38 protein-coding genes (1 of these 38 running past the window's edge) are annotated in these 57,671 nt (G+C 42.9%); 9 read left to right on the top strand and 29 right to left on the bottom strand.

Annotation, left to right across the window (positions count from 1 at the left end):
- Window positions 1-250 carry the 5' portion of a DoxX family protein gene (locus NPE20_RS25770; protein WP_256541595.1) on the bottom strand. 206 nt of this gene lie to the left of the window's left edge, so the window shows 250 of its 456 coding nt (coding positions 1-250); its start codon is at window positions 248-250; the stop codon falls past the left edge of the window.
- Between the two features lie 81 nt (window positions 251-331).
- On the opposite strand from NPE20_RS25770, the gene pdxR reads away from it, so the two are divergent.
- Window positions 332-1,816 carry a MocR-like pyridoxine biosynthesis transcription factor PdxR gene (gene pdxR, locus NPE20_RS25765; RefSeq protein WP_256541594.1) on the top strand — a complete coding sequence of 495 codons (1,485 nt, stop codon included), beginning with the start codon at window positions 332-334 and terminating at the stop codon, window positions 1,814-1,816.
- 6 nt (window positions 1,817-1,822) lie between these two features.
- On the opposite strand, the gene budA is transcribed toward pdxR, so the two are convergent.
- The 3 genes from budA to NPE20_RS25750 form a co-directional block, all read right to left on the bottom strand.
- Window positions 1,823-2,617: an acetolactate decarboxylase gene (budA, locus tag NPE20_RS25760; RefSeq protein ID WP_256541593.1), complete on the bottom strand. Its 795-nt coding sequence runs from the start codon at window positions 2,615-2,617 to the stop codon at window positions 1,823-1,825.
- A gap of 62 nt (window positions 2,618-2,679) precedes the next feature.
- Window positions 2,680-4,230: a DHA2 family efflux MFS transporter permease subunit gene (locus NPE20_RS25755; protein WP_256541592.1), complete on the bottom strand. Its 1,551-nt coding sequence runs from the start codon at window positions 4,228-4,230 to the stop codon at window positions 2,680-2,682.
- Between the two features lie 106 nt (window positions 4,231-4,336).
- On the bottom strand, window positions 4,337-4,939 hold the full coding sequence (locus tag NPE20_RS25750; RefSeq protein WP_256541591.1) for a TetR/AcrR family transcriptional regulator: 603 nt from the start codon (window positions 4,937-4,939) through the stop codon (window positions 4,337-4,339).
- A gap of 180 nt (window positions 4,940-5,119) precedes the next feature.
- On the opposite strand from NPE20_RS25750, the gene NPE20_RS25745 reads away from it, so the two are divergent.
- A complete protein-coding gene (locus NPE20_RS25745; protein ID WP_256541590.1) occupies window positions 5,120-5,878 on the top strand; it encodes a PI-PLC domain-containing protein in 759 nt (252 codons plus the stop codon).
- A gap of 55 nt (window positions 5,879-5,933) precedes the next feature.
- Here NPE20_RS25745 and NPE20_RS25740 read toward each other — a convergent pair whose 3' ends face one another.
- The 4 genes from NPE20_RS25740 to NPE20_RS25725 all read right to left on the bottom strand — a co-directional run bounded on the left by NPE20_RS25740 (window position 5,934) and on the right by NPE20_RS25725 (window position 19,716).
- On the bottom strand, window positions 5,934-15,098 hold the full coding sequence (locus NPE20_RS25740; RefSeq protein ID WP_256541589.1) for a cadherin-like beta sandwich domain-containing protein: 9,165 nt from the start codon (window positions 15,096-15,098) through the stop codon (window positions 5,934-5,936).
- Between the two features lie 785 nt (window positions 15,099-15,883).
- Window positions 15,884-16,729 (bottom strand): 3-keto-disaccharide hydrolase, encoded by an 846-nt coding sequence (locus NPE20_RS25735; protein WP_256541588.1) that lies wholly within the window; start codon window positions 16,727-16,729, stop codon window positions 15,884-15,886.
- Window positions 16,730-16,861: 132 nt separating this feature from the next.
- Window positions 16,862-18,193, bottom strand: coding sequence for a xylose isomerase (gene xylA / locus NPE20_RS25730; protein WP_256541587.1), 1,332 nt, complete (start codon window positions 18,191-18,193; stop codon window positions 16,862-16,864).
- A 38-nt stretch (window positions 18,194-18,231) separates the two neighbouring features.
- The gene (locus NPE20_RS25725; protein ID WP_256541586.1) at window positions 18,232-19,716 is read right to left on the bottom strand and encodes a xylulokinase; all 1,485 of its coding nucleotides are present in this window, start codon (window positions 19,714-19,716) and stop codon (window positions 18,232-18,234) included.
- A 93-nt stretch (window positions 19,717-19,809) separates the two neighbouring features.
- Here NPE20_RS25725 and NPE20_RS25720 point away from each other — a divergent pair, with 93 nt between their 5' ends.
- The 4 genes from NPE20_RS25720 to NPE20_RS25705 all read left to right on the top strand — a co-directional run bounded on the left by NPE20_RS25720 (window position 19,810) and on the right by NPE20_RS25705 (window position 25,175).
- Window positions 19,810-20,844 carry a LacI family DNA-binding transcriptional regulator gene (locus NPE20_RS25720; protein WP_256541585.1) on the top strand — a complete coding sequence of 345 codons (1,035 nt, stop codon included), beginning with the start codon at window positions 19,810-19,812 and terminating at the stop codon, window positions 20,842-20,844.
- A gap of 240 nt (window positions 20,845-21,084) precedes the next feature.
- A complete protein-coding gene (locus NPE20_RS25715) occupies window positions 21,085-21,819 on the top strand; it encodes a GntR family transcriptional regulator (protein ID WP_256541584.1) in 735 nt (244 codons plus the stop codon).
- A gap of 56 nt (window positions 21,820-21,875) precedes the next feature.
- Window positions 21,876-23,699: a class I mannose-6-phosphate isomerase gene (locus NPE20_RS25710; protein ID WP_256541583.1), complete on the top strand. Its 1,824-nt coding sequence runs from the start codon at window positions 21,876-21,878 to the stop codon at window positions 23,697-23,699.
- 27 nt (window positions 23,700-23,726) lie between these two features.
- Entirely contained in the window at window positions 23,727-25,175 is a 1,449-nt protein-coding gene (locus tag NPE20_RS25705; RefSeq protein WP_256541607.1) for a sugar porter family MFS transporter, read from the top strand.
- Window positions 25,176-25,236: 61 nt separating this feature from the next.
- Here the strand turns inward: NPE20_RS25705 and NPE20_RS25700 are convergent, their stop codons facing one another.
- Window positions 25,237-27,504, bottom strand: coding sequence for a glycoside hydrolase family 95 protein (locus tag NPE20_RS25700; protein WP_256541582.1), 2,268 nt, complete (start codon window positions 27,502-27,504; stop codon window positions 25,237-25,239).
- A 12-nt stretch (window positions 27,505-27,516) separates the two neighbouring features.
- Window positions 27,517-28,296 (bottom strand): SDR family oxidoreductase, encoded by a 780-nt coding sequence (locus tag NPE20_RS25695; protein WP_256541581.1) that lies wholly within the window; start codon window positions 28,294-28,296, stop codon window positions 27,517-27,519.
- Between the two features lie 223 nt (window positions 28,297-28,519).
- Here NPE20_RS25695 and NPE20_RS25690 point away from each other — a divergent pair, with 223 nt between their 5' ends.
- The gene (locus tag NPE20_RS25690) at window positions 28,520-29,386 is read left to right on the top strand and encodes an AraC family transcriptional regulator (RefSeq protein WP_256541580.1); all 867 of its coding nucleotides are present in this window, start codon (window positions 28,520-28,522) and stop codon (window positions 29,384-29,386) included.
- A 4-nt stretch (window positions 29,387-29,390) separates the two neighbouring features.
- On the opposite strand, the gene NPE20_RS25685 is transcribed toward NPE20_RS25690, so the two are convergent.
- From NPE20_RS25685 to NPE20_RS25635, 11 genes are all read right to left on the bottom strand, one after another.
- The gene (locus tag NPE20_RS25685) at window positions 29,391-31,379 is read right to left on the bottom strand and encodes a sialate O-acetylesterase (protein ID WP_256541579.1); all 1,989 of its coding nucleotides are present in this window, start codon (window positions 31,377-31,379) and stop codon (window positions 29,391-29,393) included.
- Window positions 31,380-31,979, bottom strand: a complete 600-nt coding sequence (locus tag NPE20_RS25680) for a LutC/YkgG family protein (protein ID WP_256541578.1) — start codon at window positions 31,977-31,979, stop codon at window positions 31,380-31,382.
- Window positions 31,980-32,032: 53 nt separating this feature from the next.
- Complete coding sequence (locus NPE20_RS25675; RefSeq protein WP_256541577.1) at window positions 32,033-33,394, bottom strand: lactate utilization protein B; 1,362 nt, start codon at window positions 33,392-33,394, stop codon at window positions 32,033-32,035.
- Entirely contained in the window at window positions 33,391-34,140 is a 750-nt protein-coding gene (locus NPE20_RS25670; protein WP_256541576.1) for a (Fe-S)-binding protein, read from the bottom strand. The genes NPE20_RS25675 and NPE20_RS25670 overlap by 4 nt, the downstream gene beginning before the upstream one ends.
- A 23-nt stretch (window positions 34,141-34,163) precedes the next feature.
- Window positions 34,164-35,021, bottom strand: coding sequence for a fumarylacetoacetate hydrolase family protein (locus tag NPE20_RS25665; protein ID WP_256541575.1), 858 nt, complete (start codon window positions 35,019-35,021; stop codon window positions 34,164-34,166).
- 7 nt (window positions 35,022-35,028) lie between these two features.
- Complete coding sequence (locus tag NPE20_RS25660; protein WP_256541574.1) at window positions 35,029-35,793, bottom strand: SDR family NAD(P)-dependent oxidoreductase; 765 nt, start codon at window positions 35,791-35,793, stop codon at window positions 35,029-35,031.
- Between the two features lie 15 nt (window positions 35,794-35,808).
- On the bottom strand, window positions 35,809-37,473 hold the full coding sequence (locus tag NPE20_RS25655) for a UxaA family hydrolase (protein ID WP_256541573.1): 1,665 nt from the start codon (window positions 37,471-37,473) through the stop codon (window positions 35,809-35,811).
- Between the two features lie 47 nt (window positions 37,474-37,520).
- A complete protein-coding gene (gene fucP / locus NPE20_RS25650; RefSeq protein WP_256541572.1) occupies window positions 37,521-38,807 on the bottom strand; it encodes an L-fucose:H+ symporter permease in 1,287 nt (428 codons plus the stop codon).
- Window positions 38,808-38,956: 149 nt separating this feature from the next.
- Window positions 38,957-40,546: a ribosomal protection-like ABC-F family protein gene (gene abc-f, locus NPE20_RS25645; protein ID WP_256541571.1), complete on the bottom strand. Its 1,590-nt coding sequence runs from the start codon at window positions 40,544-40,546 to the stop codon at window positions 38,957-38,959.
- Window positions 40,547-40,772: 226 nt separating this feature from the next.
- Window positions 40,773-41,534 (bottom strand): oxygenase MpaB family protein, encoded by a 762-nt coding sequence (locus tag NPE20_RS25640; protein WP_256541570.1) that lies wholly within the window; start codon window positions 41,532-41,534, stop codon window positions 40,773-40,775.
- Window positions 41,531-41,914, bottom strand: a complete 384-nt coding sequence (locus NPE20_RS25635) for a ribosomal maturation YjgA family protein (protein WP_256541569.1) — start codon at window positions 41,912-41,914, stop codon at window positions 41,531-41,533. The genes NPE20_RS25640 and NPE20_RS25635 overlap by 4 nt, the downstream gene beginning before the upstream one ends.
- Before the next feature lie 213 nt (window positions 41,915-42,127).
- Here NPE20_RS25635 and NPE20_RS25630 point away from each other — a divergent pair, with 213 nt between their 5' ends.
- Entirely contained in the window at window positions 42,128-42,946 is an 819-nt protein-coding gene (locus NPE20_RS25630) for an SDR family NAD(P)-dependent oxidoreductase (protein WP_256541568.1), read from the top strand.
- Between the two features lie 76 nt (window positions 42,947-43,022).
- Entirely contained in the window at window positions 43,023-43,913 is an 891-nt protein-coding gene (locus NPE20_RS25625) for a helix-turn-helix domain-containing protein (RefSeq protein WP_256541567.1), read from the top strand.
- Between the two features lie 58 nt (window positions 43,914-43,971).
- Here NPE20_RS25625 and NPE20_RS25620 read toward each other — a convergent pair whose 3' ends face one another.
- The 8 genes from NPE20_RS25620 to NPE20_RS25585 form a co-directional block, all read right to left on the bottom strand.
- Window positions 43,972-45,513 (bottom strand): FAD-dependent monooxygenase, encoded by a 1,542-nt coding sequence (locus NPE20_RS25620; protein WP_256541566.1) that lies wholly within the window; start codon window positions 45,511-45,513, stop codon window positions 43,972-43,974.
- 41 nt (window positions 45,514-45,554) lie between these two features.
- Window positions 45,555-46,406: an AraC family transcriptional regulator gene (locus NPE20_RS25615; RefSeq protein WP_256541565.1), complete on the bottom strand. Its 852-nt coding sequence runs from the start codon at window positions 46,404-46,406 to the stop codon at window positions 45,555-45,557.
- Between the two features lie 81 nt (window positions 46,407-46,487).
- The gene (locus tag NPE20_RS25610) at window positions 46,488-50,174 is read right to left on the bottom strand and encodes an ABC transporter permease (protein ID WP_256541564.1); all 3,687 of its coding nucleotides are present in this window, start codon (window positions 50,172-50,174) and stop codon (window positions 46,488-46,490) included.
- A 165-nt stretch (window positions 50,175-50,339) separates the two neighbouring features.
- Complete coding sequence (locus tag NPE20_RS25605; RefSeq protein WP_256541563.1) at window positions 50,340-50,909, bottom strand: dihydrofolate reductase family protein; 570 nt, start codon at window positions 50,907-50,909, stop codon at window positions 50,340-50,342.
- Window positions 50,910-50,953: 44 nt separating this feature from the next.
- Window positions 50,954-51,829 carry an alpha/beta fold hydrolase gene (locus NPE20_RS25600; RefSeq protein WP_256541562.1) on the bottom strand — a complete coding sequence of 292 codons (876 nt, stop codon included), beginning with the start codon at window positions 51,827-51,829 and terminating at the stop codon, window positions 50,954-50,956.
- Window positions 51,830-51,997: 168 nt separating this feature from the next.
- Entirely contained in the window at window positions 51,998-55,210 is a 3,213-nt protein-coding gene (locus NPE20_RS25595) for an error-prone DNA polymerase (RefSeq protein ID WP_256541561.1), read from the bottom strand.
- 2 nt (window positions 55,211-55,212) lie between these two features.
- The gene (locus NPE20_RS25590; protein WP_256541560.1) at window positions 55,213-56,709 is read right to left on the bottom strand and encodes a Y-family DNA polymerase; all 1,497 of its coding nucleotides are present in this window, start codon (window positions 56,707-56,709) and stop codon (window positions 55,213-55,215) included.
- A 3-nt stretch (window positions 56,710-56,712) separates the two neighbouring features.
- Window positions 56,713-57,438 carry an ImuA family protein gene (locus tag NPE20_RS25585; protein ID WP_256541559.1) on the bottom strand — a complete coding sequence of 242 codons (726 nt, stop codon included), beginning with the start codon at window positions 57,436-57,438 and terminating at the stop codon, window positions 56,713-56,715.
- Window positions 57,439-57,671: the final 233 nt, after the last annotated feature.

The following is a 57,671-nucleotide window of genomic DNA, read 5'->3' as shown; positions in this document are numbered from 1 at the left end:
ATAACATCAGGCCAAAAACGCCTTCGCCTAATGTAGCCAATATAGCCAGCGGACTAATCAGCGCATCAGGTAAAAAAGACATGGTATCGCGCGAGAGGACCATAAAATGCTCCCAATCGCCCCAGCTTATATGTGGTTGCCCGTAAGCGCCCAGCCAACCCAATCTATCGGCTACCAGCCAAACATAGCCAAGGCCAAGGGCTGCCCTTAAATAAACTCCTGTTAGCTGCTGAATTTTTGACTGATCCATTATTTTTTATTTGCTGATATAAAAATACGCAGCAATTGGCCTACCTTTATAGTCCAGAAAAAACAACCAAGATAGTCCAGTATGCATTTTGTAGCAGGTTTACTTAACATTGACAAAACATTGCAGGTGCCGGTGTATCTGCAAATAGCGAATGGTATAATTTGCCATATAAGGCAGGGCACTTTAAAGCCGGCATCGGCATTGCCAAGCAGCCGTACGCTTGCTTTAAGCCTAAAAGTACATCGCAATACAGTGGTTGCGGCATATGATGAGCTGTATGCACAAAGCTGGGTTGATGTTTATCCGCAAAAAGGGATCTTCATTGCCGCCAACCTGCCCGAGGTAGCGCCAAGGCCAATTGCCGATAGTCCGCAAAAAATAGCCTACCCCGAAAAAACCTTTTTTGAGGTTTGCGATAACAAGCTATCGCATATAAACCTGTATTCGCCCATTGCCGGGAACAGCATTGCATTTAACGAAGGGTTCCCCGATACACGCCTTGCCCCTGTAGAGTTGATGCTGCGCGAATACCGCCGGTTTGCCAATTATCACTTTACTTCCAAATATTTACTGTATGGCCCGGAGCAGGGTTCTGAAAACCTGCGTGCCGAGCTTGCCCGCTTCCTGGGAGAGACACGGGGCTTGCATGTTACGCCAGAGCATATCCTGATCACCAAAGGCGCGCAAATGGCCATTTATTTGGCGGCGCAACTACTATTAGGTAAAAACGATACGGTTATTGCCGCCGATCCGGGTTATTGCGGCGCCAATGAGGCATTTGTACAAACCGGCGCGAATTTAGAACTGGTACCTGTGGATGAGCAGGGCATCAACCTTGATGCTGTGGAAGAGATCTGCAAAAAGAAAAAGGTTAAGATGCTTTATGTGATACCGCATCACCATCAGCCTACCACAGTAACCCTATGCTCGGAGCGGCGTATGCGCCTGCTGGAACTGGCCATGAAATACCGCTTCGCTATTATTGAAGATGATTATGATTACGATTTTCACTACACCAGCAGCCCGATATTACCCCTTGCCAGTGCAGACTATTACGGTAGCGTAATATATATAGGTTCGTTTTGTAAAACTATAGCGCCGGGCATCCGTATTGGGTTTATGATAGCGCCTCCTAATTTAATTTCACAGGCCAACCGCCTTCGCCGCATTATTGACCGCCAGGGCGAGCATTTGCTGGAAGAGGCTATGGCCAACCTATTGAAGAATGGTGATATTACCCGTCACCTTAAAAAAGCCAATAAACTTTACCACGAGCGCCGGGATATGTTTTGTAACCTGCTAACGCAGCAAATAGGCGAGCACGTAAATTTTAAGATCCCCGATGGCGGTTTTGCTATCTGGATGAAATACCTAAATGGAATTAAACCAAAAGACGTAGCCGAGAAAGCTGCCGCCATGGGTTTGGCTGTAAGCGCAGGCAAAGATTATTACTACGATAAAGCTTACGAAAGCCAACATATCCGCTTGGGTTTTGCCTCCATGAATTTTAAAGAGATGGAGCAGGCAACCGATCTATTGGCTAAAGCGGTAAAGAAACTGGTATAAGGCAGATTAATCCTTTTTACCGTTCTCTACTTTCTTAACTTCTTTGCGGCGATCTTTACTGAAATCGAAATTGTCGAAATCTTTGGTTTGCGGGATATCTACCAAAAAGCTATCCAACTGGTCAATCTCAATTGTCACGTCGTTGGTGAGCAGGTCTATAATATGGCCGCCGGCTTTTTTATCATCGCTTAAAAAATGAAAGTGATAACCGGTAATATTTGGCCCATCCATAAATGTCGGGATGCGGTAACCAACCAGGGTACCCTTAACATTTTCGAAAGTGAAAAAATGTTGTAACGACAGCATGTCGGCCAGTGGTACGTACGGTTTTTTAACCGGTGGAAACGCCCGGGTTTTGATGGTATTAAAGCTCCCGGTTATTTTTATGGCATAAATGCCATTCTTGTTAGATAGCAGACTATCCAGGTACAAAAAAAGGGCGATTTTGGACAGTTTTTGGGCGGTTTTTGCCGTTTTTTTACCCTTAAAAAAATTCACTACGGCAAATGGGGTCAGTTCCGAATCTTTCACCTCAAAAGTTTTCCCGGTAGATTGTGTCTGGTAGATTTTGCCGTTTAAAATTAACACCTCGCCATCCAGTTTATCGGGGGCACCCAAACCAAAATCGCCATGTTTCAGTACTTTGGTGTAAGGATAAACGGCATCATACAAGCCGCCTATAAAAGCGCTGGCATGCCCGGCCGTGTAAAGGGTATTATTTTTTGTTTGTGCCGATGCATTGCTGAATGCAATTAAGCATACTATAGCCAGTAAGCAGGCGTATGGTTTTTGAAGGATCATGTGTTAAGGTATATGGGGCTAATATACTTAATCCTGCATTATAACGCTTGCAGCAGGTAAACTTAATGATCTGATGATGGTATAACAACTGGTTTTGTTTTATCGCGCCTGGCTACAAAAAGCAACAGGGGTAACACTATCGCAAAAAACAACCCGATCAAGAAGAAGGCATCTAAATAACTGGAGAAGGATGATTGCTTAACTACCACTTTTTCAACCAGTTGAATTGCTTTCTGTTTGGCATCGAGCACTGTGATGCCATATTGCTGGAACATTTGCGTGTATGCTTTTAACCTGTCGATAAATATGGGATTATCGGGCGTAATATGCGTTATCAGGTCCATACGGTGCGATGCCACCCTGCGGGCCACGTAAGTATTGATAATGGATATACCGAAAGAGCCCCCTAACTGGCGCATCATATTATTTAATGCGGTACCCTGCGGTATATCTTTAGCCTGTAATGATGACACGGCCAAAGCACCCAGCGGAACGGTTAACAAAGCCATACCGATAGCCCTGAATATAAGGTTAAGGCTTATTGTTGCCGATGTGCTTTCCAAATTTATACGCGACATTGACCAGTTGAAATATATAAAGCATAAAAACCCAACCAGCACTATCAACGCCGGCGATACACCCTTTTGTAATAATTTCCCGGTAAGGACAAGGGCAAGCACCGCGATAATTGACCCGGGCAATAGCAACAGGCCTGATTGTGTTGGTGTAAAGCCTAATAAACGTTGTGCTACAACCGGCGTAAGGTAAATAGATGTGTACAAGCCCATGCCCGTTATAAAAGTGAGTACCGCAGAAATACTTAAGGACCGAAATTTTAATATTCGAAGGTTTACCACAGGGTTTGGAATACTCAACTCCCAAATTATAAATGCAGTAAGTGAAATTGCGGCGGTAACTGACAAGAATATAATGTAACCGGCGGCAAACCAGTCATCGGTTTTGCCCCGCTCTAATACAACCTGCAGCGAGCCAATCCCAATGATCAACAGGCCTATTCCCACCCAATCTATCTTTTGCAGTTTTTGTTTAATTGCCGGTTCATACAGTAAAAACAGACACGATACCGCAGTGGCTATACCTATTGGGATATTGATATAAAAGATCCATGGCCACGAATAATTTTCGGTAATGTAGCCTCCAAGCGTAGGGCCAATGGTGGGGCCAATAAACACGCCAATACCAAACAGCGCACTGGCTGTGGCTTGTTTTTCTTTAGGGAAAAGTTCAAATACTACTGTTGCCGATACGGAAAGCAGCGCCCCGCCCCCCAGGCCCTGCAAAAACCTAAATGCCACCAGCTCCCATATCCCGGTTGCGTTACCACATAAAAAGGAACAGAGTGTAAACAGTATAATAGAACCTATATAATAATTACGCCTGCCCAGGTTAGAAGCCAAAAAGCTGGTCATGGGTATGATAATTACGTTGGCTATGGCGTAAGAGGTGATCACCCATGAAGTATCTTCTAACGTAGCGCCGAGGTTACCGCTCATATAGTTTAGCGCCACATTTACTATAGAGGTATCTATCAATTCCATAATAGCAGCGGCTATTACGGTTATCAGCAGTATTTGTCTTTTTAAAGGATTCATTTTATTTTATACCAATCGGTATATTTTCAAGTGTGTGATTGTTATTTTTTGTTCTTGATTGTCATAGCCAATTATATACCGATCGGTATATAATTAAGCAAAAAATTTACTTTTTCATTTGGCTAATAAGCATTTCAACCGTATTAACAACGGCTTCCATACTGCCGGGGTCATTTGTGGTTCGGGATATCATTACGCCACCTTCTATAAGGGCAATTATTGATAAAGCACTTTGCCTTACGTTTATATCTGTTTTAAACTCGCCTGCTTCAATACCCTGCTCAATTAAACGGGTAAGATTCTTTTCCCATTTAAGTAACGCTTTTGCCGCCCTGTCTTTTAAGAGACCATTAGTGTCATCGGCCTCAATAGCAGTGTTTATAATGGGGCAACCGCCGTGGTTTAAGGGTGCCCGGCTAATATTTTTATAAACCTTTGCATAAACCATTAATTTATCATGGAAGGTTTCCGCTTTGTCCATTAAATCGAGTACTCTTTTTGATACCCGTGAATAATTATAATCAAAAACAGCAAGGGCAACTTCTTCTTTATTCTCAAAATTCCCGTAGATACTGCCTTTAGTAAGGCCTGTTGCAGCAGTAAGATCAGACAAAGAGGTACCCGCGTAACCTTTTTTATTAAAGATCTCCGCTGTGCTTTCTATAATGAATGCTTTGGTACGTTCTGTTTTTGATGTCAGCTTATTCATGCTACAAATATACCGATTGGTATTAATATAGTATCATCCTGCTGCAATATTTGATTATCAACCTGCTTAAAGTATTTTTCCACCACAAACAATCCTTTTTATAACACTTAACATGCACATAATATAAATTTTTTACTTTGTGCGATAAAACGCGGGGCCTTGCCCATAACACCTGTATCTATGCTAAAATCGTTACCTGTACTCACCCTTATCTTTTTGTTTCTAAGCCCGGTTTATGCCCAGCAAAAATATACTGCCGCAAATATTCATTCCCATAACGATTACTCGCGCCCCAATGCATTCTATCATGCTTTTGATGCCGGTGTTGGTGCTATTGAGGCTGACGTTTTTTTGCGTAATGGAAAATTAGTAGTTGCGCATGACACAACTGATGCAAAGCGGTTAATAACACTTGAAAAATTGTACCTGGAACCTATCCAAAAAGTGATGCGCGACCGGCCAAGGCCAGTAAATCTGGTGATAGACCTGAAAGAAAATTACGCTCCCATACTAACCGAGCTACTCAAGGAGTTGGAGCCGCTAAAGGCTTTTATTAAAACGGATAGATCTAACTCCCCTCTTAGCATTATTATAACCGGGAACCGCCCGCCACCGTCCGAATACAAAAACTACCCGTCTTACATTACTTTTGATGACGACCTGCAATTACCTCACAACCCCGAACAGTGGAAGCGTGTTTCACAGGTAAGCCTTAACTTTGCAAATTATTCTAAATGGACCGGGAATGGCTCTTTACCAGAGCAGGACGAGAAGGTGCTTAAATCTGTAATTAATGCAGTTCATCAATCCGGGAAAAAGCTGCGTTTTTGGGCTGCGCCAGATAACCCCGCCGGCTGGCGAAAACTAATGGAATTTAGTGCGGATATTTTATCAACAGACAGGATAGATAAATTGGTCATCGAAATTAGAACTAAGTAAACAAGAAAGCCTTTCAGATACACTGAAAGGCTTTCTTGTTTATTGTACTATTCGTTTAATACTTAAGAACGATATAACCGGTTTTGCGTTTGTTCTCTTTTCCTACCTTGTATTCTATCTGGTAAAAATAAGTCCCCGCTTTTAACATCGCCCCGGTTTTATTGGAGTGCCCGTTAAATAAACTTGAGCCATCCTTACCATAATCCCTGGCCTCGAATACCAGCGCACCATTGGTATTCATAATGGATACCCTATTATTTGGATAAGCCATTATACCTTCGATAGACAGGAAGTCGTTTGAACCATCGCCGTTTGGTGATATGCCCTGGTGTACTACAACGCCGTCATCACCTGTTGGTGCTATAGCGCTAGGGGCTTTATTGGCAAATAATAAATCTGCACCGGCTTTGTCAACCGCTAAATTATTTGACAGCCTGGTCACGGTTACCGTATAGGCGCGGATGGTTATACCATCCTGTGCTGTTACCACAATCGTGATCGTATTTGCACCTGTACTAAGGGATATCGGAGAGGAAGCTACACCGTTTATTGCCGGCGAACCGTTGATAGTCATGGTAGCATTTGCTTCTTTAAGCGTTGGTGTCAACATTATACTTGCTGTTGCCGCTTCTACCGTTGTGGTATAATTTACAAGTTCTGATGTACTTGATGCAACCACCAGTTTTGATTTTGGATTAACACTTAATATTGCCAGCGCTGCATCGTTTGACGGTGCTTTGGTTATGGCAACGCTGTAGGTTTTTGTTGCGATGCCATCCTCTGCGGTTACTACAATATTTACAGTCGTGGTGGTTCCTATGCTTACCGATATCGGGGCCGAAGCCACGCCGCTTATTGCAGGCGAACCGTTAATGGTCATAGTGGCATGTGCTTCCTTAAGTGTTGGAGTCAACATTATACTTGCTGTTGCCGCTTCTACCGTTGTGGTATAATTTACAAGTTCTGATGTACTTGATGCAACCACCAGTTTTGATTTTGGATTAACACTTAATATTGCCAGCGCTGCATCGTTTGACGGTGCTTTGGTTATGGCAACGCTGTAGGTTTTTGTTGTGATGCCATCCTCTGCGGTTACTACAATATTTACAGTCGTGGTGGTTCCTATGCTTACCGATATCGGGGCCGAAGCCACGCCGCTTATTGCAGGCGAACCGTTAATGGTCATAGTGGCATGTGCTTCCTTAAGTGTTGGAGTCAGCGTTATACTGTTTATGGTTGACCCTATCAGGGTAGTGTACTGTATCAGCTGCGCTGTGCTGGAGGCTAACGTCAGTTTTGATTTAGGGTCTATGCTTAATGTTGTCAACGATGCATCGCTTGACGGCCCTTTAGTAACCGCTATGTTATATGTACGGCTGGTTATTCCGTCTTCTGCTGTTACTACGATACTAACGTTTGTTACCCCCGTTGGGTTAAGTACAACCGGCGACGAAACCGCTCCGCTTATTGCAGGTACACCGTTTATGGTAAGCGTCGCATTGGCATCTTTTAGTGTTGGGGTAAATGCCATGCTGCTTGTACTTAAACTCGTTACAGTACTATACTCTACCAGTTGCGCGGTGTTAGATACCAATACCAGCTTTGATTTTGGCTCTCCGCTCAATGTTACAAGTGATGCATCGTTTGAAGGCCCTTTGCTAACTGCTACGTTGTAGGTCCGTTTAGTTACACCATCCTGAGCTGTAACTACAATACTAATGATGGTTACGCCTGTTGGGTTAAGTGCCACCGGGGCCGAAGCCACTCCGCTTGTTGCAGTCACACCATTTATAGTAAGCGTCGCATTGGCATCTTTTAGCGTGGGGGTTAATACCATACTGGTTGCACCAAGGTTTGTTATTGTGGTGTACTCTACAAGTTCTGGCGTATTTGATGTAAGCAACACTTTGGATGGGCTTACGTTTAGTATGGCTAAACTGGCATTGCTTAATCCTTTTCCAATTTTTACAGTGTAGGTTTTAGTAGTTAAACCATCTTGTGCCGTTACAGTAACCATAACATTGTTAGCTCCCGTATTAAGCGCTATCGGACCGGATGCTTCTCCGTTTGCAACCGGTGTACCATTTATTTTTATTGTGGCTGCATTATCGGCCGTTGTTGGTGTAAGTCTTATTGTTGAGGTATTTGCAGTAGCAGTATAATTAATTGTACCGCTATCAAATACCGGGCTTAACGTCCCTGTACTTAAGGTAAGGTTAGCCAAATTTGCATTGGTTAATACACTTATGTTTACAACCGATGCTGTGCTGCCACCACTGTTATAGGCAGTTATGCTGTAATCTTTAGCTGCGGTTACGCTTGTTGCTATACCGCTGATAGTGCCGGTTGCTGAATCAAATACCAAACCATCCGGTAGCGGATCGCTTAGGTAGTATCCGCCGGATGGGGTTAATTTGTTTACGCTTTGCTTTCCGTTATCGGTAGTGTAAAGTTTTCCATCCCTTCCTATAGCCAGGCCAAACAGGCCTGTGTAACCTGTAGAAATAACAACAGGGTTAGCACTATTCTTATCAAATTTGGTAAGCGTATTACTACCGCCCTGGTTTACATAAATGTTGCCTGCGGCATCTAATTTTACGTCGGTTGGGTTAACAAGACCAGTTATAAGCTCGGTCCTTGCCTCACCATTTGGCCCAAATTTCACAATGCTTCCTTCAGAATTATCGGCTACGTAAATATTACCTGCCGCATCAACGGTTATACCATAAGGGAAACTCAGCGCAGTTGTTACAGTTGTTGTAATGCCGGCCGGTGTTACCTTTTTAACTGCATGGTTTGCAGTTTCATTAACATAGATATTTCCCACCCCATCTACTGTCAATCCTGTAGGGAATGATAAGCCGTTACCTAAATTGGTTATAACACCTCCTGGCGTTACCTTCTTAATAGTGGTATTACCCAATGCTGCTGCATATACGTTACCGTCTGCATCTGTTGCTACGCCAAGCGGAGTATTTAGCCCGGTAAGGATAGCAACAGGCGCACCGCCACCCACAGATAGCTTATATATAGAACCGGCCGTAATATCGGCTACAAATAAATCGCCCGCTTTATTAATAGCGATACCCGTTGGGGTTGGGATAGTGTGATTTATTGTATCGGCAAGCGCAAAGTAACCCGGTGCTGCTACATTACCAAACCCGGTATTTAACGGGGTTATGGCAGTACCTGTTTTGTAAACCTGTGCGGCTATAGCTGCATTTGTAGGAGCCGGTATAAGCTTGTTAACGGTTATCGTGTACGATCTTGTTGTTGTACCATCATTAGCAACAACATTAACAGCAATAACATTTAAACCATCATTTAACGGCACATTCACCGAACCTGTCATCGCATCTAAAGCCGAACCATTAACGGTAACAACCGACAGCGCATCGGCAAGTACGGGTTGCACAGTAATGGCTGATGTACCAACTGGTACCGATACCTGGTAATTTGTGCTGCCGGCATTAAATGCAGGGCTTAATGTACCCACGCTTAATGTAATACCACTTAATGAAACAGACGATGGCGCCGCAACACGCAGGTTAACCGTATAATTATTTGTTGATATACCCTCCTCGGCAGTTACATTAACAACAATGTTATTATCGCCTGATTGCAGGCTTAAGTCTTGTGAGGCAATACCCGAAGCGGTGATCACATCAGCAACTTTAATAGTAGCAAAAGCATTGGCCGTTGGCGTTAATTTGGCCGAGCTTGTTCCATAAGGCAAATCAATGGTATAATCGGCCACATCGGCATCAAACGATGGGCTAAGCGAACCCACGCTGCTTATCAGGTTAGATAATTTATAATCGTTTGATATACGGTGGATTTTTACCGTATAGGTTTTTGTTGAGTTATCTGATGATGTTACCACTACCGATATATTATTATCACCTACGTTTAAAGCTACGCTGGCAGGTGTATCCGATGTTGCAGTAATACCATTAATAGTTAAAGCGTTGCTTGCCTCACTGAGCGTTGCGGTTATATTAGCGGCTATGTTACCATTATCAACAGTTACTTTATAGCTGGTACTATCGGCATCAAATATTGGCGTTAATGTACCCACATCGGTAACCAGGCTGGTTAGGTCATTGTTTGCTTCTGCCCCAATAGTTACATGTGTGCTAATGCTGTCTGCCCCGTTATATGCAATAATAGTATAGTTAGTAGCGGGGCTTGCCACTGTTGGCGTGCCGCTGATAGTACCCGTGCTTATATCAAAATTTAAACCTGCGGGTAAAGCCTTGTCAATAAAGTAACCACCCGATGGGCGGGCCAGTTTCATACTTCCGCCCGATAGGGTGCCGATATAAATATTCCCTTTTTTATCAACACTTACACGATAAGTATCGCCGTTGCCGCTTACTGCAACCTGCGGGTTAGTCCCATCAAGATTGTATCTAATTATACCGTTTGATACCGCATACAGATACCCCGACGGATCGATAATTATATTATGTGAACCGGTATAGTTAACCAACGTGGTTAGGCTACTGCCATCTGTGTTCATACGGAATATCTTGGTGCTTTGTCCTTCAAGTACATATAACTTGCCACCCCTTAACTGCACGGCAGTAGGATAACCCAGGTCGGAACCTATATTAACTGATGTTCCGTCACTTATATTAAGTTTGGATATTTTGGGGTTCGTTTGGTCTGCTATATAAAGGTTGCCTTCATTATCGGGTGTTAAACCTGTTACATAGCCGTAAGTAGAACTAACAGGTGTTAAAACGGTGGTTCCGGCTGCTACCTTATATATGGTAGACATATCTGCTACGTATAAATTATTGGCCTTATCTATAGCCAGTGCCGAAGGAAAGTTAAAATCACCTCCTATGTCATAAGCAGGGTCGCCATTAGCCGGTATTACCTGTACACTTCTTCTACCGTTAGATATAAGGTAGGTATTCCCTGCATCATCCACCACAGCAGCATACGTTTGTATCCCCAGGCCCGAACCGATATCGGTTAAAGGATTAGTGTACCCAAGTGTACCCACATGAGTTGATGTTGGTGTTAGGGGAGTTATGGCTGTGTTTAGTACAAAGGTTTGAGCAGTACCATAACTAACTGTTGGTACAGACCCTTTAAAAACATTTATGGTATAGGTTTTTGTGTTACCAGTTATTGCCGTAACAATAAATGGTATGCTGTTATTCCCAGCAACAAGGGTAACAGTTACCGGCGAGCCCGATACAACCGCATTGCCATTATAGGCGATAGTTGCACCTGCATCGGCCGCTGTAGGTGTTATAGTTACTGATGTTGTGTCTTTACTAACCGATGCGTTATAGGTTGTGGTGTTCTCATCAAATGCAGGGTTTATAGTAGCCCCCGTAACAGTGAGTGCAGTAAGCCTGGCTTGGTCCGGTATAACACCAATATTTACGGTTGCCGATGTGCTGCCACCATTACTATATGCGGTTATGATATAATCTTTAGCTGCTGTAGTTTGCGTTGGAGTTCCGCTGATGATGCCTGTAGTTTGGTCAAAACTTAAACCGGCAGGCAATTTGGCATTTAAAAAATAACCGCCAGATGGAGTAATTACTGTACCTGTGCTATTTGGTATTTGTGCTGCATATAGCACACCTTTAGCATCCGCATCCAAGCCATAAATATTTCGAACCGCCGAGCCCGAAGCTATGATCTGCGGCCCGCTGCCATTGGCAGGCAATTCATAAATACGAAAGTTGGAAATATCCGAAACAAAAACATTGTCGGCCTTATCAACCGCAACGGCTACGGGCTGCCGTATGTCTGTCACGTCTTCGGTATGCCCGTCGGTTGTTATCCAGATCTTTTTTAGCTTGCCGTTGCCCTGATCGGCTACGTAAACATTGCCCGCGGCATCAACAGCTACATCTGTTGCCTGGTGAAAGCCGGCACCCACCCCAACCGGGAAGCCGCCACCCGCCGGTATCTGTTTTATATCAACCGCGCTAAAATCGGCAACGTATATAATGCCATTTTTACCTACAGCTACACTATATGCTGTGACAAAGCCGGTGGCCAGGGTTGTGATGGTACCCGTACTGGCTTCTATTTTTCTTACCGCGTTGTCGGTCATATCGGCTACATATATATTACCGGCATCGTCAAGTGCAAATCCTTTCGGACTGGGGCCGCCTGTCGGTATTTCTACCGCTGCACTGCCATCAGCAGGAAATTTAAATAACTTGCTTGGGTATATGTTATCTAATAAATATACATTACCCTGTGCGTCTTTTTTTATCCGCATCGCCTGAGTTACGCCGCCGCCTATTGTACTAAAATTGCTGCTATAGCCAAATGCACTAACATTGGTTGCGGTTGGTACAATTGGGGTTATAGCTACATTTTCGGCAAACAGGCGTGACGCGCCATAATTAAGTGTTGGGATAGCCGCCCTGTTAACGGTTATAGTATATGTTTTTGTAACGCCACTTTCGGCAGTAACAATTATTGGTACAACATTATCCCCTGCAGCCAGGGCAATAGTTATTGGGGAACCTGATGTAACCGCATCGCCGTTATAACTAAGGGTTGCTGTAGCATCGGCAACGGTTGGTGTTATACTTACAGATGTTGTTGCTGTTGATACCGATGCGCTGTAACTAATGGTCGCAGCATCAAATGCCGGGGTCATTGTTGCACCGGTAACAGTCAGCGTGCTTAAATTTGCATTGGTTGATTTTACACTGATATTAACAACTGTACTTTGGGAGCTACCACTGTTATAAGCGGTAATAATATAATCCTTAGCTGCAGACGCCTCTGTTGGTGTTCCGCTGATGGTGCCTGTAGTTTGGTCAAAACTTAAACCGGCAGGCAGTTTGGTATTTAAAAAGTAACCCCCAGATGGAGTAATTACTGTACCTGTGTTCTTTGGTATTTGTGCTGCATATAGCACACCTTTAGCATCCGAATACAGGCCATAAATATTCTGAACCGCCGAACCCGAAGCTATGATCTGCGGCCCGCTGCCATTGGCAGGCAGTTCATAAATGCGGAAGTTGGAAACATCCGAAACAAAAACATTGTCGGCCTTATCAACCGCAACGGCTACGGGCTGGCGTATATCTACTACGTCTTCGGTATGCCCGTCGGTAGTTATCCAGATCTTTTTTAGCTTGCCGTTGCCCTGATCGGCCACGTAAACGTTACCCGCAGCATCAACCGCTACATCTGTTGGGTTTAAAAAACCAGTACCTACCACAACAGGGGTACCACCACCTGCAGGTATCTGTTTTATACTGCTGGCGTTAAAATCGGCGACATATATAATACCATTTTTACCTATGGCTATGCTATATGCCGAGGTAAAGCCGGTGGCTAAGGTAGTAATGGTGCCCGTACCGGCTTCTATTTTTCTTACTACGTTGTCGCCCATATCGGCTACATATATATTACCGGCGTCGTCAAGTGCAAATCCTTTCGGACTTGAGCTGCCTGTCAGTATTTCTACCGCGGCGCTACCATCAGCAGGAAATTTAAATAACTTGCTTGGGTATATGTTATCTAATAAATATACATTCCCCTGTGCATCTTTTTTTATCCGCATCGCCTGAGTTACGCCGCCGCCTACTGTGCCAAAACTACTGCTATAGCCAAATGCATCAACATCGGTTGCTGCTGGTACAACCGGTGTTATTGCTGTATTAGTTGCAAAAACTTTGGCAGTACCATAACTAATTACCGGATAATCTGTCGCGTTCGACGTAACTGTACTTACTGCCGTAGCAATAGTTTTAGGGAGTGCGCCGTTTGCCGATAATGCTATATCGCCTGAATATGTACCCTTTGCTGCAGAAGCAGCCAGCCTGATGTAAACAGGGGTTGAGGCAATTTCACCACCCGTACCAACAGTAATTGTTGGAGAAAAGGATGAATTTGTACTTACCTCGAAACCGGCAGGCGGGGCAATCAAAATACCTGAAGAAAGGCCCGCGCCCGATACATTGAACGTTGTTGATGCCGAAGCGGTGCCGCGCATTGTAGTTAAAGCAGATAATGTACCGCTTGTGTTTATAGAGCCTGTTACAGCAGTGATATTATAATAGGTAGACTGGCTGCCTTCTACTGCCTGCCTTTCTGTTAAGTTATAAACAATCGGGAATAATGCTATCTCGCTGATAGTGCCGGTAAAGCCGAAACTACCATCCGGTACCGATGATCCGATAGAGAATGACTGTACTGCGTTTCTTTCGCCGGCCGGTAAGGTATTGCTGCCTTCAGATGTCCCGTTGTTGTATATAGCTACAACGCCCGATGAATAATTTCGCGTCCACGTGGTTTGCCGTGTTGTTCCATCGTTAACCGATGCTCCTGCCCCATAAGAAGCGTCACTAAAACCGTCGATATTACCTATACCTACTGTGAATTTATTGTTATATACACCATAACCCCAGTCGTTAACAACCCCGCCTTGTTCAGAACCTACTATGCCGGCCATAGTGTACCATGCACCCGCATTACCGCTGTTAGTATTGCTGCTTGCCGCGTTGTAAACAATTGACCCGCTCATGTGGAAGTTTAAACCTGTTGTGGTAACAAGCATAAACTGTGTTCCACTAAATTTGATAGCAGGTTTGCTGTTTGCGGTGTTTATTGTGCCTGCATTAATTATTTGCGGCTGAGCAGATGAATTACCCTGAATAGCGTTATAATTATGAACAACGGTTTGATCGTACCAAATGGCAACAGTAGCAGAGTTACTACCTATAATTGTGCTTAATGTAGTGCCTGTAGCACCTGTCGGCGCTGCATCATAAGTTGAATATGCTGCCGAAACCGGAGAGCTTAATGAAAAAGCAAGGCCTGCTGAGGCGTCAGGATAAACATCAAAAAAACTACTCCCTATAGCTACACGAACTAATGGGCCACTGTATAAACTATTTAATAAACGTAACGAGTACGCGCCACCAAGACTGGTAGAACTTGTAAGACCAAGCTTATCTAAAGAAAAACCCACGGGGAAATCCTGTTGTGCGTAAGCATTGGTGCCGGTATTAAACATATAGGCACCCTGCCCTATCGGGTTATTTGCAAAGCTACCTTTTGCTGCAGCGTTACCGCCCGAGGCAAGATAGGCCTGCTGGGCATGTGCTATATTAAATGTAGAAATAAGCAGCGCGAACAAAACCGTTTTCAAAATAAGCTTATAGCTTAATAAGAAGCGCTTTGGTACATTAGTGATAAAAGGTGTTGGTAAAGGTAAGGCCATTAGGGGGCAAATTATAGTAGTTTAATCAATAGTATATTAGGAGGCAATAGTATTTTGTTGACAGGCCAGCCGGCGTGAATTGCAGTAATTTGTTTATTGAATTATTTATCGCTTTTGAGCGCATGTTTAGAAAACATAGCGAAAAAGGTAATCATCGACATGAATAGTTATTGCAAAGCCGGATAAAGGCGCGTTAGCATTGTCGCTTTAGTTTTGGGCATTGAGAATCAAAATAAAGGGCATGTAGAGTTATTTCCATATTGTGGGTTTAATCAATTTTAATTATTAGGGTAATATGTAGTTCCGGGGTTTTATGCCTGGGCTTTTTAATAAAATGTAACAGCCGTTTTACGAAAAGATTTTAAGAAAATATTTTTACGATATTCTCTTTGAGAAGGCTTTCGGTTAACAGATATTGTTTAAAAAGAAATATTCCTCTTCTTAATATATGCGCATTTATTCAAAGGTTAAGCCATTGTCATTTAAAACAAAAAATAACATACTTATACCTGAATTTCAGCAAGTTATAAATATTAATTATTATTCCAATATCAATAATTCTTATACCCCCGAATAATAAGATGAAGCTTATCCAACAAATTGCAACCTATCTTTGGCACTTTAAACCTCAACGCATCAAAACTCTGATAAACATTACAATTTGTATAGGACAAAAACAGCTTATTTAATACTTATAAATCGAATTGGCACATAAAAGACAAAAGCCACTCTATTTTGGTAGGGCGGCTTTTAGTTCCGGGAATAAGTTTGTTAGTAATATAACATTATTGTTTAATAAGTTTTGCAGGCAACTTATCAATAGGCTGGATCTTTATTTGTTTATAATATACTTCTGCTCCTTCAGACTGGATCTGGATCTTACCCATGGTAAGCGGTGTTTCCTGTCCATTATCCATTTGTTTGGTTTGATATAAAACCATCATCACTTTGCCATTTATTACGTGTATAGCGGTATCGTCATAACAATATAGATCAAGCGTATTCCACTGGCCCGATGGGTTTTCGGCATCTGTGCCCTTTATGCAATGCCGCCCCTGGCTGCCACCCTCCTTAAAAGTCATCAGGGTTCCCTGCGGGTTATAAATGTAGCCATCTCCCACTTTATCCGCCGGTATACTTGCCAGGCCACCTGCAACACCCCAAAAATCACCACTATTACCTTCTTCTATCTGAAACTCTTCCGACCGCATCCAGGCACCGTAATCTGCACCATATTTACCTACAGAATGATAGAGCAATCCACTATCTTTCTTTTTACCTTTCTTTTGCCCCCATGACAAAGCGCCCCACTTAAACTGAAGTTGTAAGTGATAGTTTTTGTATTCCTTTTTAGTAGATATGGCTCCCCAGTTTTCGCCGGAAATACGAATGACATTTTCGCCATTGTCTTTCACTATAGTAAACACATGCCGGGGGTCGTTATTTAAACCTATGGGAGTGCCATTAATGGGCTTGCCGGCATCATCCAGATCGGGGCCAATATAAGTATCCCAACCCTTTAGGTCTTTCCCATTAAATAAACTTTCCCATTTATCCTTTGTAGATAATGTTGTGAAACCAAAGGTTATTGCACACATCATCAGCGGTATTATAAACTTAGCAGATCTCATAAGGCGGGTAGGTTATCAGGTTATTTAATCTAATATATAAATTATAAGTGGCTGGTTAAAACATTATAAAAAAGCCCGGATACATAATTATGCATCCGGGCCTGGCATTATTTTCGCTAACGCGATCGTGGTTTATATATAACGATTGATCACATTTTCAAGATATTCCTGTTTGCCGCTTACAACCGCAGGTTCGCCATTTTCAACAGCATATTTGCGCAAATCTTCTAACGATAGCTTTCCGTTCTCAAAATCTTTACCGGCACCGCTATCAAATGATGCGTAGCGATCTTGCCTTACTTTGTTGTAATCAGATTTTTTTAGGATATTATCGGCAGTGATCAGCGCGCGTGCAAAAACATCCATACCACCAATGTGTGCATAGAAAAGATCGGCAGGGTCTGTAGAGTTACGACGAATTTTGGCATCGAAGTTTATACCGCCACCTGCAAAACCACCGGCTTTTAAAATGATCAGCATATATTCGGTAACCTCGGTAACATCATTCGGGAACTGGTCAGTATCCCAACCATTCTGAAGATCGCCACGGTTAGCATCAATAGAGCCCAGCAAACCTGCATCAGCAGCTACCTGCAACTCGTGCTGGAAGGTATGCCCGGCAAGGGTGGCGTGGTTAACTTCAAGGTTCAGTTTAAAATCATTTATCAGATCATACTTCTGTAAAAAGCCTAATACGGTGGCCGCATCATAATCGTACTGGTGTTTGGTAGGTTCGCAAGGTTTTGGTTCGATAAAGAAAGTGCCTTTAAAGCCTTGCTTGCGTGCATAGTCTTTTGCCGTATGCAAAAATTTAGCAAGATGTTCTTGTTCGCGTTTCATATCGGTGTTAAGCAGGCTCATATAACCTTCTCTTCCTCCCCAGAAAACGTAATTCTCGCCACCTAAGGCAATTGTCGCATCTAAAGCCGCTTTAACCTGCGCACCGGCGTGTGCCAGTACATGAAAATCCGGGTTGGTAGAAGCACCGTTCATATACCTGCGGTGGCTGAATAGGTTGGCAGTACCCCAAAGTAATTTTACACCGCTTGCAGCTTGCTTTTGTTTGGCATATTCAACCATAGCCTGCAGGCGGCGGTCGTTCTCATTAACATCATTGGTGTAATCAACCACGTCCACATCATGGAAGCAGTAATAACCCAGGCCAAGTTTGGTAATAAACTCAAACGCGGCATCCATTTTATCTTTGGCGCGTTCAACAGCATCGGCCTTAACGCTCCATGGGAATAAGTGGGTTGGCTCACCAAACGGGTCGGCACCATTACCACAGAACGAGTGCCAGTAAGCCACGGCAAAACGCAAATGATCTCTCATTGATTTACCCGCTACTACCTTATCTGCATCGTACCAGCGGTAGGCAAGTGGGTTATCACTTTCTGTTCCCTCATATTTAATTGCCCCTATCCCTTTAAAAAACTCTTTCTCACCTGTAATAATGTTCGACATAATATTTAATAATTAAATAGATTTATATTTTGGTTGGTTTATTTCTTAGTTGCCAATTGGACCTCCAATAAAGCCTTCCACTCCTGGTAAAAAGGCTCTATATCCCGGCCGTTTGGTTCAATTAATTGAACAGGTTTCATATAAGTAAACGCTTCGGCAGCGCTTTTGTATACACCTGCACCAATACCGGCGCCTATTGCAGCGCCCACACTACCATCATTTTTATATAGTTCAACCGGTACACCTGTAAAGTTTGAGAAGCTTTGAGCAAACACCTCGCTTAAAAACAAATTTGCCTTGCCCGCCCTGATAACCGAAGGAAACATCCCATTCTCGCGCAGGATATCCAGACCATATCTAAATGCACTGGCTATGCCTTCCTGCACCGCTCTAAATATATGCGCAGATGTATGATGATTAAGATCGATATTATGTAAATGGACGCCTATTTGTTTATTATTAAGCATGCGTTCGGCGCCATTACCAAAAGGTAAAATGCGCAGGCCGTCGCTGCCAGCCGCAACGGTTTTGGCCAGATCGTTCATTTGTCCGTAACTGATTGATGAGCCAAAAGTGTTTTTGATCCACCGGTTTAAACTACCTGTTCCGTTAATGCAAAGTAAAACCCCCAGGCGTTTCTGGTCAGTCGTGTAGTTTACATGGGCAAAGGTATTTACGCGCGATTGTTTATCATAAATGAGTTCATCGCTCACCCCATAAATTACACCCGATGTACCTGCTGTAGCGGCCACTTCGCCGGGTTGCAGTACATTAAGCGATAACGCATTATTTGGCTGGTCACCCGCTTTATAAGTAACCGGAATGCCTTCTTTCAACTTTAAACTTTGGGCAACTGCTGCCGATACATAACCATGTTCTGAAAAAACAGGTAGTATTTCCGGAAACAGGTGCCGGTCAAAACCATAGTAATTTAAAATATCGTCAGAGAAGCTATCGGTTACAAAATCGTAAAACACACCTTCAGATAAGGATGATACCGAGCAAGAAACGCTTCCGGTCAGCTTCATGGCTATAAAATCGCCGGGGAGCATCACCTTGTCTATTTGTTTATATATATCGGGTTCGTTTTGTTTTACCCATGCCAGTTTTGACGCGGTAAAATTGCCCGGGGAGTTTAATAAATGCGATAGGCATTTTTCCCCGCCAATTTCGTCAAAGGCTTTATTACCGATCTCTACTGCCCTGCTATCGCACCAAATTATACTGTCGCGCAAGGCTTCGCCTTGTTTATTAATCAGTACCAGGCCATGCATTTGGTAGGCTATACCAATAGCAGAAATATCCTGCGGATTATAGTGAGCGCTACTATGGCATAAATGGATAGCCTTTTGTGTGTGTTCCCACCACATATCGGGCGATTGCTCTGCCCAGCCGGTTTGCAGCGCTTTTATCGGCGATTCAACATCGGGATATTGCGCGGTGGCTATCAGCTTTTGCGAAGCTGAGTCAACAACAGATACTTTAACCGATGATGTGCCGATATCGATACCTAACAGAAGCATATTTTAATTGGTTTATGAACAGCTAAATTAATATCTTTTTTTTTAAAAAATGCAATCGATTGCCGAAATTTATTTTCACATATTTGTACAGGTATGAAATCTAAAAAAAGAACGACCATATACGATATTGCTGAAAAATTAAATATCGCCCCATCATCAGTATCAAGGGCGTTAAACAATAGCAGCTATGTTAAGGAGTCTACCAAGAAGCTAATTTTACAAACCGCCGAAGAGCTTAATTATAAAATGAATAGCCTTGCGTCTAATCTGCGCAAAGGCCAAAGCAAAACTATTGGCGTTATTGTACCCCGGATCAACCAAAACTTTTTCGCCAACGTTATCGCGGGTATCGAAGATGCCAGCTATAAGCAGGGTTATAACTTAATTATATGCCAGTCTAATGAGTTGTACGAAAAAGAGGTACAATGTGTAAACACTTTAATTAATCAGAATGTAGATTGTATTGTAATATCTATTTCTGTTGAAACAATTAATTATCAGCACTTAAAAAACATACTTGACCACCATATCGAACTTATCCAGTTTGACCGCGTTGCCGACGAGCTTGAAACGCTAAAAGTAATTAACGATACCCTGCAGGCATCTTACGAAGCTGTTAACCACTTAATTAATCAGGGATATAAGCGCATAGCTTTGTTAGAAGGTCCGCAAAGCCTCAACATTTTCAGGCAAAGAAAAGAGGGTTATTTGCAGGCTCTTAAAAAGCACAATATACCGATAATAGATGAGTTGATGCTTGAAAATGCCTGGACCAAAGAGTTAGGCGCCCAGGCTACCCGCCAGTTATTGAGCCTCCCCAATCCGCCGGATGCAATATTCGCCTCTACTTCAGATTTTTCGGCCCTGGGTGTGCTTGAGGTAGCAACAGCTATGAATATTAAAGTACCCAGTCAACTCGGTATTTGCGGTTATTCAAATGAAGATTTTACAGAGATCACCAGCCCTTCAATTACCACAATTGATCAGTTTAGTGTTGATATGGGTAAAACAATAGCCAACCTATATTTCGAAGAAATGAACAATTCAAATGTTTCGGCGACGCCTAAAACTATCAGCATTAAGCCAAAACTTATTACCCGTTCATCCACTCAAAGATCGGCAGAATAAAAAGTGGCTCATCAAGCTGCTTTGTTTAAATTGTTAGTCCCAGGCCTGCATTATGTACGAACATAATATAATGAAAGATTCCAATTTTATGCCTATATTCTTCCACTACTATGCAGCGTTATGGTTCATTTTATAGTTAATTATCTTTAATTAATGGTTTTATTAATACATTAGCATTAACCTGCATAATACATTAATACCAGGTTTAATTTAAACCTCATTATAGCATAATCCGGAAATATGAAACTTATCATAGATCATAAAAGCCCAATCCCTCTGCATGTTCAGGCCGAGCGATTAATTAGAGAATTAATAAAAGAGCCTGAGTATCAGGCAGGGAAGTTACTTCCAAACGAAGTTGACCTGGCTAAAAAACTGGCTATCTCCAGAACCACTCTACGGCAGGCTATAAATACCCTTGTAAATGAGGAACTACTAACCCGTAAGAAAAAAGTGGGCACCAAAGTTGCCCATGAAAAGATCAGCTCAAAATCAATGAATTGGCTTAGCTTTTCACAAGAGATGAAAGCCCGTGGTATCCCTATTAAAAATTATGAGCTGCATGTTAGCTGGGTGTATCCTGAAGAATATGTGGCCAACTTTTTCGAGATAAAAACCGACAAGAAAATCCTTAAAATGGAACGTTTAAGGGGAAGCTCAGAAGAAGCATTTGTTTATTTTATCTCTTATTTCCATCCCAGGATCGGCCTAACCGGCGACGAAGATTTCAAATTACCCTTGTATGAAATGCTTGAGAATGAGCACTCATCTATAGCTATACTTTCTAAGGAAGAGATAAGTGCACGCGTTGCTGATAAAAACCTGGCTGCCAAATTAGAGATTGAACCAGGCAGCCCTATTTTATTCCGAAAACGATTTGTTTATGACCAGGGCGAGCGCCCAATGGAATATAATTTAGGATATTATAAAGCAGATAGCTTTGTTTACACAGTAGAAAGCAGACGCACAATTTAAAACGAAAACCTCCTACTTATTTGAGAATTAAATAAATTATAATATGTTTGTACATTATGACATACAAAAGTTTAATTTTTAATAATAAAAACTCTGCTAAGCCAGTAAATATTGAAGTGCTAAGAAACACAGATCAGTTTGTTATGCCCGCCTTAAATGAAACAGGTGCAACATCTGGTTACGATATTTATCCGTCATTCAAGATCGCCCAATCCATACATTCAGGATATGAAAGCCTGGGAGAACATATTCTAAAAACCAGCGGTAATTTTATTCTTGATGGATACGGCTCTGTATATTGGGACATTATTAAAAATTCACTTACAGATTTCTTCAATAAAAAGGGTATAGATACCAAGTGGATCTTCATTGAAAACTACCTTAAACCCGAACAAGAGATTGACAAATTAATAGCCCCATACCTTGGTGGTGATGACCCTCTTTTTGGCAAGGTTTACCCCGGCGACATCTCTGATTTTTATGACACAGATAGCTTAGCCGGACTTACACCCGATAACAGTAGCCTCACCTTCATTTATGGATGCGGAGCCGCGTTAGCTAACTGGCAATGCCCTGTTATATATTTTGATGTACCAAAAAATGAGATCCAGTTTCGTTCAAGGGCTGGCAATATTTGCAATTTGGGTGCACAATTACCCAATGAACCAAAAGCACAGTACAAAAGGTTTTACTTTATCGACTGGGTTGTTTTCAATAAACACAAACAAGCTTTGCTGCCACGCGTAGCGGTAATAGTGGATGAACAACGCCCCTATGAAATTACCTGGACAACCGGCGAAACCTTACGTGGGGCCTTAACCGATATGTCATCTAACGCCTTTAGGGCCAGGCCTTGGTTTGAACCGGGGGTGTGGGGTGGCCAATGGATAAAAAAACATATCGACGGCCTGAATAAAGATGTTATTAATTATGCGTGGTCGTTTGAACTTATAGCGCCCGAAAACGGCATTGTATTGGAGAGTAATGGCATCCGCCTGGAGGTTTCTATAGATAACCTGCTGTATAACAATAACAAATTAATATTAGGTAAAGCTGCCGATAGGTTTGGATATAAATTCCCTATTCGTTTCGATTTTTTGGATACGATGAATGGCGATAACCTGTCGCTGCAATGCCACCCTACCGTGCCCTATACCAAAGCAAACTTTGGCGAAGATTTTACACAGGATGAAACCTACTACATATTAGATGCGGAAGAGGACGCGGAAGTTTACCTGGGTTTCCAGGAAAATATAGATAAGGATTCTTTTAAAGCCGTTTTAGAGGAAAGTTTTAACACCAGCAGCCCGATCGATGTAGAAAAATACGTCCAGGTGTTCCCAGCCAAAAAGCATGACTTATTCCTTATCCCCAATGGTACTGTTCATTGTTCGGGCAAAAACAACATGGTACTGGAAATAAGCGCTACCCCGTACATTTTTACTTTTAAAATGTATGACTGGGTGCGCCCTGACCTAAGCGGAAATCCACGTACCTTAAATATTGACCGGGCTTTTGACAATCTTAATTTCACTCGTAAGGGAGATGTTGTCACTGATACTTTGATATCGAAACAAGCTGTTGTTAAGGAAGGCGTGGATTGGAAACTTATTAGCCTGAGCACGCATCCCGAGCATTTTTATAACATTGAAAGATTTGAATTTGAGACTGATGTTACAGACAGCACCAATGACCAATGCCTTATACTTAGCCTTGTTGAAGGCGAAAGCATCATTGTAAAAACAGGCGATCTGGAACAGGTGATACACTATACGGAAACTTTTATTATCCCCGCAAATGCAAAAACTTACAGCATGCGCAATAACGGAAACAAAAAGGCCAAAGTTGTTAAAGCTTATGTTAAAGACGAGTGCTGTTAATAACCTAATCGATATGAGAATTCTTTAATAACCAGCGAGAAGAACCTAAATAATATTTACATGAGTAGTAATACAACATCAAAAAAATCTTCGTTTTTTTTAATTGCCATTACCCTGGTAGCCACTATGGGCGGGCTATTATTCGGTTTTGATATGGCCGTAATATCCGGCGTGCTGCCGTTTGTAAAACACCAGTTCGCTCTTTCCTCGGTTGCCGAGGGCTGGTTTGTTTCATCGGCATTGGTAGGCTGCATCATAGGAGTATCGTTCTCTGGTGAACTTAGCGACCGCTTAGGCCGAAAAAAAATGCTGATGCTTTCGGCTATCTTATTTTTTGTATCAGCAGCCGGAACGGCATTTTCATCCAACTTTACCTTTTTGGTATTGGCCCGGATGCTTGGCGGTACAGGCGTTGGGGTAGCATCAATAGTGGCTCCATTGTATATCTCAGAAATTGCCCCTGCCAAAATACGGGGAAGGCTGGTTACTTTTTACCAATTAGCTATAACTGCCGGTATCCTTATTGCTTACCTTACCAATTCAGAGTTACTCGGTTTTTCCTTATCTCATAAAAGCATTTCACTGGGTGGTGAGACCTTGCAGAGTGCATTAAACCTGTTATTTATAAAAGAAGTTTGGCGCAGTATGTTAGGGCTGGGTGTTATTCCGTCCCTATTGTTTTTTATTGGATTAGCCTTTGTGCCCGAAAGCCCGAGATGGCTGCTTCAAAAAGGTAAAGTTGCCGAAGGTGTTGCCATACTAACAAAAATTGAAGATGCAGAAATTGCAGCCCAGGAAGTTGCCGCCATAAAAAAGAATACAAACAAAGATGTTGGCACTTACAAAGAGCTGTTTGCACCAGCCTTAAGAAAACCTCTACTGATAGGAATATTACTCCCTCTGTTCTCGCAATTTAGCGGCATAAACGCGGTTATTTATTATGGTCCCCGCATACTAAGCGATGCCGGTATCAATATCAGCAATGCATTGCTGGGTCAGGTTATATTTGGTTTGGCAAACTTCCTTTTCACCATCATAGCCATTTGGAAGGTGGATAAAATGGGGCGCAGGCCGCTTTACATTGTGGGTTCGCTTGGTGCTACTGTTTCTTTGTTTTTTACAGGATGGTGCTTTTTTCATGGCAGCACAAATAGTATTGCTTTAGTCATCAGCATAATTTTATTCCTGGCTTGCTTTGCTTTTTCTATAGGCCCGTTAAAATTTGTAATAGCTGCCGAGATCTTTCCAACAAAGATCCGTGGACGCGCAATGGCCATCAGCATCATGACCATGTGGGTAGCCGATACCATTGTTGGGCAGCTTACCCCTATTTTATTGAGTTCCATTGGACCAGCTTATACTTTTTGGTTCTTTTCGGCGTGCTGCCTGCTATCATTCTGGACGGTTTATAAAATGGTCCCAGAAACCAAAGGCAAATCTTTAGAAGAAGTACAGGATATTTGGGTAGCGCACTAAATTTTACTAATCTGTATTGATAACAAAAAAGGAAGGCCACTAATAGTGGCCTTCCTTTTTTTTAATTGTTTGCTATAAAGCTGTATGTTGCACCGGGTGCAGTTTTAAAACTATATATAATAGCTTTATCCTGCGTGCTGCTTTTTACATGAGCCGAAGCCGCTTTCAAAGTATTTGACACCCGTATTTTACAATCCCCTCCGGATACTGATTTGATAGACAGCCTGGTTATTTTGCTGTTTTTCCATTCCAGGTTGGTGATAACAAAATTGCCCCGTGCACATAAGCCCTGCACGCTACCTTCGGCCCATGCTTTTGGCAGGGCAGGCAACAGTTGAATTTCATCCGTTTGGCTTTGAAACAACATTTCGGCAACACCTGCTGTATAGCCAAAGTTTCCATCTATCTGGAATGGCGGGTGCGCGCAGAAAAGGTTGGCATAGATCCCGCCACCTTCATTATAATCAACACCAGCGCCACCAACAAGGGTTATAAAGTTGTTCAGGATAGTATAGGCATGGTCACCATCAAGTAAACGTGCCCAAAAGTTCATTTTCCAGGCCATTGACCATCCTGTTGAGGCATCGCCACGGGCAAGCAAGCTTACTTTAGCTGCCTGGGCTAATTCGGGTGTTTTAATGGCGCTTATCTGCTTACCCGGATGCAGCGCGAAAAGGTGCGAGGCATGCCTGTGGTTATCTTTCGGATCATCGCGGTCGGTTTCCCATTCCTGTAGCTGGCCCCATTTGCCAATTTTGGGCATTAAAAGGTGTTCTTTTAACGATGCTATATGGTCACGATAGGTTTTATCTAAACCCAGCACATCACACGCTTCAATATAATTGGTGAACAGGTCATAAACAATTTCCTGATCGTAAGTTACCCCATCTTCGGTAGGCCCATGCTCCGGCGACCAGCCCATTGGTGAAACCAGCGTACCATCGGGCCGGCGTTTTAAATGATCATCCCAAAACTGGGATATCTCTTTTAAAATGGGATAGGCAAAGGTTTTTAGATAGTTTTTATCCTGCGTAAAAGCATAATGTTCCCATATGCCCTGCGCGTACCATGCACTGCCGGGGGTGTTCCATAAAAAGCTGGAACCTCCAAAAATGTTGTTCTCTGTTTTCACTGTCCAGCCGCGGGTACCAGGATATTGTTTAGCTGTGCTTTCGGTTTTCACCTTACGCATACTGTTAATATAGTCCAGGTAGGGATAATGGCATTCCGATAGATTTGTTGGTTCGGCCAGCCAGTAATTCATCTGTATGTTAATGTTGGAGTGATAATCACTGCGCCACGGCGGCGAAGTACTATTATTCCACAAGCCCTGCAGGTTGGCCGGCAAGCCACTTTTGCGCGATGAACTGATCAGTAAATATCTGCCATACTGAAACAGCAAGGCTTCTAATTTAGTATCGCCGGATTTTTTATAATTAAGGATGCGCTGGTAAGTTGGCACTAAACTGTAAGTACTTATTTTACTGCCAAGGGATAAAGACACACGGCCAAAAAGTGACCGGTAATCTGCTACATGCCTTGTTAGTAGTTGGGGATAAGTTTTGGTACCGGCTGCTGCCAATATGTTTTTCACTTTAACGGCAGGATCTTCGCCTTTCCACTTATCCTCGCGCTTGTTGCTATAATCTGTAGCTGCCGAAAGCAATATGGTAAAACCATTTGCCTTTTGGATGTTAAGTTGTGAAAACCCTTTTTCATCTTTTTCAACGCTTACCGATCCTCCATCTAAAATGATCCTGGCGGTTGCACTATAGGCCATGCCATTATCCAGTTTACCATTCATTTGCAGGCTGGCGCTGCTCCCGGTAATTATGGCTTCATGCGCATCGGTAAGTTGTATAATGGCCGAATATGCACCGGCTTTGCTCGCTTTATAATGCAAAGCCATCACTTTATCAGGGAAACTGCAGAAATACTGCCTACTATAATTAACCGCCCCCAAAGCATAGCTGATATTTAATAAGGACTTACTAATATCCAATTCGCGGTGATAGTTTGTTGCTGTGCTATCCTTCCCGGTAAACTTTACGTACAGATCACCGAAAGCCTGGTATGCCCCGGTTTCATTTTCATCACCTGTCCACAGGCTAATTTCGTTAAATTGTATATGTTCTTGCGCTATGCCGCCAAATACCATGCCCCCTATGCGGCCATTGCCAATAGGGTATGCATCCGTCATCCAATCCTTAGCGGGCTTATTGTCCCATAATTTCAGGTCCTGCGCATTGGACTTGTTTGCAAGAAGGAAGCATGTCGCACAAAGGATACTTAGCGTAATACGATAAAATAGAGGTGAGGTAACTCTCATAGTTAAATAAGGTTAAATTGATCTGTCTAAATGTACATAACCGCCATCAACATAATTAATTTGCCCGGTAGTATGGCTGGAAACCGGCGATAACAGAAACACCACCATATTGGCTATCTCTTCAACCGTGGTCATCCTTTTCCCTAACGGGATGTTATCAATTATTGATGCTAATTTTTCTACTGGATTTTCAACCGTTTGCAGCCAGCGTTCATATAAAGGCGTATAACATTCGGCGACAACAACGGCGTTCACGCGTATATTATGCGGCAATAATTCAACAGCCCATTCCCTTGTTAATGCATTGCGGCCGCCATTTGCAGCAGCATAGGCCGATGTGCCGCCCTGCCCGGTATCAGCCACTTTCGAGCTAATATTTACAATACTCCCCTGTGTTTTAATTAGCTCGGGCAGTGCATAATGTGCTATTAAATAATAATGCACCAGGTTTTTATGAAGCGATCGCATAAACTTTTCGTAACCACCATTCTGCAAGCCCACGCCATCATTTTCACCGGCATTATTCACCAAGCCATCAATCCGGCCAAACTTTGCTACAACTTTTTCTACCGCTTCCCTGCATTCGTCGGGGTTAGATAATTCGGCTTGAAACTGAAACGCTTTGCCGCCTGCTTCCTGTATCTCTTGTACTGTTTTGAGGCTCTCATCTGCCGAGCGGCTTAAAATTACCGCGATAGCACCTTCACGGGCAAGCAACACTGATATGCCTTTGCCAATGCCCCGCGCGCCACCGGTTACTATAATTACTTTGTCCTTAATTTGTAGATCCATAAATTGGTTAAGCCCGGCCATGTTAAGGCTTGTATAATTGGTTAAATATATATTTAATAACAGGTTGATATTAAATAGTATTCACAAATTAAGTGTTTGTTAAAGCCTTAATGTTTAATCCTTTTATCAAATCATTCAGCGATATTGGATTAAAATAAAACATATATCAAATTTGTGGCTTTTAAGTTGAATTTTTGTACATTCAGCCTGCCAATTAATTTTCATGAAACCTCAATTATTAAAAGTATCTACAAACCTGGTACATTCATTTAATGCCCGGAGGGATATAATGCCGAATGTGAACAACCATTGGCATTACCATCCCGAAGTTGAGCTCGTCTATTTTAAAAAAGGCAATGGTACCCAGTTTATTGGCGATTGTATTACCCAGTTTAATATCGGCGATGTTGTTTTGGTAGGCTCCAATTTACCCCACTACTGGCAGTTTGACGGAAGCTATTTTAACAAAGAAGCGGATGTTACGGCCGATGTAAGTGTTGTACATTTCAATGAGAATTTTTGGGGCGATATGTTTTTGGAATTGCCGGAAAATAAAGAGATCAGGGACGTACTAAAAAGATCAAAACGGGGAATACAGATAACAGGCGCAAACCTGATGGGTATAGGCAACCTGATAGAAAAGGTTATACATGCCGAAGGTGCCCGCAAGATAATTTTGTTGATGGAGGTATTGCTGGCCATTGGCGATAACGCTGAAAATAACACGCTTGCTTCTATGGGTTTTCAGCACAATTTCCAGGAATCTGAGAAGGACCGTATCAATGCTATTTATAACTACACGATAGCTAATTTCAAGAAAAAGATCTCGCTTGAAGAGATAGCCGCTGTAGCCAACATCAGCCCAAACTCTTTCTGCAAATTTTTTAAATCGCGCAGCAGGAAAACTTATTCGCGTTTTATTAACGAGATTAGGGTTGGCAATGCTTGCAAACTTCTTATTAACAACCAATTAAATGTAAAAGAAATATGTTACGACAGCGGCTTTTATAACTTTGCCAGCTTTCATAAATATTTTAAAGAAATAACCGGTAAAAGCCCTTTAAGCTATCAAAAAACCTATATAAAATAACCCGTTATTTTCTCGTTGCGGTACTATCCACCCAACTATCCGTACGAAACGGAGAGGCCGGTAACCCTGCCCCATTATATAAATTACAAACGGGGTTATTGGCCCAGGCATAACGCACCGCCACCGGTTTGCTTACCCTCGGGCTGCTTACTATAACCTTATCCCCGCTGATCACAGCATCAGCCCAATAAAATTTTTGATCGGCACCTGCTATAAAAAACCCGGTAGGTAATTTTGCATTTTTGGCCACCAACCCGCCATCGACACATTTAAATTGTATGCTGATGCTGTTACCCTCAATTTTATAAGAGCTATATACCGGACCAGAATACGGGATTTTTTCACCATAGTTTTTTGCAAGGGCAATAAGAGCCAGCCGGTGGCCTACTTCCTGTTTATTTTTGGGATGTATATCAGCGCCATCGCCAATATCTATCGCTACAGCCATACCCGTGTTAGGTAATGCAAGCGCACCAGATTGTGCATCACGCAATTCGGCCCATGCCGATGCTGCCGGCTGATAGCTTACCGGAAAAAAGTTGGCCAACTGTACAAAATAGAAGGGCATTTTTCTGTTATTCCACTGTTGTCTCCAATCTTTTATCATAGCCGGGAATAGTTCACGATATTGGTGGGCCTTTGCCGCATTCGACTCACCCTGGTACCATATCGCTCCTTTTATAGCATACTGAATAAACGGGTTTATCATAGCGTTAAATAACACCGTTGGCCTGTTGGGGCCTTCATTTAATTGTGGCATGGGGTAATCTTTAAAATCTAACCCAATTTTATAATCCCAGTTGCCATTAAGTGCCATACGCGCACCAGATGTTGTTTGCAAATAAAGTTTGCTTTTATCGCTGTTTAATCCGCCACCACCAGCTCCATCAAGTACCCTTATGCATAGTACAAATTCGCCTGCCTTTACTTTATCGGCAGGTATAGTATAGTTGCGCAATACGTTAAACCCATTTGTTTCGCCTATCTTTTCCCCGTTAAAAAAGGTGACATCATTATCATCAATGGTGCCCAGGCTTACCTGCAGGTCTTTTCCGGCCCATTCCTCCGGAATGTTTACCTTTTTGCGATACCAAACAATGCCATCAAAATCTGGCAGGCCGGCGGTTTCCCATTCTGTGGGTAGCAACATAGTACTCCAGCCTGTAGTATCAATAGTTGGCGCAGCCCATTGTGGCATGCCTTGTTTATAACCCGGGTCTTTTATCAGATATTCTTTTTGCCATACTGCCATTTCCTGATCATATACAGCCTTGCTTTGCTCTTTATTAAGCGTTTTAACTTTATTTAAGCGCGCTGTAAAATCAGGGAGCTGTTTAACCGTTTGTTCGCTTGTCCAGGCCTCAATGATAGTGCCGCCCCACGATGTATGGATCAACCCTATCGGGATGCCTATTTTCTTATAAATATCCCGTGCGAAAAAATAGGCTACAGCCGAAAATCCGGCTACGGTTTGAGGATTACATTGCTGCCAGCCACCACCACTTATTTTAGCATCATCTAAAGGCACGGTACTATCTGCATGCTCCACCTGTAATAGGCGGATATTTGGGTATTGCGCGTCTGCTAATTCCTGCTTATAATTAACAACCTGCGACCACCCCGAAACCGGGAATTCCATATTTGATTGCCCCGAACATACCCATACTTCGCCGATCAGTACATTTTTTAACGTAATCTCGTCGCCATCATTAATGGTGATATCATATGGCCCACCGTAAGCAGGGGTTGCAAGCATAACCTTCCATTTCCCGTTTGCATCGGCTGTGGTTGTATAGTGCTTAGTGCTCCATGTGGTGTTGATAGTTATTGTTTTACCGGCATCGGCTTTGCCCCAAATAGCGGCAGTTGTTTTTTGCTGCAGTACCATGTTATCGCTAAATACCGATGGCAGCACAACCTTGCTTTGCGCGCTAAAACCAAAAATTGTAAGCCCTATAATTAAGCTGTTACGGAGTATTCTAATTGTGTTCATTTAGGTTGTTAATACAAATATGTTTAAGCTTCTTGGCCCGTGTGCACCAAGCACAAGAGATTGCTCAATATCGGCAGTTTTTGACGGACCTGCAATAAAAGTGGCAAAACTATGGTCGGATCCCTGCGTTCGCTGGTAGGCAGCGTGCATATCGGCTACAATATCGCCGGCATTAACTACTAATGCCAGGTGTTGACATATAAACGGCAAAACGCGTGTGCCCATTTGCTTTTCGGTTACCCATAAAGCGCTATTTTCGGCCACGCCAAATTCTGCTTGCAGTATGGCCAGTTCCACATTCTCTAACTGATGCGGATTTGCATTTTGATAAGGAGCCACATCGTCAGCCACATCAAATAACTCCGGAACAGAAGTAAGGATTCTTGTGCCTGGTAATATGTTCAGGTGGTTTTTGATATCGGCAATGCTTTCAACAGATATTACCTTGCTACCTACATTGCCGGCAACCGTTTTAAAAGTTTCTAACACAGTTGATGCTTCAGCCTGTTGCCTGTTCTCCCATAAAAAAATATCGGGTGCGGTCACCAATGGCGGCTGGCTTTTGCGCACATTGGCTAAGATCTTTTCTCTCGTCGTCATCTTTTATTTCGAATGTCGGATTTTCAATTTCGAATTTATCTCCTGTCTTGATTCTAACTTCTATTCTTTTTATACCACTCACCAAACGATTCTTTTGGCGGTTCAGGCATATCCCGTTGTTTGTACCAGGGGTTTAGGCTATTGTTAACCGCGAAGGGTGCATATTTCATTACCAATCTGCCGGCCTTACCTGCAATGCGGTAAACTTTGGGTGATGATAGCGTATAGGCCATTGCCTGCATGGCGGTCGCTTTCTTTTTATCGCCATAACCTTCCTTTATGATAACCTGACGCCATTTATAAAGCTGATCATGAATATCGATCTTTACCGGGCACACATTGGTACACGAACCACATAGGGTTGATGCGAAAGGCAGGTCGGCATATTGTTTCATATCCAGATTAGGAGCTAATATAGAGCCAATTGGCCCCGCGACGGCAGTGTGATAACTGTGCCCACCGCTACGCCTGTATACCGGGCATGTGTTCATACATGCCCCGCAACGGATACATTTTAAGGAGTTCCTGAAATCCTCACGGCCCAGTTGAATACTTCGGCCATTATCAACCAATACAATGTGCATTTCCTGCCCGGGCCGTGGTCGCTTAAAATGGCTGGAATAAGTAGTAATAGGCTGCCCGGTTGCACTGCGGGTAAGCAGGCGCAAAAACACGCTGAGATGTTTGCGTTGAGGGATTAGCTTTTCGATACCCATGCTGGCAATATGCACATCTGATAAATGGGCGCCCATATCTGCGTTGCCCTCGTTGGTGCACACCACAAACTCCCCCGTTTCGGCTACCGCAAAGTTAACACCGGTAAGGGCTGCCCTGCGGGTTAAAAACGTATTGCGTAAGTGTATACGAGCCGTTTCAGTTAAGATCTGCGGATCTGATTCACCTTTTTCGCTGCCTAAATGTTCGTGAAATATATCGCCTATTTCTTCCTTCTTTTTATGGATACACGGTAGTACGATATGGCTTGGTGGTTCTTTTGCCAGTTGCACGATCAGTTCGCCCAGGTCAGAATCTACAACATTGATACCTTGTTCTTCCAGGAAGTGATTAAGATGGCATTCCTCGGTAAGCATAGATTTGCTTTTCACCATCTGGGTGATACCATGTCGTTTTAAAATACCATGTACAATATCATTATGCTCTTTGGCATCTGCTGCCCAGTGTACAGAAATGCCGTTATTGATGGCTTGTTTTTCAAACTGCTCCAGGTAATTACCCAGATCTGAAAGCACATTGTGTTTTATCTGCGATGCTGCTTCCCGCAACTCCTCCCAATCGGGAATCTGGTGTGAGGCCTTATCACGTTTTTGACGCACCCACCAAAGGGTTTCATCGTGCCAGTTAACACGTTGTTCATCTTTGTTAAATGCTTCTGACAGTGCTGCGTGGTCTTTCATACCACAGTTTCTTTTACACCATTTAATATCTCTGCAATGTGGATCACTTTAACCGGACTTTTTAGTCTGCGCAATATACCTTCCATATGCATAAGACAGGAAAGGTCCGCGGCGGTTATATACTCCGCGCCGTTTTGGATATGGTCTGCAACCCGGTCTTTACCCATTTTTGCAGAAACCGCTTCTTCGGCTACACAAAAAGTACCGCCAAAGCCGCAACATTCATCGGGGCGGTTCAGTGGCACTATCTCCACGCCTTTAACCATATTAAGCAGGGTAACCGGTTTTGAAAATGGGTTTGCCGTAAGCTCTGTCATCTGTGCCAGTTTAAGGCCGCGTTGCCCGTGGCAACTTTGGTGCAGGCCAACCCGATGCGGAAACGAAGCGTCCAGCTTTTCAATTTTTAATATATCGGTTAAAAACTCTGTTAGCTCATATATTTTTTTGCGGATGCCGAGCGCTTTTTGCTCATCATTGTGCGTGTGCAAATGCTCCTTTATGTGCAGGGTGCAGCTACCGGATGGTGAAACTACGTATTCGTACTCTGCAAAATTATCGACGAATAACTCATTACATCCGTCGGTTAAATGTTCATAGCCGGAATTGGCCATGGGTTGCCCGCAGCAGGTTTGCCGGGCAGGATAACCAACTTCTACACCCAATTTTTCAAGCAATTCTAAGGTGGCTATTGCTGCATTGGGATAAAACTGATCTACATAACATGGGATGAACAGGCCTACTCTCATATACTTATCAGCTGAAAGAAAAATCAATTTTTTGTATAAGCTACTAACTCTTGTTTTGATGTGCCTAACCCATCGATGCCTAATTCAACTACATCTCCCGGTTTTAAATATACCGGTGGGTTAAAGCCAAGGCCAACACCTGCAGGTGTACCGGTTGATATCACATCGCCCGGCAATAAGGTCATGAACTGACTAACATAAGATATCAAATATGGAATTTTAAAGATCAGGTTGGCGGTAGTTCCGTCCTGCATTTTTTTGCCGTTAACGGTTAACCATAAACGGATATTATTGATATCGGCTATTTCATCCGGGGTTACTAAATATGGCCCTAATGGCGCAAAAGTATCGCAGCCTTTCCCTTTATCCCATGTTCCGTTACGCTCCAATTGAAATTCGCGTTCGGATACATCATTGTGCAGTACGTAACCTGCTATATGGTTATGGGCGTCTGCTTCTTCTACATACGATGCCTTCTTACCTATAACAACTGCCAGTTCTACTTCCCAATCTGTTTTTATCGAATTCTTTGGAATAACAATGTTATCATATGGCCCAACTAAAGATGTTGTGCTTTTCATAAAAATAACCGGTTCAGAGGGTAAAGGCGCGTTAGTTTCTTTAGCATGATCAGCATAATTAAGACCGATGCATACAATTTTTGATGGCCTTGCAATGGGGCTTCCCAACCGGCTTCCTTCCGGTATAGTGACAAGTTCATTTTGGTGCGCTTTTATATAGGCCGCCAGTTGTGCAGGCCCATCAGCAGCAAAAAAGTTTTCGTCGTAATCTTTCCCGTAAAACGATGTATCATAGTTAACACCATCTATTTGCACGCCTGTACGTTCTTCGCCGGGGTTACCGTATCTTATAAATTTCATGTTCGTTCTAATTATTTAATGTTATAAAACCCCCATCAATTGGGTAATCATTACCGGTCACAAACCCTGCCTCGTCCGAGCATAGGTATAATGCCAGAAAAGCTATCTCGTCTGGTTTGCCCATTCGCCCAATAGGCTGACTTTTAGATAGTTTTTCAAATACTTCGGCTTGATTATCGGGATAGTTCTTCGCTATAAAACCATCAACAAAAGGTGTATGTACACGTGCCGGTGATATGCTGTTGCAGCGGATATTATCTGCCAGGTAATCGCGCGCTACAGATAGGGTCATAGCAAATATTGCGCCTTTACTCATCGAGTAAGCAAACCTATCGGTGATACCAACGTGCGCCGCTATAGATGCCATGTTAAGGATAACGCCTTTACCTGCCTGTTTCATTAAAGGTACCGCTGCGTAAAGGCAATTATAAGCACCTTTAACATTTACATTAAAAATACGGTCAAGATCTACTTCGGTAGTGTTCTCTAAATTACCAACATGGGCAATGCCCGCGTTATTTATCAGTATATCTACCTTGCCAATTTCATTAAAGACGTTCAATATTGCCTGCTGATCGGTAACGTTGGTCGCATGGGCTTTACCGTCGCCACCAGCATTTTTAATTTCTTTGATCACCTCAGCGGCTGCATCTGTATTTAGTTCAATAATATGAACGGCTGCCCCTTGTTTGGCAAATAGCAAGGCAATGGCTTTGCCTATGCCACTGCCGCCGCCCGTTATAACGGCTGTTTTGTTTGTTAAGCTAAACATATTAATGTTTTATATTTATAATGAAACGCCTCTTTTCCAGGGGATAAAATCATCCTGGCCTAGTTGCACCGCTTTGGGTTTTATATCGCCATTGGCTACATCAATCACATAATTAAGCAGCCGGTGTGCCGATTGCTCAATAGTCTCTTCACCCTCTATAACGGTACCACAATTAAAATCGATAATATCAGGCATGCGGTTAAATAATTTGGTATTGGTAGATACCTTTATTACCGGCGCCACAGGGTTGCCCGTTGGTGTGCCCAGCCCTGTAGTAAATAAAACAATGTTTGCCCCTGCTGCAACTTCGGCTGTGGTGCTTTCCACATCACTGCCGGGGGTACACAACAGGTTTAGCCCTGGCAGGCTTACTTTTTCGGGGTAATCAAGTACGGCAGCCACGGGTGATGTGCCACCTTTTTTTGCTGCCCCGGCAGATTTGATAGCGTCAGTTATCAAACCGTCCCGTATGTTACCCGGCGATGGGTTAGCATAAAAGCCCGAGCCATCTGCCTCGGCTTTGGCATTGTAGTTACGCATCAGGCTCATAAATTTTAGTGCGGTAGGCTCATCAATACACCTGTCGCTCATTTCCTGTTCCACGCCACACAGCTCCGGGAACTCGGCCAATATAACGCTGCCACCAAGACCTACTACCAGATCTGATACATAACCAAGAGTAGGATTTGCAGAGATCCCAGAAAACCCATCAGAACCGCCGCATTCTAAACCAATGCATAATTTGTTTATCGGTGCGGGCTCTCTTTGCTGCTTGTTTACTTCTATCAGCCCTGCAAAGGTTTGTTTCAAAGCTTCATGCAATAACCTGCTTTCGGTACCCAGCTTTTGCTGCTCCAGTATCATCAATGGTTTAGAAAAATTGGGATCGCGTTTTTTTATCTCGGCCTGCAAAATGCCTGCCTGCGCATGCTGGCAGCCCAGGCTTAATATGGTTGCCCCCGCTACATTAGGATGGGTGATATAACCCGCAAGCAATCCGCACAGCGCGTCAGAATCGGTACGTGTGCCACCACAACCCATATCGTGATTTAAAAATTTAATGCCATCGATATTAGGGAACAGCTTTTTTGATGAGCCGCTTTCCGGTGTCATTTGCAAATCGGCCTGTAATATCTCTTCTATCGATCTGCCGGTTTGCAGCATACATATAAGCTGGTCAACTTCATTCTCATATCCCCGGGGTTTAGAGAAACCGAGTTTATCCAGCAAGGCAGCTTTCAGTACATTAATATTTCTATTCTCGCAAAAAACCAAAGGTATAACCAGCCAATAATTAGCCGTACCTACCGAACCATCTGAACGATGATAGCCCATAAAGGTCCTGTCTTTATAGTTTGTTACATCAGGTTGTGCCCAGCTTGTTTTGCGGTTACCCAGCTTAAAATCATCTGCGGCATGTTTTATGTTTTTAATGGTAATAGCCCCGCCCTTTAATATCGGTTCAGTGGCTTTGCCTACCAGTACACCGTACATGTAAATCTCATCTCCCATATCCAGATCATTAATAGCAAACTTATGCTTGCCGGCAATATCATCTGTTAACATCAAACTTAAACCTTCATGCTCCACCAAAGTTCCTTTTGGCAGATCGGTAAGCGCTACCAACACATTATCGACCTGATGGATATGTAAAAAAGGCCTTTTATATTCTTGTACCATAATAAATTGATCATCCGGATCATAATCCGTTTACTTCATTGCCGCTATCAAATAACGGCAGATAATACGTTTATACTATTCTTTTTAACTATATGCCCTTTTATACCATAATAAAACACTACGCAAAAGCATAATAACGGCACTAAATAAGCAATTTGTATACTTCCGGTCTTGTCTGATATAAGGCCCATTAACAAGGGGGCCATAGCCCCGCCTATAATAGACATTACCAAAAACGAAGCTGCCATCTTTGTTTCTTCGCCAAGGCCTTTTATTCCCAAAGCAAATATGGTTGGATACATGATCGACATAAAAAACGGCACTGCTATCACCGCGTAAAGAGCGATGCTGCCGGTTGTGTTTAATGCTATGAGCAGTAAAGCAATACTAATTGCCGAGTAAACACTCAACAATTTTGCCGGGGATATAAACCGCATAATAAAGGTGCCGATAAAACGCCCCGCCATAAAGCCAACCATTGCGATGGCTCCCCATAAAAATGCGGCGTCCTTTTCATTTAAACCGGCTACATATTTTGCATAGCGGATAAAGAAACTACCTACACCCACCTGTGCCCCAACGTAAAAAAATTGAGCAACAACCGACCAGCGCAAATGCGAATGACGCAATACACGGGCAGAAAAACCGGTACCTGGCGAATGCAGGTCGACGACTTTATCATCCGGTTTTTCATCGGGGATCTTAGTGATCAAAAACAGGATGATAAGTAACACTACCACGCTGCCAATGATGAGGTATGGAATTTTCACTGTATCGGCTTCTGATTGCAGATAGCTATTTACCTGTGCGGGGCTCATGCTATTAAGTTGGGCGGCAGAGTGGTCTATCCCTGTCAGTATAAAACGCCCGCCAAGTATGGGTGCAACAAAAGCGCCCAAACCGTTAAATGATTGCGCGAAGTTGAGCCTTTGTGCCGATGTTTCTTTGTCTCCCAGCACAGCTATATACGGATTGGCCACAGCCTCTAAAAAAGTTGAACCAGTAGCTATTATAAATAATGCGAAAAGGAAAAACACGTAACTACGTTCGGATGCTGCTGGTATAAACATAAATGCACCCGCGGCATAAAATACCAAGCCCAATAAAATGCCTTTTTTGTACCCATATTTCTGCATAAAAAGCCCCGCCGGTATGGCTACCAGAAAATAAGCCAGATAAACCGACAGATCAATAAATGCGGATAACGTATCGCTTAAATGACAGGCTTTTTTTAAGTGTGGTATTAATATTGGGTTAATATTATGCAGAAACGCCCATAAAAAAAACAGCGAGGTAACCAATACAATCGGGAAGAGGTATTTATTCTTAGGCATGAATACTGAGACGTTGAATCTTTGTTAAGATTGGTATCACAAAGAAAACAGATGCCTTTCAACAATACTTTTACATTATTGGCTAATGATTAAGCAATATTGTAATTATTGATCAACATAATTAGCATAAAACCTCCTGCTATTTCTCTTTATGCTATTGCCATTGAATGTTCCACGTTTATCTGTTTCAAAAAGTATTCGTCATGAGATATTACCAGGAGCGTGCCCTTATATTCATTGATGGCAGCTGTTAAAATTTCTATATTTTGGATATCCAGGTTATTTGTAGGCTCGTCTAATACAATTATATCAGGAGCCTGGTTGCTTATAGTTAATGAGCAAAGCATCAACCGCATCTTCTCTCCGCCGCTTAGCGCACTACAGGGTTTATCCCAATATTCTTTGGTAAACAAAAACCGGTTTAAACGGATCTTTATATCATGTTCCTGTAATGCGCCAGAATTATACGCTTGTGCCTGTTCGTAAACACTGAGCTTATTATCAATTAATGAATAGTCCTGATCAATATAAATGGCTTTGACACCTGCCCTGTCAATGGTTCCTGCCCGGGGCTGAAGTTCACCCAGGATCATTTTTATTAAAGTTGTTTTGCCGGATCCATTTGCCCCTTTAATAGCAATACGTTCGCCGCTCGTTATCTGAAAACTCAAATCCTGCTTCCAAAGCAATTGGTCATCGTATCCAAAATTGACATCTTTCGCAGTGATCAATATTTTACCCCTATGAAGTACCGAGTTATCAAAACCCATCTTCATCTTATCCATATCCGGTAATGTTGCGCGCAATTCACTCAGCCCTTGCGAAATAGCGCCTACCTTTTCGGCATGAACGCCCTTTACGCGCGAAGTGCTTTTCTCGGCATTGTTTCTAAGTGTGTTCATAAAAATGGTGGGCACACCTGCCTTTTCCTGTTTCTTCTTGCCACGGGCATCCAGTTTTTGCTGTCGTTCTAACGACTCGCGTTCAATTTCTTTTGCCTTACGCAGGGCTTTTTCTTTACTCTTCAGATCCTGATCCAAGGCATTACTTTCAATCGTTTTCTGTTCGGCGTAGAAATCGTAATTACCGCCGTACACGGTTATCCCCTTTGGACCGAGTTCATAAACGGCATTAAGGAGATTTAATAAAGCTCTGTCATGACTTACCACCACCAAAGTATTGGTAGTGGCCTTTATGTAATCATACAGCATGCTCCTGCCAAGCGTATCTAAATGGTTGCTTGGTTCATCCAATAAAACTATTTCGGGGCGATGAATGATAATCCCGGCGAGAAAAACTTTTGTTTTTTGTCCGCCGCTAAGGGTTGCCATTTTTTGAGAGAGGTCAAATTCATCAAGTTTCCAATGCGTGAGGGCCTCTTTGCAACGTTCTTCAATTGCCCAGTCATCGTCGAGCACGGTCATGTTGCGGTCGGTTACATTGCCTTCAAGAATTTCATTTAACGCCATCAGCTTATCCTCAACCCCCAAGGCTTTGGCAATACTATGATCATTAAACTGGCCAAAAATCTGCGGCACGCAATAAGGTTTCGAACCTGCTTTTACATGTCCGATTGAAGGGTATAAGTTTCCGGATAATAGTTTTAGTAGCGTGGATTTCCCTGCCCCGTTATTACCTATTAGTGCAACTTTATCGTGTTTGTTTATGACGAGATTTATATCAGCAAACAATAAATCTCTGTTGGGGTGTACGTAAGTAACACCTTGTAGAATAAGCATAATTTCTTCCTTTAAAGAGTGAATAATTACAGTAGCCTACCAGGTAGGTTTCCGTTTATTTTTCCTGAAAGAAATTATTATTACATATAGTGTTTTTTAGATTACGTGGGCAATGTTAAAAAAAAATGCTGTAATATCAAAGATACCCATGATCTTCAAGCAATGCTTTTCAATCTTTTGGGTATCCTTGGGCATTTAAAACCTGTTAATTGAACGTACATAGCATTTAATCCAATTTATTAAGCGCCCGTATTTTCGATCTATACGCGGCCGGCAATAAAGCATCCCTCAAAAAATGGTTAATTTTTAAGGTGCCTGATGATTTATAACCGGATAGAACACAACTAAAACCATTGGTGCTTTTGAGGTGAAGCAGATCTTTTACCACTGGCGGCACAACAAGTGCCTGCACATTTTTCATCAGCCAGTATCTGAAGTAGCCCAAGTGTTTAAGGTACTGTTTGAAAAGATCGTGGGTTAACGCTCCAAACTCCAAATTTTGCTGTAGATGCCCCAACCGCCTCGTTATCCAGCCTTCGTAATCTGCAGGCAGATCTTTAAGGCCCATACGCATCCCTACCTTGTAAAATACATTATACACTTCTGTTTTTTCTTCGACGGTTAATTTTCGTTTAAGCAGCTCGTAAGACCTGATGGAATAATCTATCAGCATAAATAAAACATCGCGGTAAGCCCAATCGGGGATCTGGCTTCCCCGTGAAGTTTCTACCTGTTTGTGGATAGCGGTTATCTGGTCAATAGCTGCGTTGGCATTATCATAAGTAGCAAACAGGATCTTGTGTGCGTACGTCACGGTCGAAAACAGTCTATCCAGTGGGTCTGCAGGCAGTTTGCCGGTAAAGTAAAGCCAGTCTACCGCCTTATTAAGCGCGAATTCGGCAGCGGCCCCTGCGAAAATAAAAAGCACGGTATCGGCCTCGCCCCAAATCTTACGCACTATAGAATGTTCATCAACAAAATATTTCATATACATCTCACCAACCTCTCCGTTAACCAAACAAACAATATCCCTAAGGTGTACATTAGCATATCAGCCCATGCAAAGCTTGTGCCCAGTAGCATACGCGCCGTAAACGAACCCTGCAGGCCAAGTATGTTAATTAAATGAAGCCACTGGCACCATTCTATTAAGTATGCGAATAAAAGCACGCCTAACGCGGTATAATTCATATCACATTGTATAACGCTTTTTATAAGGCAGTATATCAATATCACTACTAAAAAATCGCCTCCAAAAGGGCGGATGTAATCGTCGTGCATGTAAAGCCCGATGATTGTCTCCACCATTAGTAATAGCATCGCCAGCGAAAAATAGATCCTGTTAAACTTGAATATTGACTTTTTCATAAAGTACTTTGAATTGCAAAGTAAGTATAAAAGAATCATCAAAGCAAATTATTTAACACCTTCGGATGACTGAGTGCATAAACCCATAGAAAAACTTCGTGTTATTGGAATAAATGCCCGCTACCGTGGAAATGTGCTAATCCTTCCGTGTTTTGTATAAACCTGCGTGGGGTTGTGCCGATACCTTTGTTATAAATATTTAACAAAGAAAACATGTCAAAAATAATTTTAATAACCGGCGCCTCACGCGGCTTTGGTAAGATCTGGGCTAAAGCACTTTTAGAACGTGGCGATAAAGTTGCGGCAACCGCCAGAAACACAGAAGATTTAAATGACCTGGTGCAGGCTTATGGTGATGCCGTTTTGCCCATTCAATTGGATGTGAATAACCGCGATGCCTGCTTTGCAGTAGTAAATAAAGTAAAACAGCACTTCGACCGCATTGATGTATTAATTAACAATGCTGGTTTTGGCTTATTTGGCGCTATTGAAGAAACAAGTGAAGCACAGGCCCGCGCACAAATGGAAACTAACTTTTTTGGTTTGCTTTGGGTAACCCAAGCTATTGTACCTATTATGCGCGAACAAAAGGGCGGGCACATTATCCAGGTATCAAGCTTTTTGGGATTGGTAAGTTTGCCGGTCTTGGGCTTATATAATGCATCGAAATATGCGGTTAACGGTTTAAGTGAAACACTTGCTACCGAAGTAAAAAGCTTTGGTATTAACGTAAGTTTGATTGAGCCGAATGGTTTCTCTACAGACTGGGCTGGTGCATCCGCTTTCCAGACAGAAGCTAACGAAGTGTATGCCCCTGTTAAAAAAGCATTTTTTGATGCCGCGACCCCGGATAGCTGGGGTAAACCAGAAAGTACTGCCAAAGCGGTACTGGCGTTAATAGACAGCGAAAACCCTCCGTTGCATTTTTTATTGGGCAAGGTAGCCTATCCGTGGGTTAAACAGGTTTATGCAGAGCGCCTGGCAGAGTTTGAAGAATGGAAAGAGGTATCTGCAGACGCCCACGGTCATTAATAAATCATTTAAAACCTTAAACCACAATTTGCACATACGTATTGCGTAAATTGTGGTTTATTAATTACCCGTGAAGATGAAGCATTATAAAAGTTTGATTGAGTTGCATAAAGATAATGGCTTTCCGCCACCGGAGCATCCGCAATTCAGTATTTACCAGTGTAACCATGCCTGCTCTATTGGCGACCGGGAATTTACCAGCGACTTTTATATGATCGGCTTTAAAAAATTAATTTCGGGCGTTATTCTCTACGGCCGTACTAAATACGATCATCAATGCGGATCAATGATGTTCTTTAAACCACGACAGATCATCGAAATGAAAAACCTTGAAATGGACGAAGATGGATTCCTGATCTTTATTCACGAGGATTATTTAAGCGGGCATACCTTACATAACGATATTAAAAAGTACCATTATTTCGATTACGAAACTAACGAAGCCTTGCACTTATCTCCCGGTGAAGAAAAAACGATCTGGGAATTGTATCACAAAATTGAAACAGAGTATCGCAATAACCAGGATGAATACAGTCGCGAGCTTATTTTAGCCAATGTGGATACGATGCTGAAATACAGCCAGCGTTTTTACAAAAGACAGTTTCTTAACCGCACAGAGATCTCTGGTAAAACGGTTACTAAATTTAATGATGAGATAAACCGGTACGTTGCAAATGGAATGTTAGACATTAAAGGATTGCCCTCCGTTCATGATATTGCCGAGCGCCTGAATATTTCTGCAGGATATTTAAGTGATGTATTGAAGCAGGAAAGCGGAAAAACAGCGCTGGAACATATTCATATCTATTTGATATCTGAAGCCAAAAATAAGCTGATAGGCGAAGATAAGTCCGTTTCCGAGATCGCTTATGCTTTGGGGTTCGAAAATCTTTCTTATTTCTCCCGGCTATTTAAAAAAGAGGTCGGCATCAGCCCTAACCTCTTTAAAAAACAGCTGCTTAATTAAAATAAAAAGCCCCGAACAGGAATACTTTGTGCTCAAATCTCAAAAATGTGGCACATAGTTAAGTAAACCAGCGAACGACAGCTTTTTGGAGTTCGCTGCGATCCGGGTCACTGTCAGCAGCCCACGCGATAATCCCGTCAGGGCGTATCAGTACAGCGCTCAAGCCCAATTGTTCCTTTGCACTGCTCGAAATATACTTGATCTGGCCGCCATATTTATTCAACAAAGTTTTAAGTGAAGTATTTCTATCAAAATCAAGCAGTATCCCCTGGCCATCGTGCATTAAATCGCCAATTGTTGTACCATCTTCAAACTCAAAATCGGGAACGCTGCGGCCTGCTAAAAAATGGTCTCCACCGAGATTGTAATGGATATTAATGCCCCACACCTTTCCTGCAAAATAAGTAGCGCCATCGCTCGTGTTCATCAGGTCGCGGACAATAGCATACAGCGCGCGGGCTTCCGGTTCTGGTTTCATGATCGCAACCTGGGCGCGTGACCAATCCAGTACCTGTGCACCAATTGGGTGCCGCTCGGCGCAATAACTGTCTAACAAGTCTTCCGGAGCTTTTTTCTGGATGGTCGCGGCGAGTTTCCAGCCAAGGTTCATGGCATCGCCAAGACCAAGGTTAAGTCCCTGGCCGCCCAATGGCGAGTGAATGTGGGCAGCATCGCCAGCTAAAAGTACCCGGCCGTTACGATAGGTTGTGGCCTGCCGTGCCCGGTCAGTCCAGGTGGTTGCAATATGCAGCGCACTGATCGTAACATCGGTGTTTGAGATGCGGCGTAACACCTCCTGTACATGCTCCAGTGTGATCGGCTTTTTTGAATGATGAAATACCCCGCCATCAAAATCCTGTAGTAATACGTAACCCGGTCGGGATTGCATATACATACCTCTTGATGTCACATTTCGGCCCGGACTAAGCTTCTCCGGATCGGTTAGATCAAGCAATGTGGAGTAACCCGTAAATTCTGGCTCGGTACCGGCAAACTCAAAACCGCCCGCTTTACGAACAACGCTCCGGCTTCCATCGCAACCCACCAGCCATTTACTCTTGAAAAATTGGTTCCCAGCCTGTACAGTTACCTCACCTACGGTTTGATGAAAACCGTTAATGGCATGTCCGCGTCTGATCTCCACGCCCAGAACTTCAGCGCGATTGGCCAGCACCGTTTCAAGCTCCGCCATTTCAGATATTAAACTGGTTTCAGTTGAGCTTGGCAGGCGGTACTTCCATTGTGAAGTGTCAATATCGCCCTCATGAAATGGAATTCCTGCGAAATGTCCAACCTGGCGGCGCACGCCCTGGCCGGCATTTTGGTGCGGGTTTTTAAGGCGTTTATGCACTTCCAGTTTTTTTAGTAACCCACGACGATATAGCGCCTCAATAGTTGGCGCCGAGAGCCCCCGCACCCCGAAAGGAAGTTGCTTTAATGGCGAATGTGGATCCTCTGCCTTTTCCAGTATCAGGACTGAACATTTTGCCAGGGCCAGTTCGCAGGCAAGAAACAGGCCTACAGGCCCGGCGCCGGAGATAATGACATCGTAAATTGAATGATCTTGTATGGATGTATTGCTTTTAAGTGTAGCTTTCATATAGAATGATTGAAAGCACAAAATTCCGAAATGCCCGTTCCTTAGGATTGTATAAACGCGACAAAATCACTGCTTAAAATTGGTTTATCTTTCTTTGCTTTTCGCGCGAATGCAGCTGGCGTAGTGCCGCTGTAGCGTTTAAATTCCCTGCTTAAGTGGGATTGATCCGCATAGCCTAACTCATGCGCCAAAGCGGCAAGGTGGGCATCCGGGTAATGCCATAATCGGTTCCGCACCTGCTCAAAACGTATTAAAGCAGAGACATCTTTTACCGTATAGCCGGAAGATTGTTTGAAGTTTCTTTCCAGTGTACGCACCGTGGCATGGGCCGCCGCTGCTACCCGGCTTACCGGCATCGTGCCATTTGCTTGCCTCATGGCAGCTCCCGCTTTAAATAGCATATTGCTGGTGGCAATCCCCAACCTTTCGGTCAGGAAGTACTGTTTTGCCTGGGCCAGCGCTTCATCTACCCTGCCGGCACGAATACACTTATCCAATGTGGATTGAAGTTGGGCGATAGGATGCTCAAATATGCGAACCTCATCTTTACCGGATGGCAATCCGAGCAAATCGAACACAGTCCAGGGAAAACATCTGATACCAATGATCTCTAACCTATTTTTTGTGTAAAAAACAACGGGCTGATTGAGCAGCCCAATCATAAACGGTGATGGCAATGGCAGCAAGCCCCCATTACCAGAAATGCTAAGGGTGCCTCCGAAATAAAAAATAATTTCGGCATAGCCATCTGGTTGTACCTCAAAGCTTGGCTGTAACGTGCCGGCGTCTCTTATGTTATGCCAAAAGCACTTTATGGTATCCCGTAGCTCTTCAGGAGGTTCAAATTCCTGGTGCTGCATTTTTGGTGGATGGATAGCTTTTGGTACACTCATGTTATTGCCGGTAAAATTTAAAGCTACAAAAAAGCCCGCGCTCCTGAATCCCAAATCGCATGTTACTACCGCAGCAAACCGCTATTCACTTCGCAAACTCTTCACCGGGTTTGCTATTGCCGCCTTTATTGCCTGGAAACTTATGGTTACAAGTGCAATAATTATTGCCACAATCCCGCCCACGGCAAATAACCACCAACTGATGTTGATGCGATAAGCATAAGCTTGCAACCATTGGTGCATATAATACCATGCAATGGGTGTAGCAATAGCAAAGGCAATTGCAATAAGTATTATAAATTCTTTCGAAAACAAGTAAACGATATTGCCTGCAGTGGCTCCCAGTACTTTACGGATACCAACTTCTTTTATTCGCTGTACTGCCATAAATGAGGCTAAACCATACAACCCAAGGCAGCTAAGGAATATCGCGATAGCTGCAAATATTTTATACAAAGCTGCTAACTGATTTTCCTGCTTGTAAAAGTTTGCGATTTTATCGTCGAGAAACCTGTATTCATAAACATAATCGGGGAATGTTTGCTCCCAAATTTTCTTAACGAACTGCATAGTGGAAGCAATATTTGTGGTCGCAAGTTTTATGGAAGCCTGACGGTACATGGTGCTGTTTGTGGCAATAAGTAATGGTGCCAGATTATTCCGCAAAGATCTGTCATTAAAATCTTTCACAACACCAACAACGGGGCATTTTATCAAACCATCCATCATGCTTATTTCTTTGTTCAATATATCTTCCGGCTTTTTAAGCCCTAAACTTTTCACGAATGATTCATTCACCAAAAACTCTCTTGTCCAACCGGAAGCTTGCAAATTTCTTCCGGCTACCAGTTTCAATTTATAAGTCGGCACATAGTCATTGTCGGCAAACTTGGTGATCGCCTGGAAATCCGCATTCTTTATCGCATTATCAAATTTAAATGTGGTAAACATATTATCATTATCTTCTATCGGTGAGTTAGAATTGAAGCTCACTGCTCGCACACCGTTTAATAATAACTGCTGCTTTAAGTAATCCGTCAGCTTTGCGCCGGTGCTGTCTGGGCGGTAGGCAACATTTACAATCGCATCTTTATCAAACCCCAGCGGTCGATTCATAAAATAATTCATCTGTTGTATAATGATGAGTGTTCCGATAATGAGCGCCTGCGCAATAATAAATTGAAACACTACCAACCCCCTCCTCAATGAAAATCCGTTGGTCGTATTTACCGTTATCTTACTTTTTAAAGCGTTAACAGGATTAAAACGTGATAAAATAAGAGCAGGATAAAACCCAGCGAGTGCGGATACCACAATTGTTACCGCCAAAAGAAATACAATAATTGCCGGGTTGCTAAATAGGTTGAATGAAAGCGAAAGTTCTAACAGCTTATTTACATAAGGCAATGCAAATATTGTTATAACTGTTGCAAGCAGTACCGCACCTGTAACTATTAAAATTGTTTCAAGGATGAATTGGATCTGTAATTGAGACTTACTGCTTCCCAAAACTTTTCTTACGCCAACCTCTTTTGCACGATTAACGGCCTGCGCCGTGGATAAATTGACGAAATTTACACAGCCAATTAACAGGATGAATGCTGAGATCAGCCACAATACATTGAGCAGTTCACGACTAATTGTTTTGTTGCTGTAATTACCTGTTTGTGTGTCATAATGCACCTCGGTTATAGGTTGTATAATGTGGCTATCCTTATTGCCGGCTGGTGCCACCTTTCGTGTGTATGCTCTTAGTTGCTGATTAAAATGGTCGGCAGAAACATTTGGCGGCAACAAAACATAACAACCAAAATCAGGAGCTGTTCCATTCAAACCAGGCTGCTGAAATCCGTATTGTTTATCTCCTGTAAAATCTGTTCCATAGGCCACCACCAATTTTAGCTGAAAATCTGTATTTGCAGGTATGGTTGCGAGAATGCCTGAAACCTTCAGCGCCCTTGGCGGGAATTGAAATAACCCCGCACCGATACTATAATATCCTGTTATATTGATGGTTTTACCCATTGCTGTTTTCCAGTCTCCGAAATATTTTTCAGCGATCTCTTTTGTGAGCAATACATTGTCAGGATCTTTTAATGAAGCATACGAACCTTCCAGTAGCGGGAAATTAAACATTTTGAAGAATGAAGGCGACGTATAAAATACACCGCTCTGCTCTTTAAAATTTTTTATAGGGTTTCCGTTATCATCAAGTACTTGCAGCTCGTCATTGTGGCTCGCATATACTGGGGCTATTTGTTCTATTTCAGGAAAGGCTGTTTTCAATCCTACGGGCATTGGAAAGGGAACATTTTTCGCATAAGAAATCTCTCCGGACTCTGCATGATGATATTCGGTTAACACACGATAGATGCGATCTTTTCTGGAGTGAAAATTCTCAAAGCTTGTTTGAAATTGTATAATGATAAATATCACCATACAAACGGCAATACCAACAGCCAGGCCGGTAACATTAATAGCGGCATAGCTCTTATTACGCGTCAGGTTTCGCCAGGCGATCTTAAAATAATTTTTAACCATAAAGTTGCGGTTTAATTTCTGATGAGACCACTTAAGGGTGGCTTCCTGAAACGAAATTACCGTCGCAAACCGGGGGTTACGCCCCAAATTATAAGATGGGCGCTCTTTTTTCAGTTCGTTCTTATATTCCACCGGGCTTTTCCCGGTTATTTGTTTAAAAGTTCGGTTAAAGGTGGTTTTAGAATTGAACCCCGATTCAAATGCAATGCCCAGCAGAGTGATGTGGTCATAAGCAGGATTCTGCATTTTCTGAACTACATCCGCAACCCGATACTCACCAATGAAATCATTGAAGCTTTTTTTAAGCACAGTATTGATGATCCGGGATAATTCATGAGGACCCAACTCAAGCTTTTCGGCAAGTGAGCTTAAGCTTAGTTCCGGGTCCTGATAATATAAACCTGCTTTCACGGTTTTTTTCAGCCATATACCCCGTTCCTTCATTTCTGCAGGGAGGGGCGGCTTTAAAAATGAAGGGAATTCGACCAACACGCCGGTCTCCTGTTTTAAAAAGGCCACAACCGCCATCCAGATGGCCATTACGGCGAAAAGGAGGTATAAAGGATAATAAGCACGAACACCTAATTGGTTATGATAATAAAAATAATCTACAGCTGTAAAAGGTATCCACAACAGCCATAACAAGCCTAAACCCATAATTAATTTATGCAGCCAGCGCAACTCGTGCCGGTACCGGTCGCCCCCGTTAAATTTTTGCTGTTGGTAAAAGCGTTCTACCTGCCTGTGAGATAGGTAAAGGTAAATTAGGACCGAAACAAACGCCAGCAATTGCAATACCGGGTTTAGCTGATGAAAGATTGGTGTGTTATAAGTAACTGCACCGGTTTTTACGCTCTCCCTAACTTCTAATGCCCGGGCACCCAATTCCAGCAGCAGCGGACTAAAATGCAGCAGATCCTTAGACCGGAATTTATACTCCGGCCGGGTTATTTTAAGTACATAAAAGAAAATGAGTGGGCCAAGCGCCAGCGAAAATTGCAGTGGCAGCCAGCTCCATCGGGGAAAGTATATGCCCAGCCGGATGTCAATGCATAAAACCCAGGTCATCCAAAAAATGACGGTGCAGATAGCCAGGGCAAGAAACCGATTGGCAAGCCGGTTGGTTTTTGGGGTGAACCATAACAGCAAGGCAAAAGTCAGCCCAATAAATATCATCCCCAGGAAGGCCAGGTCATACAGGTCGATATGAAATGTATATGGATTCAAGTAATTTAGATAGCCTAACGCTGTTTCAAATTTACAATATATTGGTTGAAATATATATCATCAGATCGCCCGGGCTTTGTTGGCATTGCATGATAAAAAAGAAAAGCCCCCAACTCTCGCTGAAGGCTTCGTAGCAGGTAGGATAACGTTCGCACTCCGCTCATATCAGGACTTCAGCGGCCCAACGTGTCTATAAGTGTTGAGGAGCAAACCCGTGGCCGTGGCCTTCGAGTCAACAAAAGCAAGCTCCCGGGCGTCAATACTGTCCGACAATAAGCGTTTACCCCGGCCAAGTAAAACCGGATAAGTGATGAGCACAACCTCGTCAGCCAGCCCCTGGTCAAGCAACAGAGACGTTAGCGTCGAACTTCCCACCACGATCAGGTCGGGGCCATCTGTTGACTTCAGCTCGCGGATCGCCTCAATAACGTCCCCGCTCAAACCCTTTACCGGACCCCATTCCAAACTGTCGGGCTTGTGGGTTACAATGTACTTTGTTGCAGCGTTTATTGCATTTGCCATTGGGAAATCTCCGGCATTAGGCCAAAAACCACTAAATATATCGTAGGTGTGGCGGCCAAGCAGCAGGTCGAAGTTTGGCCCGTATGCCTCAAAGAGCATTGCCGCCCCGGCAGGGCTTCTATAGGGCATTGTCCATGCGCCATAAGTGTAGTCTCCGTCGTGTTCTATCACGCCATCCAGCGAGATATGTTCAAAAATTCTGATCTTTCTCATTTGTTTATAATTAGTTTATCTATTGAATACCCCGTACGATTTTGTTATTGTAAAAACCCATTCAAAAATTCTGATATAGTTTTCGTTTGCTGCATTAAGCTCACATGCCCTTGTGCCGGAACAATGGCTAAATGTGATTTTGGCATCGGCCCTAAATCAGCAGATACGCCACCTCCCAGTAATTGGTACGTTTTCATCAACTCCACTTTGTCCAGGCCATCATTATCGCCTGATATAAGCAATACCGGCGAAGTAATTTTCGCGATATTGGCGTCACCCACGTTAAAGGGCACCCCGGCAAAAACAATCATTTGTTCAATAAACTTTGTCCAATTTGTTTTGTCGGGTGCTACTGCATCATATGCCGCTTTTATAGGAGTATTGTTAAAAAATTCGGGCTTAAAACCTTTAAACCCATTATTTATAGCGGGCAGCCAGCCATCGGTTTTATAGGTAGAAGAAATGATCACTAATTTTCTAACCCGTTTAGGGCTTTTTACTGCCAACTGGTAAGCTATGGAACCACCCATACTGTATCCTGCAACATCAGCACTATCAATTTTTAAAAAATTCATTACCCCTTCCACATCACTTGCCAGCGTAGCAATATCTAATTTCCTGTCCGAATACGGGGTGTGCCCATGTCCCTGCAATTCAAGAGCAATTACCTTTCTTGTTTTTGACAACTCGGGTATTAATTGTCCCCAATTCATTTCAATGGTATAAAATGCACCATGTAGTAAAACAAGGGGCTTACCCTCGCCATATACCTCGTAATAAACTTTAGTGCCGTTAACAGGTGCATAGCCACTGGCTGCTGGCTTAAGCTGCTGGCCATTAGATTGAAACACTGTAAAAAATAGAATAGCGATCAATAGTACCGGTTTGAGGGTATTAAATGCTTTAATTGCTCTTTTCATAATGCGTTATTTAAATTGTTTTGATTTTATTTTATTGACAATACAAAGAACGAATGAATATAAAGATTATATGCTGTGTAAAAACGACATTTTGGGGGTGGATTACGACACATAAATTGACGAGGAGTTATAAGGCATAAAAAAGGGGAAAACAAGTATATATGCTGATTACCTAAAATTTCTTCCCTTATAAAAGACCTCTTCCTGTGTACCTGCTTGTTGTTCGCCTTTGTTACCTCCATGATGTGGCTTTGTAGTTTCATCTGCTCGTGCCAATGTTAAAAGCGGCAGGTTGTCTTCATTTATTTGTGTTAATCCACGTAGCAGGCTATTGAGGTTAAAACATTTATTAGCCACCACATGGATTACTTCACCTTCGATCTGTAATTTGCCCTGCACCATAAATAAACGGGACTGGATGATCTCTTTACGATAGTAATCAAACAAGTTCTGCCAAACTACAATATTGGCTGCGCCCGTCTCATCTTCAAGGGTCATAAACAATACGCCTTTAGCCGTGCCCGGGCGTTGTCGAACGGTTATTAAACCTGTTACTCTTACAGGGTCGCCGTCTTGCATTTTTTTCAAGTCAGCAATTTTAGTATTGTGCAGCAAAGCCAGCTTTTCACGAACCAAAGCGACCGGATGATTTTTTAGCGACAACCCGGTTGATGAATAATCCTGTACCACATGTTCACCTTCGGTCATCAACGGTAACTGTATCTGCACCTCTTTAACACTTTCTGATGGCGTACTTTCAAAGAGAGCCATTGGCCTATCTCCTAAAGCTGATACTTCCCATAAAGCTTTACGGCGATCTAAACCTAATGAATGAAAAGCGTCTGCATCAGCCAGTGTCTCCAAAGCCGCTTCAGAAATACCTGCGCTGCATAATTGATTAATATGAGTGTATAAAGGTGTGCGCCCATCAATCAGTAATTGCATATCGTCTTCACGCAAGCTTTTGATTTGCCGGAAACCTAATCGTACGGTATAGTATTCCCCGTCTTTCTGTTCGAGTGTATTATCCCAAAAAGAATAGTTTACATCTACTGGTAAAACTTTAACCTGATGATCTATGGCATCGCGTACTATTTGTGCCGGTTGATAAAAACCCATGGGCTGGCTATTGAGCAATGCCGCGCAAAATACATCAGGATAGTAGTATTTTAGCCATGATGAAATGTATACCAATAAAGCGAATGATGCCGCATGGCTTTCCGGGAAACCATAGCCTTCAAAACCTTGTAACTGTTTAAATATCCGCCTGGCAAAATCCTCCTCATATCCCCGTTCCATCATGCCATCAACCAGCTTTTTTTCATACAAGCCTAATTTGCCATTAGCCTTAAAACTGGCCATACTCCGCCTTAATTCATCAGCCTCTGCGGGTGTAAATCCCCCGGCAACAATCGCTATTTCCATTGCTTGCTCCTGGAATAACGGCACACCCATTGTACGGCTTAATATCTCTTCCAACTCCGGTTTGGGGTATTCCGGGAGTTCTTCACCATTTCGTCTGCGCAAATAAGGATGCACCATGTCACCCTGAATTGGGCCGGGGCGAACAATGGCTACTTCAATCACCAGATCATAAAAGCATTGTGGTTTTAAGCGTGGCAGCATGGACATTTGCGCCCGGCTTTCTATTTGAAAAACGCCAATGGTATCTGCATGGCAAATCATTTCATATACTTTTTCATCATCCTGTGGTACGTTAGCTAAGGTTAATGTTTTATCATAATGCTGCTTTACCATATCAAACGCTTTACGGATCATGGTAAGCATCCCCAAGCCCAAAACATCCACTTTCAAAATTCCCAATGCTTCCAAATCATCCTTGTTCCACTCCAGTTGGGTTCGGTTTTCCATGCGGGCATTCATTACCGGGCAAAGATCTGATAGCTTATTATCAGTAATCACAAACCCGCCTGTATGTTGCCCCAATTGCCGCGGGAAACCCATTAGTTGCGTAGTTAAATGCAACACTTTATGAATTAGCGGATCATGCGGGTTTAGCCCTTGTTCGCGCAACCTTTTTTCATCAAAGCCTTCTTCACTAAAATCCCAAATGGTAGCACCTACACGTTTAATGGTATCTTCTGATAAACCCATTGCTTTACCAGCATCACGGATAGCTCCCCTGTGCCGTTCCTGTGTTACAGTAGCCACAATAGCGGCGTGTTCCCGGCCATAGTCCTCATAAATATACTGGATGATCTCCTCGCGCCGTTCATGTTCAAAATCCACATCAATATCCGGCCACTCTTCCCGCGCATCCGACATAAAGCGTGAAAACAATAGCCGTGATTTCATAGGGTCGACCGCTGTAATGGATAAACAATAACAAACGGTTGAGTTAGCTGCTGAACCACGCCCCTGATGCAGAATGCCTAACTCTTCGGCTTTTTGAGTATACTTGTATACCCGCAAAAAATAGGGTGCCAATTTACGCTTTTCAATAAAGGCCAACTCAAACACGATCTGGTTAGCTACCTTTTTTGGTATCTTCTCACCATAACGCTCATGTGCGCCAGCCCAGGTATATTTAGTAAGGCGTTCCTGCGGTGTAAGGCCATCAATTATCTTTTCTTCGGGCTCAATATATTTTAATGTATCTAACGAAAATTGACAGGCATCTGCAATCATCAGGGCGTTTTCAATAGCTTCAGGATATTGCCGGAACAGGCGATATATTTCATCTACCGGTTTGATAAACCGCTCTGCATTGGCATGCAGCTTAAAACCTGCCGTATGTATAGTACATTTTTCCCGGATACAGGTTAAAATATCCTGTAACTCGCGCCGGGCTAATTCATGATAATGCACATCACCTACAGCTACCATAGGCACGCCTAATTTTGACAAACGGGCTAATCGTTTGGCATCATCACCGCTATATGAGCGGGTTGCTGCTATATATAATGATAGGCCAAGTTCAGCATGATATTCCTTTACATTATTTTTAAACTCATCGTCATAATCAAACCTTGTGTTCAATTCATCAGGTGGAACGATGATAAATTTAATGCCTGCGTTGTGTGCATAAACATCAGCTTTATACAAATGGCACTCTCCTTTTTCGGCCCGTAAATTACCAACTGTTAATAAAGCCGAAAGCCTGCCGTAAGCATCCCGGTTAGTTGGGTACGCAAGCAAGCTTGGCCCGTCTAACAAATCAAGCCTACAAGCAGGAATAAATTTAAAGTTTAACTTTTTAGCTGCTATATGTGCACGAACAATACCGGCGAGGCTATTCCGGTCGGCTATGGCAATGGCATCATATCCGTAAGCAGCAGCTTGTTCAACCAATTCTTCAGGATGCGACCCGCCGCGCAAAAAACTAAAATTTGATGTGGTTTGTAATTCAGCGTATCTCATGGCTATGCAAAAAATCCGTGTAAGTACCATTGCGGTTCATTATCATAATGCCCCGACCTGAACAGCCAATAACGTTGTCCATCCGCATCCTCAACTGCGTAATAATCCCGGTGCAGGCCTTTGTCCTGCCACCACTCGCGCTCTATACGTTCGGGGCCATCTGCTTTCTCAACTACATGCCGCTTGCCTTTATAGGTAAAAACTTTTGGTGGATAATCCGGTAACAACGCCATTACTTCAACAGGTTCGGGGCGTTGCAATAAGCGTAACGGTCGTGGTCTGTCGGTTCGCCATCTGGTTGTCGGAACATCGGATAGAGATGAGGTTTGCTTAACTGAACGCTCGGGCCAGTAATGTTCTGAAGGTAAATAGCGATATATAGCTTTACCCCCAATTTTACCGGCTAACTTATCTAACAACTCTGCCAAAGCATTATCTTGTAAGCCGGGCTTACCAGCCCATAATTTTTCCTGTACAAGATCAATATCTTCTACCTTAGATGCTTCCAAAAGGAATAGCTCAATACCTAACGCAGGTTCTATTTTACTTATCTGTAACTCAAAAAGTTTAAACAAGTGCGAAACACTATGCGAGCCGCGATTAGTACTGATCTTTCCCTGCACCATTTTGCCATCAATACGATAACATTTAAGTATTGCTTTTCTAACTCCTTTACCTTCCGACTGCAACCGCGTACACAACCCTTCCAATAATTTTGAGATGGCTATCTCAATAGCTTTAACTGTTCTGACGGGTTCAAGGCAAGGCAATCGTTCAGTATAAGGTACTGGCGGAACGAGCGGAGTAAGGTGCTCGTCTTCAACCCCCAAAGCCTGCGCCAACCTTAATAAGAAGCCCTCACCAAATCGCCTTCGCAATACAGTCCGTGGCATTTGCATAAAGCTTTTGATGGTGACCAAACCCAATTTTTGTAGCTTTTGCAGTACATTACCTTCTAACCGCAAAGCTATAGGAGGCAAGTTAAGCAATGCATTTGCCTGTGTGCCGCTCGCAATAATAGGTGTTGTTTTTCCATAATGGCTGTTAGCCCAGGCAGCGCCTATGGTATCAGCTATGGCAGCCCTTGCATCATAACCTGATGACCTTAATTTATTAACTATCTCTTTTAAGTAGCCACGTTCACTACTCCATAAATGTGCACAACCGGATATATCCAAAATTAAACTATCAGGCAGATCAACAGCTACAATCGGCGTATATCTAATACACCATAAGCCTAATTGCCTTAATAATTTAGCTTCCTTACCCGGTAAGTGATCCACAACTTGCAAATTGGTGGTAATAGCTTTGGCATCAGCCGCTGTCATTCCCCGGTATACACCCCGGGCTTCTGCTATAGGGTTAGCAGCAGTAATTATAATACGGTTACGTTCGGTAGCAATAAAAGCAAAAGGCACATCCTTCATCTCCGGCTTGCGAAGCGTCAGCCAATCCGTCGCCAAATGACGAAACCATATTACCATGTAACGCTTTTGCATGGCTCATCCTACTTTTTGTATCTGATGTTCTAATAGTTTTTCCTCAATTGGTGTAAACCCACCATCCGACCATTCAACAACCCAATTCCCCGGCTTGCCATTACGTACACGTAACAGTTCAACCTGCCAGCGGGGAAAACCTAATCCCGGCAACCCATCTATTGGTTCACTTGCTAAAGGTTTGATCTGCCAACGTGCAGCACAAGCCGTTGAACCCATTTTATCAGACCTGTTACGAAGAATAAAACCAGTTACACCGCTTTGTTCTACCGCCAGTTGTAAACGTCTCGATTGTTTAAAATCAACCTCAGACAATTCACCTACAACAGCTATTAATCCGGTACATTTCAAGGCTTCTTCCATCACCCATAACACATCTTTATCTTTATTGAGATGTATAAAAATTATCCGGTCAGGCTCAACCTCAAATGATTTTAAGGCTATTGGATATATATTCCCGGATAAGCTGATCCATAAACATGCCCCGCCGTTCTGCATTAATACTGATAGCAGCCCGCTTATAAAACCACTTGAAGCAGTAGCCTGTTCCGTATTATCACAAACCATTTCATGTACTGCACGCATTGGAAATACCCCATTTGGAAAGTTTGCCTCAATAGTATTTAAACCGAATATTTTTCTTTCGCCAAGCGAAGGCGGCTTATAACCCTCCCATTGCAGAATATTTTTCTGCAAACGGTTAATCAACTCTCTTTTAGCATCGGGCATAACAAATAATTATCAATACAAATCTATGCTAATATTTTTAGCAATTCATATCAATAATTACAATTTATTTTTCACTTTTGTTTTGATGATGAATTAGAATCTTGTAAGAGTGAGTTGTCCTGAAATAAGTTGACAATAATTAAAGAATAAATATAGTCCTTGTCAGGTAATACTGGCAAGGATTTTTTGTTGGTGAATAGTGTTTGGTGTTAGATAGTTTAAAGCTGAGGCCT

Origin of the sequence: Mucilaginibacter aquariorum, assembly GCF_024498135.1 — a bacterium.
Lineage (GTDB): Bacteria > Bacteroidota > Bacteroidia > Sphingobacteriales > Sphingobacteriaceae > Mucilaginibacter > Mucilaginibacter aquariorum.
This window is presented reverse-complemented; position numbering and strand designations above follow the sequence as displayed.

Excerpts from the sequence above, each read along its gene's own strand:
- pdxR (WP_256541594.1), top strand. The coding sequence starts at position 332 with ATGCATTTTGTAGCAGGTTTACTTAACATTGACAAAACATTGCAGGTG.
- budA (WP_256541593.1), bottom strand. The coding sequence starts at position 2,617 with ATGATCCTTCAAAAACCATACGCCTGCTTACTGGCTATAGTATGCTTA.
- NPE20_RS25755 (WP_256541592.1), bottom strand. The coding sequence starts at position 4,230 with ATGAATCCTTTAAAAAGACAAATACTGCTGATAACCGTAATAGCCGCT.
- NPE20_RS25750 (WP_256541591.1), bottom strand. The coding sequence starts at position 4,939 with ATGAATAAGCTGACATCAAAAACAGAACGTACCAAAGCATTCATTATA.
- NPE20_RS25745 (WP_256541590.1), top strand. The coding sequence starts at position 5,120 with ATGCTAAAATCGTTACCTGTACTCACCCTTATCTTTTTGTTTCTAAGC.
- NPE20_RS25740 (WP_256541589.1), bottom strand. The coding sequence starts at position 15,098 with ATGGCCTTACCTTTACCAACACCTTTTATCACTAATGTACCAAAGCGC.
- NPE20_RS25735 (WP_256541588.1), bottom strand. The coding sequence starts at position 16,729 with ATGAGATCTGCTAAGTTTATAATACCGCTGATGATGTGTGCAATAACC.
- xylA (WP_256541587.1), bottom strand. The coding sequence starts at position 18,193 with ATGTCGAACATTATTACAGGTGAGAAAGAGTTTTTTAAAGGGATAGGG.
- NPE20_RS25725 (WP_256541586.1), bottom strand. The coding sequence starts at position 19,716 with ATGCTTCTGTTAGGTATCGATATCGGCACATCATCGGTTAAAGTATCT.
- NPE20_RS25720 (WP_256541585.1), top strand. The coding sequence starts at position 19,810 with ATGAAATCTAAAAAAAGAACGACCATATACGATATTGCTGAAAAATTA.
- NPE20_RS25715 (WP_256541584.1), top strand. The coding sequence starts at position 21,085 with ATGAAACTTATCATAGATCATAAAAGCCCAATCCCTCTGCATGTTCAG.
- NPE20_RS25710 (WP_256541583.1), top strand. The coding sequence starts at position 21,876 with ATGACATACAAAAGTTTAATTTTTAATAATAAAAACTCTGCTAAGCCA.
- NPE20_RS25700 (WP_256541582.1), bottom strand. The coding sequence starts at position 27,504 with ATGAGAGTTACCTCACCTCTATTTTATCGTATTACGCTAAGTATCCTT.
- NPE20_RS25695 (WP_256541581.1), bottom strand. The coding sequence starts at position 28,296 with ATGGATCTACAAATTAAGGACAAAGTAATTATAGTAACCGGTGGCGCG.
- NPE20_RS25690 (WP_256541580.1), top strand. The coding sequence starts at position 28,520 with ATGAAACCTCAATTATTAAAAGTATCTACAAACCTGGTACATTCATTT.
- NPE20_RS25685 (WP_256541579.1), bottom strand. The coding sequence starts at position 31,379 with ATGAACACAATTAGAATACTCCGTAACAGCTTAATTATAGGGCTTACA.
- NPE20_RS25680 (WP_256541578.1), bottom strand. The coding sequence starts at position 31,979 with ATGACGACGAGAGAAAAGATCTTAGCCAATGTGCGCAAAAGCCAGCCG.
- NPE20_RS25675 (WP_256541577.1), bottom strand. The coding sequence starts at position 33,394 with ATGAAAGACCACGCAGCACTGTCAGAAGCATTTAACAAAGATGAACAA.
- NPE20_RS25670 (WP_256541576.1), bottom strand. The coding sequence starts at position 34,140 with ATGAGAGTAGGCCTGTTCATCCCATGTTATGTAGATCAGTTTTATCCC.
- NPE20_RS25665 (WP_256541575.1), bottom strand. The coding sequence starts at position 35,021 with ATGAAATTTATAAGATACGGTAACCCCGGCGAAGAACGTACAGGCGTG.
- NPE20_RS25660 (WP_256541574.1), bottom strand. The coding sequence starts at position 35,793 with ATGTTTAGCTTAACAAACAAAACAGCCGTTATAACGGGCGGCGGCAGT.
- NPE20_RS25655 (WP_256541573.1), bottom strand. The coding sequence starts at position 37,473 with ATGGTACAAGAATATAAAAGGCCTTTTTTACATATCCATCAGGTCGAT.
- fucP (WP_256541572.1), bottom strand. The coding sequence starts at position 38,807 with ATGCCTAAGAATAAATACCTCTTCCCGATTGTATTGGTTACCTCGCTG.
- abc-f (WP_256541571.1), bottom strand. The coding sequence starts at position 40,546 with ATGCTTATTCTACAAGGTGTTACTTACGTACACCCCAACAGAGATTTA.
- NPE20_RS25640 (WP_256541570.1), bottom strand. The coding sequence starts at position 41,534 with ATGAAATATTTTGTTGATGAACATTCTATAGTGCGTAAGATTTGGGGC.
- NPE20_RS25635 (WP_256541569.1), bottom strand. The coding sequence starts at position 41,914 with ATGAAAAAGTCAATATTCAAGTTTAACAGGATCTATTTTTCGCTGGCG.
- NPE20_RS25630 (WP_256541568.1), top strand. The coding sequence starts at position 42,128 with ATGTCAAAAATAATTTTAATAACCGGCGCCTCACGCGGCTTTGGTAAG.
- NPE20_RS25625 (WP_256541567.1), top strand. The coding sequence starts at position 43,023 with ATGAAGCATTATAAAAGTTTGATTGAGTTGCATAAAGATAATGGCTTT.
- NPE20_RS25620 (WP_256541566.1), bottom strand. The coding sequence starts at position 45,513 with ATGAAAGCTACACTTAAAAGCAATACATCCATACAAGATCATTCAATT.
- NPE20_RS25615 (WP_256541565.1), bottom strand. The coding sequence starts at position 46,406 with ATGAGTGTACCAAAAGCTATCCATCCACCAAAAATGCAGCACCAGGAA.
- NPE20_RS25605 (WP_256541563.1), bottom strand. The coding sequence starts at position 50,909 with ATGAGAAAGATCAGAATTTTTGAACATATCTCGCTGGATGGCGTGATA.
- NPE20_RS25600 (WP_256541562.1), bottom strand. The coding sequence starts at position 51,829 with ATGAAAAGAGCAATTAAAGCATTTAATACCCTCAAACCGGTACTATTG.
- NPE20_RS25595 (WP_256541561.1), bottom strand. The coding sequence starts at position 55,210 with ATGAGATACGCTGAATTACAAACCACATCAAATTTTAGTTTTTTGCGC.
- NPE20_RS25590 (WP_256541560.1), bottom strand. The coding sequence starts at position 56,709 with ATGCAAAAGCGTTACATGGTAATATGGTTTCGTCATTTGGCGACGGAT.
- NPE20_RS25585 (WP_256541559.1), bottom strand. The coding sequence starts at position 57,438 with ATGCCCGATGCTAAAAGAGAGTTGATTAACCGTTTGCAGAAAAATATT.